This is a genomic window from Pseudoflavonifractor phocaeensis (assembly GCF_016901955.1).
GTDB lineage: Bacteria > Bacillota > Clostridia > Oscillospirales > Oscillospiraceae > Flavonifractor > Flavonifractor phocaeensis_A.
Map to the genome: position 1 here is coordinate 1 of NZ_JACJLC010000002.1, position 57,671 is coordinate 57,671.

A 57,671-nucleotide genomic window follows, 5' to 3' on the forward strand; every position below is an offset into this window, starting at 1 on the left:
CAGCAAAAGGAGACGGATTCCCACGAAAAACGACCGCCCACTGGGCGGTCGTTTTTCTCGGAATGACGGGGGTTGTGCACTTTGCGTATTTTGCAACAGGCCCTTTTTTCTTTATCCCTCCAGCAGCTCCAGGGTCCCCTGAGCGGCGATACTCTGGCGGATAGCTGCCCGGAGAGGCAGCACGGCGGTGGGAGAAACGCTGAGCTCGTCGATGCCCATGGCCAGGAACGTGGGCAGCAGTCTCAGGTCGGCTCCCAGCTCCCCACAGATGCCGATCCAGATGCCGGCGGCGTGGGCCGCGTCGGCGGCCAGCTTCAGGGCCCGCAGGACGGCTGGGTGGTGGGGATCGTAAAACTTGCCCAGGTCGTTGCACTGACGGTCGCAGGCCAGCACATACTGGGTCAGATCGTTGGTGCCCACCGAGAAAAAGTCCACCAGCTGAGCCAGCTCAGGGGCCATGAACACAGCGGCGGGAGTTTCGATCATGATGCCCAGCTCCGTATCCCGGTTGAAGGGGATCCCCTCGTCGGTCAGCTCCTCCATCACCTTCTGGCAGGCCCGGCGGCACTCCTTCACCTCCCACACGGAGGTGATCATGGGGAACATGATGGCCACCTTGCCATAGGCGGAGGCCCGGTAGAGGGCCCGCAGCTGGGTGCGGAATACCTCCGGCCGGTTCAGGCAGATGCGGATGGCCCGCAGACCCATGGCCGGATTTTCCTCCTTGCTCAGGTTGAAATAATCCACCTGCTTGTCGGCTCCGATATCCAGGGTACGGATGATGACCCGCTTGCCGTTCATGGCGGAGGCCGCCGCCTTATAGGCCTGGAACTGCGCCTCCTCGTCAGGATAGTCGCTGGCAGCCAAATAGAGGAACTCGGAACGGAACAGACCGATACCCTGGCCGTCGTTGGCCAGCACAGCGTCCACGTCCTCAGGAGAACCGATGTTGCAGTAAAGCTTGACGTGCTTGCCGTCCAGGGTAACGTCCTCCTGGCCCACCATGGCCCGCAGCAGTTCCTGCCGCTGGGCCTGCTGGGCCTGGCGGGTCTCCAGACTCTGAAGGGTCTCCGGATCGGGATCAAAGATCACCTGACCGGTCTCCCCCACGATAAAGGCCTCTTTCCCGTGACAGCTCTCGTCAAGGGCGGTCCCCAGACCACACACGGCGGGGATACCCATGGTACGGGCCAGGATGGCGGTGTGGCTGTTGCCCGAGCCCCGCTGGGTGGCGATGGCCAGGATCTTGCTCTTATCCAGCTGAATGGTCTCCGAGGGCGCCAGGTCATCAGCGGCCAGGATCACCGGCCCGGCCGAGTCGATGCCTCCCTCCGCCACACCCATGAGGATGTTCAGCAGCCGGCCGGTCACATCCTTCACATCGGCGGCCCGCTCCTGCATATAAGGGTCGTCCATCCCGGCCAGCATGGCGGAAAATTGCTCTCCCGCCTGCTGGACGGCGTACTCCGCGTTATAGCCCTGGTCCACCAGCTCGTCCATGGCACCGGTATAGTCCTCGTCCTCCAGGAACATGGCGTGGGTCTCAAACAGCAGGGCGGCGGACTCTCCCGCCTGGGCGCGGGCCAGCTCGGCCATCTCCTGGAGCTGGCTTCCAGCCCGCTCCCTGGCCTGGGCCAGCCTCTCCCGCTCTCCGGCCACGTCCTCGGTCTGCCGCGGCTCCACTACCGCCTGCCGGCGGCTGTAAAAGTAGATGGTCCCCCGCTGGATGCCCTTGGAAACTCCCTGTCCGTGTAAAATGTTCATGCTGCCACCCCTTCTCTGTCCGTGCCCACCGTCTTACAGGTTGTCCCGGAAGAACTGCTCCATGGCGGCGATGGCCTCCTCCTCGGCGGGGCCCTCGGCGGCCACCACCACCTGGTCGCCGCCCTTGACCCCCAGGCTCATCAGCTTCATCAGCTGGGTGCTCTTGGCGGTCTTGTCCCCCTTGGACACGGTGATCTCGGTACCGGCAAAGGCCTTGGCGGCCTTCACCAGCAGGCCGGCGGGACGGGCATGGATACCCACGGGATCGGTAATGGTATAGGTAAACGACTTCATAAGTAACACTCCTTCAAATATATAATGGTTATTTCAGCAGCAGGACAGATTCGTAGGGCCGCAGGGTCCAGCTCTGGGCCGGGGCGCTGTCGGGGTAGTTGGACAGCAGTACCCGGTAGCCCTCCAGGTTCACCGGGCTGTCCCACCGGGTCTCCTTGGGATAGAAATTGCTGACGCACACCAGGCTCTCCCCCTGGTAGGCCCGCCGGTAGGCCAGCACCGCCGGGTGCTCCGGGGTGAGGGGGGCGAACTCTCCCAGAGCGATGACGTCGTGCTCCTTCCGCAGCCGGATCAGGGCCTGGTAGTGAGCGAAAATGGAGTCGGGATCCCCCACCTGGGCGGCGGCGTTGATCTCCGCCGCGTTGGGATTCACCGAGATCCAGGGCTCCCCGGAGCTAAAGCCTCCCTTGGGGGTGCCGTCCCACTGCATAGGGGTGCGGCTGTTGTCCCGGGAGTGGACCTTCAGGATATTGTACACGCTCTCCTCGCTCATACCCTTGTCCCGGAGGATGCGGAAGTGGTTCAGGCTCTCCACGTCCCGGTACTGGTCCAGCCGGGTGAAGTTGGCGTTGGTCATGCCCAGCTCCTCCCCCTGGTAGATGTAGGGGGTGCCACGCATGGCGTGGACGATGTTGGCCAGCATTTTGGCCGACTGCTTCCAATACTTCCCCTCATCCCCAAACCGGGAGACCACCCGGGGCTGGTCATGGTTGCACCAGAACACCGCGTTCCAGGCCCCGTGGGCGGCCATGCCCTCCTGCCAGGAAAAGAGGATCTCCTTCAGCTTGCCGAAATCGGCGGGCACCAGCACCCACTTGTCGTTGCCCATGAAGTCTACCTTCAGGTGGTGGAAGGAGAACACCATGGACAGCTCCCTGCCATCCGCCCCGGCGTACCGGAAGCAGTTCTCCATGGAGGTGGAGGACATCTCCCCCACCGTCACGATCTCCGGATCCCGGCCAAAGCTCTGCAGGTTCAGTTCCCGGAGGAATTCGTGGATCCGGGGCCCATCGGTGTAGAACCGGCGGCCGTCCCCCTGGAAATCGTCGGCGTACTCCCCCTTGCTGATCAGGTTGACCACGTCGAACCGGAAGCCCTTCACCCCCTTGTTCATCCAGAAGCGGACGATATCCTGGACCTCCCGGCGGACAGCGGGATTCTCCCAGTTCAGGTCGGCCTGGGTCCTGTCAAACAGATGGAGATAGTATTGCCCCAGCTGGGGCACATATGCCCAGGCATTGCCCCCGAACTTGCTCTCCCAGTTGGTGGGGGGAGTACCGTCGGCCTTGCCGGGGCGGAAGATGTAGTAGTCCTGGTAGGTCTTGTCCCCCGCCAGGGCCTTCTGGAACCACTGGTGCTCGGTGGAGGTGTGGTTGAACACCATGTCCAGCATGACCCCGATGCCACGCTGGGCGGCCTGGTCCACCAGCGCCTCAAAATCGGCCATGGTGCCGTACCGGGGATCGATGGCCCGGTAGTCGGCCACGTCGTAGCCGTTGTCGTTCTGGGGAGAGACGAAGAAGGGGGTCAGCCAGATATAGTCCACCCCCAGCTCCCGGAGGTAATCCAGCTTTTGGATCACGCCGGGGAGATCCCCCAGGCCGTCCCCATTGGTGTCCAGAAAGGATTTGGGATAGATCTGATAGACAACGCTGTGTTTAAAATCCTTCATACGCGCACCTCACTGACAGGTGATGACGGTAGTCTGACCGGCCGCCGCCTCCAGACCGGACCGGAAGGAGAAGGTAAAGTCGCCGGGCTCGGTGACCACAAAGGCGGTGGTGGTGGGGTGGCCGGCCTGACGGATCTTCTCCGGATCAAAGGTGATGAGCCTGTCCCCCAGGCGCACCCGGTCCCCCTCATGGACGTGGAGCTGGAAGCCCTCCCCGTTCATGGACACGGTGTCCATGCCCACGTGGATGAGCAGCTCCACCCCATTGTCCAGCTGAATGCCGCAGGCGTGCTTGCTGTCCTCCATGACGGAGCAGACGGTGCCGTCGGCGGGGGCCAGCACTTCATTCCCGGTGGGCTGGATGCCTACACCCTCCCCCAGCACGCCCTGGGAGAATACCTGGTCGGGGATCTCCTCCAGGGGAATGATCTTCCCGGTGATGGGGGACTTGATCTCCCCGTCGGCGGCGGCGGAAATGGGCTGGGGCTCAGCCTCAGGCCGGGCCTCCACGGCCTCCCCCTGGAGGGCAGCGGTATCCAGCTTGCGCTTGCCCACCACAAAGGTCAGTACAAAGGGGATGACGATGGCGGCAGCCATGGCCAGCAGGAAGGTGACCCAGAACTGAGGCTTGATGGACAGGATACCGGGCAGGCCGCCCACGCCGATGGAATAGGCCTCCACGCCGGTACCAATGGAGATGACGGCGGCCACCGAGGAGCCGATCATGCCGCACACCAGGGGGAAGCCATACTTCATGTTCACGCCGAAGAGAGCGGGCTCGGTGACCCCCAGGTAGCAGGAGATGCAGGCGGGGATGTTCACCTGCTGGGCCCGCTGGTTCTTCTTCTGGAGCATCGACATGGCCAGCACGGCGGAGCCCTGGGCGATGTTGGACAGGGCGATCATGGGCCAGAGGATGGTGCCCTCATACAGGTTGACCAGCTGACTGTCGATGGCGTTGGTCATGTGATGCAGGCCGGTCATGACGATGGGGGCGTACAGCAGGCCGAACACGGCGGCGAACAGCCAGCGGACGTTGGAGGTCAGGCCCATGTACACCACGCTGGCGATGGCGTCGCCGATCTTCCAGCCGATGGGCCCCACCACGGTGTGGGCCACGATGACAGCGGGCACCAGGGACAGGAAGGGCACCACGATCATGCTCACCACTTCGGGGCAGATCTTCTTGAAAAACTTCTCCAGGTACACCAGCACGAAGCCCGCCAGCATGGCGGCAATGACCTGGCCCTGGTAGCCGATCATCTGGACCTGGGCAAAGCCGAAATCCCACACGGGGATCTGCTCGGCGGTAGCCACCGAGAAGCCGTTGAGCAGCTGGGGGGATACCAGGGTCAGGCCCAGAATGATGCCCAGGATCTGGGTGGTGCCCATCTTCTTGGTGATGGACCACACGATGCCCACCGGCAGCATATGGAACACCGCCTCACCGATGAGCCACAGGAAGTTGTACACCCCCGCCCAGAACTGGGACACATCGGACAGACTCATGGTGCCGTCGGCAAAGAAGTTGATCTCACCGATGATGTTGCGGAAGCCCAGGATCAGACCGCCGCAGATGAGGGCGGGGATGATGGGGGCGAAGATCTCCCCCAGGGTGCCCACGATCCGCTGGGCCAGGGACTGGTTGGTTTTGGCGGCGGCCTTCACCGCGTCCTTGCTCACCCCTTCGATGCCGGCATAGGCGGTGAACTCGTTGTAGAAGATGGCCACATCGTTTCCGATGATCACCTGGAACTGGCCGGCCTGGGTGAAGGTGCCCTTGACGGCGGGGATGGCCTCGATCCGGGCGGTGTCCGCCTTGGCGGGCTCCACCAGCACGAACCGCATCCGGGTCATACAGTGGGATACCGCCCGGATGTTCTCCTTGCCGCCGACGTACTGGAGCAGGGCCTGTACGTCCGCTTGATACTTGGACATGAACATTCTCCTTTATCGGTGTATTTTTCCTGTTTTCCGGAGGCTGGCCCCGGCTGCTTTGTGATGATTCAACAATACTATACTTGTTTAAACAAGTCAACTCTGGAAAATGGATAAAGATATCCTCCTGTTTTTAGGCACCTCTCCGATTCGACGATTCCGCTCTGAAATCCGTTGACATACCCCCTGGGGTGTGGTATAGTAAGTCAATTCCGAGTTGTTTAAACAAGGTGGGATGGCCATGCCCCGTCAGAAGTTTATGGAGATCTATGCCGTGCTGAAAACCCGGGTGGAGTCGGGGGCCTACCCGGTGGGCCAGATGCTGCCCTCGGAGAATACCCTGATCCAGGAGTTCGACTGCTCCCGCAACACGGTGCGCCGGGCCATCTCTGAGCTGGTGCGGGACGGCTACGTCCAGACCCACCAGGGCCTGGGGGTATGCAGCATCTTCCAGCCCATTGAGCAGTCCTCCTACACCATGGGCACCATCGAGTCCTTCCGGGAAACCGCCCTGCGCACCGGCCAGCACAGCGGTACCAAGGTGGTCTCCTTCTCCCGCTGTACGGCGGACCAGGCCATTTCCCGTCAGACCGGCTTCGCGGAGGGCACCCAGTTGTTCTCCCTGTGCCGGCTCCACGACCTGGACGGGGTCCCCATCATCCTGAACCTGAGCTACCTGCGGGTGGACTGTATGCCCGGTCTGACGGCGGAGATCGCCGGGGGCTCCCTTTACCGCTACCTGGAGGAGGAGCTTGGCATGACCATCGTCACCAGCAAACGCACTCTGACGGTGGAAATGGCCACCGAACAGGACAGCCGGTGGATCGACCTGGCCCCCTACAACTGTGTGGCGGTAGTGACCAACCAGGTGTACAACAGCCAGGGCGTCCTCTTTGAGTATACCCAATCCCGCCACCATCCCCGAATCTTCCGGTTCCAGGACAACGCCGTACGCCGTCCCTCCGCCAAAACTCCAGTGGGCGTATAGCGTATCCTCCGTAAAATAACATACAAAACAACAGGAGGGCCTGCCACGCTATGCGGCAGGCCCTCCATTTCATCCGCCTCACAAATCCGGCGGCGGGCTATTCGTACCAGATACTGAACTGCGCCTGTCCCAGCTGGGCCTGGACCAGGGGCTGGTGCTGCTGGCTCAGGCCCAGCTCGATCAGCCAGGGGCAATCCAACAGAGGGGTCAGATCCGTGATGCTGTTCCCCCGGAGATCCAGCCGCCGCAGGGCGGGCAGCGTGGGGAGAAAGGACAGCTCCCGCAGGCCGGTCTCTCCCAGATTGAGCACCTGCAGGGACTCCAGCTGGGCCAGGGTGTCCACCGCCCCGCCGGGCAGCTCCCCCACGATCAGGTGGGCCAGATTGGGGCAATCCTCCAGCGGGGTGAAGTCACTCACCCAGGTGGAGCGCACGTTCAGGGACTGGAAGGCGCACCCCCGAAAAACCTCCAGAGAGGTGATGCCGGCGGCCTCCAGCACCAGCCGCTGGAGCTGGGGCAGCTCAGCCAGCACCGAAGCGTCGCGGATGGGATTTTGCCCCAGGTCCACCACCCTCAGCCCCTGACAGCCGGCCAATGGGCTCAGATTGGAGATCTCGTTGCCCGTCAGGCTGAGATATTCCAGAGGAAGCCCCTCCAGAGGCGAAAGATCGGTTATTTCCTGATAGTCCAAAACCAGCACCCGCAGATTGGATCATTGCTGGAGCAGCGCCAGGTCCTCGTCCCCGATATCCCCGTGGGCGGTCTCCACCATGTAGCGGTCATGGGCGTCGTTGGCCAGTTCCTCATGCCGCTGGATGGTACCCGTCAGTACCTGGCCGCATACCAGCAGCTGCTCCACCTCTCCCAGCCGCGCCACGGGGATGGGCTCGTCCTCCGCCAGCTCCAGCTCCCCCCGCAGGATCTGATACCCGTAGGACTTGCTGATGCCCACCGCCGAGATCCAGTCCATGGCGGTTACACCCTTCCCGTCCATCAGGCTCCGCAGTTGATGGGACAAGGTAAGGTCCCCCTGAATCTGCTCCAGATAGGTTTTCCCGCTTTCCGGCTCCCGCAGCTTGCGCAGCAATGTGCTGGTGGTCTCCCGCATCTCTCTCCCCCCTTTCTGGTCTCATTATAACGGACTGTCAGAAAAAAGCAAAGCTATTTCGCCCCGCCTCCGCGGCTGTCTTGCCTCATAGTACGTAAAAACCGGGCCTGCCGTAAAATGCGGCAGGCCCGGTCGGGGTTTGTTCAAAGCGGTCATGCGCCGGTGGCCTTGGAGTTGATGGAGGCCCGCTCCTGGGCGATGTTCAGCGCGTGGTCACCGATCCGCTCAAAATCGGTAAGCAGCTCGGAGAAGATGATACAGGCCTCATCGGAACAGATGCCCTTCCGCATCCGCTTGAGCTGGTTACGGCGGTACTCTTCGGTCATATCGTCGATCCGCTGCTCCAGAGAGGACACCTTGGTAAGCCAGGCCATGGGATCCGTGACCTCCTGCTTGAGCACATCCAAAGCCTCCAGGCTGACCTGTTCCATGCGCTTGATCTCATTCTGCGCATCGCTGGAAAAGCGGATGTCCTTATCGTTCATCATCTGGGTGTACTCACAGATATTCATGGCGTGGTCGCCGATGCGCTCGATGTTGCCGGTGATCTTGAAATAGGCGCTGATGGCGGTGGAGTCCTGCTCGTTGGTCTCGTGGACGATGACCTGGGAGATGTACTGGGAGATCTCCTTGTTCAGGAAGTCCAGATAGTCCTCCCGCTCCTCGGCCTCCTCCATGCGCTTCACGTCCACGTCCAGCACCGCCTGGAAGCTGGCGGCGATGTTGTCCCGGGCCATGCCCAGCATCCGGTTGAGCTCCTGACGGAGCTGGGTGACGTACATGGCGGAGAAGCCGATGGGGTGCTCCTGCTTGGTGTGGGTGGGGTTGGGCACCAGGTAGGCCAGGTGCATCCCCTCCTCCCCGCTCTCCCGCTGGTCAGGCAGAATGCGCATGGCCAGCTGGACCAGGGCGCCGCCCAGAGGCAGCAGCAGCAGGGTGGTCACGATGTTGAACAGGGTGTGCATATTGGCGATCTGGGAGGCAGGGAGACCGGGGGTAAGAGACTGCATCAGCTCCACCAGGGGGGTGAAGATGCAGATGGGGGTAAACAGAATGGTGCCGAATACGTTGAACATCAGGTGGATCACCGTGGCCCGCTTGGCGTTGCGGCTGGTGCCGATGGAGGCCAGCACGGCAGTGATACAGGTACCGATGTTCTGGCCGAACAGAACAAATACGGCGCTGTCCAGACCGATCACACCGCTGACCGCCAGGGCCTGCAGAATGCCCACCGAGGCGGAGGAGGACTGGATCAGGGCGGTGAACAGAGCGCCCACCAGGATACCGATCAGGGGGTTGGAGAAGGTGCTGACCACCTCCACGAAGGCGGGCCATTCCCGCAGGGGCTCCATGGAGGAGCTCATCATCTCCATGCCGATGAAGAGCACACCCAGGCCGGCCAGAATGTTACCGTAGTGGTGGATCTGAGGCTTTTTCAGGAATACCACCATAGCCACGCCGGCAAAGGCGAACAGGGGTGCCAGCGCGCCCACGTCCAGGGCGATGAGCTGGCCGGTGATGGTGGTACCGATGTTGGCGCCCATGATGATCCACACGGCCTGCCGCAGGGTCATCATGCCGGAGTTGACAAAGCCCACCACCATGACCGTGGTGGCGGAGGAGGACTGGATCACCGCGGTGATCACCGCGCCCACCAGCACGCCCAGCAGGCGGTTGGCGGTGAGCCGTTCCAGAATGCGCTTCATGCGGTTGCCCGCCGCCGCCTCCAGACCGGAGCTCATCATCTGCATGCCGTAGAGGAAGAGAGCCAGGCCGCCTAACAGCCCCAGGAGGATCGATATATCCACGTTAATATCCCTCATTCATTCTTTTTATTTTATTGTTACGATTTTTTTACCATTCCATGATTTAGTATATCCAATGGAATGGTCACCGTCAATAGGCTTTTTCACGAAGTTTCGACTGGGTTCCGTCCCCTTTCCCACAGGATTTCCAGCGTGTGATTGGGAAAAATCACAGGACTTCAGTTGCCTTTTGTCCCGCTTTCGGCTATACTACCTTTGCAGGTCCCAACCAGTCTGAGAAAAAATGTTTAACTTGCCGAAAAGGAGAATCTATCTATGGAACAACAACCCGCCAAAAAAGCTGGGGGCCCCAAGGGCGGCGCCAGGCTGGCGCTCTGCCTGATCATCACCCTTGTAGTGGGCCTGGTCTATTTTTATGTGGTCCTGCCTCCCATCAACCTGCAGGCCGAGGAGTTTTACACCTTTCTGACCCTGCTGTGCGTGGTCTTTGTGGTGTGCTCCCTGCTCACCTCGGGTATGGATCTCATCAAGGGCAGCCGTTCCCCCAGGGACTACCTGAAGTTCATCAAGGCCCGCTGTCTGCCGGTGGGCGTCCTCTTCCTGATCATCGTGGCCGTCTCCATTGTGGGCGCGGTCATCTCCATGCCCATCTTCCGGGCGGGGGCCTACCGGGATCTGCTCACCGTGGAGACGGGCAATTTCACCCAGGACATCACCGAAATCTCCTTCAATGAGATCCCCACCCTGGACCGCTCCTCCGCCGAGTACCTCAGCGACCGGCAGATGGGCACCCTCAGCGACATGGTCAGCCAGTTCGAGTACTCCTTTGACTCCTCCCAGATCAACTACCAGGGCCGGCCCGTCCGGGTGGCCCCCATCGCCTACGCCGACCTGTTCAAGTGGTTCACCAACCGTGGGGAGGGCCTGCCCGCCTATGTGATGGTGGACATGGTCACCCAGGAGGCCACGGTGGTCCGGCTCGACGAAGGAATGAAGTACTCCTTCTCCGAGCCCCTCAACCGCAATATCGTCCGCCACCTGCGCTTCCATTATCCCACCTATATCTTCGGCACCCCCCAGTTCGAGATCAATGAGGATGGCCATCCCTACTGGATCGCCCCACGGGTGGTCAAGACCATCGGCCTGTTCGGCGGGGCGGACATTCAGGGGGCGGTGCTGGTGGACGCCATCACCGGCCAGTGCACCTACTATGAGCTGGACGATATCCCCAACTGGGTGGATAATGTGTTCACCCCCGAGCTCATCATGGAGCAGTACGACTACCACGGCACCCTGGTCAATGGCTTTATCAACTCCATCTTTGGTCAGCGGGACGTGACCATCACCACCGACGGCTCCAACTACATCGCCCTCAACGACGATGTATATATGTACACCGGCGTTACCTCCGCCAACGCCGATCAGTCCAATCTGGGCTTCCTGCTGTCCAACCAGCGTACCAAGGAGACCAAATTCTATTCCGCCCCCGGCGCCACTGAGGCGGCGGCTGAAAATTCCGCAGAGGGCGTGGTACAGGACCTGAAGTATACCGCCACCTTCCCCCTGCTGCTGAACATCGCCAATGAGCCCACCTACTTCATCCCTCTGAAGGACGCCACCAGCCTGGTAAAGAGCTACGCTATGGTAAACGTGGCCCAGTATCAGATCGTGGCCACCGGCTCCACCGTGTCCCAGTGCGAGCAGAACTATATCCAGATGCTTACCTCCAAGGGCATCGCCTCAGAGGACGAGGTGCCCCGCACAGAGATTTCCGGCACAGTATCCGACATCCGCTCGGCGGTGATGGAGGGCAATTCCTACTACTTCATCCAGCTGGAGGGCGATCCGGTATACTATGCCCTGTCTGCCGCCGAAAACCCCATTGCCGTCATCCTCAACGTGGGGGACAAGGTGACCATCCAGCACACCCCGGCGGTGGAGGGCCAGACCTCCTCCATCCTGGACGGCTCCACCATCACCCTGGACGGGGTGGCCTCCCCCGACCCCATCGTCACTCCCGCCCCCCAGCCGGAGGAGACTCAGGAGCCGGAACCCTCTCCGGCGGCATAATCTTGCAATCTGCGGAGCGCGCCTTCATGGTGCGCTCCCAGTCTGTCGAAAAACCTCCCTCAGAGGAAGCCTCGCAGAGTTCCGTCGCCCGCAGGCGACGGAATAAAATCAAAATCCGTCATTTCCGGGGACATGCGCCTCGGAAATGACACTTCTCATGACGGATAGGGTGACTATTTCGCAAGAAATCGAGCCCTATCCGTCATGCAGCCTCTTGTCGGAAAAGGCCCCTGGCCTTTTCCGACAGCCTCAGAGCGCGCCTTTACGGCGCGCTCCTTGACTTTTTCCGGCCCTGCTCCCACCGGCTCAGCAGCCCCAGAGCCTCCGGGGAGAGAAGGAGGATGGTGCACAGGTTGGGCAGCGCCATCAGGCCGTTGAAGATATCGGCCAGCTCCCATACCGCCCTGACGTCGGCCACGCTTCCCCACACCACTGCCAGCAAAAAGAGGACCCGGTACCCCCGGCGGCCCCGGGGGCTGCCGGTGAGATACTCCAGGCTCCGCTCCCCATAATACCCGCACCCCAGCAGAGAGGTAAAGGCGAACATCAGCAGGCACACCGCCACAAAGATCCCCCCGAAGGGACCCAGCACTGCGGAAAACCCGGCGGCGGACAGGGGGGCTCCCACCATCTGGGGGTCCACCCGGCCGCTGTGGATGGCGGCCAGGGCGGTCTGGGGATCGTATACCCCGGTGGTGAGGATCACCAGGGCGGTGACGGTGCACACCACTCCGGTGGCCAGAAACACCTCAAAGATCCCCCACATTCCCTGTTCCGCCGGTTCCCTGGTATCGGCGGCGGCGTGAGCGATGGCGGAGGTGCCGATGCCCGCCTCGTTGGTGAACACGCCCCGGGCCACCCCATACCGAAGGGCGGCGGCCATGCCATAGCCCGCCCCGCCTCCCAGGACGGCCTTGGGGGCGAAGGCTCCCTCCAGGATCTGGGCCAGGGCTGCGGGGAGGACCTGCCGCCGGCACACCAGCACCACCAGCCCGCCCCCCACGAAGAGCAGGGCCATACAGGGCACCAAGGTTTCACTGACCTTGCCGATCCGTCCCACGCCTCCCACGATCACCAGGCCGGTGAGGAGGGCGGCAATCCCCCCCACCGCCAGTCGATCCCAGCCGAAGGCGGCCCACAGGGCGGTGGAGATGGAGTTGGACTGCACCATGCTGCCGCCCCCCAGGGATGCCCCGATGCAGCACAGGGAAAACAGACTGGCCAGGGTGCGGTTGCCCAGGCCCTGCTCCATATACACCATGGGCCCGCCCCGATATCCCCCCTGTCGGTCCCGCTCCCGATAGCGCACCGCCAGGATCTTCTCCACGCACCCAGTCATCATCCCCAGGAAGGCGGAGATCCACATCCAGAACACCGCCCCCGGCCCGCCGTAAAAGATGGCGGTGGCCACCCCGGCGATGGAGCCGGTGCCGATGGTGGCGGCCAGAGCGGTGGACATGGCCTGGAGCCTGGTGAGCCCTTTGCCCTCCCCCCGCCCTTCCCGTTTTCCCAGGGACCCTATCGTAGCCCGCAGCCACACCGGCAAGCCAAAAAGCTGAAAAAAGCCCGACCGTACCGACAGGTACAGTCCAGTCAGCAAAAACAGTCCCAGTAGCCACGGGTTCCACAACAGATCCCCCAGTTTTTCCAGCGCCATAGCCGCCCACCTCCTTGTCCCACAGGTATGCGCCTGGGTGGACATCCATGCAAAAAAACAGCGCGCCGGCAGGAGAGGCTCTCCCGTCCGGCGCGCCGTCGGCTTACTGCTGTATCTGTCCCAGCTGGAGCTGATCGGCGATCATGGCGATAAACTCCGAGTTGGTGGGTTTTCCTTTGGTGTTGGACACGGTGTAGCCAAAGTATTTCTGCAGGGTTTCCAGGTCTCCCCGGTCCCAGGCCACCTCGATGGCGTGGCGGATGGCCCGCTCCACCCGGGAGGCGGTAGTGCCATACCGCTTGGCCACCTCCGGATAGAGCACCTTGGTCACTCCATTGATCACATCCATGTCCTTGGCGGCAATGATGATGGCCTCCCGCAGGTACTGATAGCCCTTGATGTGGGCGGGCACCCCGATCTCGTGAATGATACCCGTGACCACCGCCTCCAGCTTGGGGCGGCTGTCCAGGTCGGGCTCCTCCCCCGGGACAGCCTGGCTGAGTCCGGCCAGCTGCCGCACCCGCTGGGCCACCGCCGTCAACCGGCAGGGCTTGATCATGTAGTAGTCCGCCCCGGCGGACACCGCCAGCTGGGCCACGCTGCCCCGCATCAGACCAGACAGCACCAGTATCCTTGGCCGTTCCGGCAGCTGATTGACCGCCTCCAGCACCGTCAATCCGTCCGCCCGGTTGAGCACCAGATCCATGATCAACACGTCGGGTGCGGCGGACTCCAGCAGGTCCAGGGCCTCCAGACCGTCCCCGGTCTCTCCTGTTACCTCGATCCCGGCTTCTGTGGTAAGCTGCTCCACCAGGATACGGCGAAATTCCTCGCTGCCGTCCGCCACCAATACCTTAATGTTCTCTTCCACGCTTGACATCCTTTCCCGCGGGTCTCCCCGCGCTATGTTTCCTGCCTGGCCAAGGCTGTTTACCGGTTGGCTATAATTTACCATAATCAGACAGCAAGCGCAAGCGTTTATCTGGTAATTTCTGGCTATTTCTCTTCGACTTCGTTCGACTTTTGCCTGCGTTTTCCTGGACTTTCCCCGTCAGTTCCCCATTCTTCGCCCAGATCCTCCAAAAAGCGCGGAGCGCCAGGCCACGGCCTGACGCTCCAGATCCCTATGATTTTCCAGTGACGGGCACTGCCTTAAAGGCCTCCCCCAGCACCACCGGGGCAACTCCTCCGGCGGTGAGCTCGGTGATCCGGGCGGAATAGGCCTCCACCCGCTCCTCGGGCAACAGCATGGACACGGTCACATCGGCGGCATACTGAGTATTCCCCGGCACGCCCCCCAGGCTCTCCCCCTCCTGGCGCACCCGCTCGAACAGGGCGTAAGGACAGGTCACCGCCACCTCCACCCACCGGCGGACCACCGAGATCCCGGCGGCCGCCAGGGCGTCCTTGGCGCTCTGGGTATAGGCCCGCACCAGACCCCCCGCCCCAAGCAGCACTCCGCCGAAGTAGCGGGTCACCACACAGCACAGGTTGGTGACCTCCTCCTTCTGGAACACATTGAGCATGGGCTGTCCGGCGGTGCCCTGGGGCTCCCCGTCGTCGGAGTAGCGGTCCACGCCTCCCTCCCGGATACGGTAGCACCAGCAGTTGTGCCGGGCGTCGTAATACTTTTTCTTCATGGCCTCGATGCAGGAGCGGGCCTCCTCCTCGCTCTCCACCGGCCAGACATGGCCGATAAACCGGGAGCGTTTTTCCACCAGCTCGGTCTCCGAGGGGCCGGTGGGCACATAATATTCGGTCATCCCCTCTGCCACTCCTCTCTGGTGATGGCATAGTAATGGGCCAGCCGGGTCTCCCCCAGCTGGGCCACCTCCTCCACCCGGCTCAGCCGGTATGTCATGCCGCACCGGGCCATCACCCGCTTGGAACGCATATTGCCGTCGTAGTAGGCCGCCCAGATGGCCCGGTAATCCTGCCGGGTGAAGGCGTGGAGCAGGATGGCCTCCACCGCCTCGGTGATGTAGCCCTGGCCCCAGCAGTCCCGGGCCAGGGAGTAGCCCACCTCCTCGCTGGGGGTGCCCAGCTCGGCGCGGTGCTTGCCCACAAACCCCGCCGAGCCGATGAGCCGCCCGTCGGCCTTGCGCACCACCGCCAGGGTGTCGGAGGGCAGAAAGATCTCCCGGATCACCCACAGGCTCTCATCCTCGTCGTCGTGTGGTTTCCATCCCGCCGGGGGACCCACCTCCGGGTGGCAGGCATAGGCGTACAGCCCCGCCGCGTCCTCCTCCCGGAAGGGCCGCAGCAGCAGCCGGTCGGTCTCCAGTTGAACCATATGGCAGCCTCCTTTGTGTACGGGCCCATGAGACATCGGCCCCTACATTATTCTTCCCAAAACTCCTTGGGGGGCGTCCAGCCCGAGACGATATAGTCCTTCAGCCGGCCCAGCTGGATGGGGGTACAGACGGCCTCCACCTCGATGGCCTCGCCGTAGTCCACCCGGTCCACCTTGGCCTCACGGTGGAGCAGGTCCACCAGCCCCCCCTGGTCGTAGGGGATATGGAGCACCACCCGGCAGGCCCCGGTGTCCAGCCGGTCCCCGATCTTCTGGAGCAGCAGGTCCAGCCCCTGGCCGGTTTTGGCGGAGATGGACACGATATCCTCCCCATGGGGCAGGATCTCACTGGGGCAGCGGTCGATCTTGTTGAACACGTCGATGCGGGGGGTCTTCTCCGCCCCCAGCTCCCGGATGAGCTTCTCCACCACGTCAGCCTGCTCCCGCCACTCGGGGTTGGAGGTATCGATGACGTGGAGCAGCAGGTCGGCGTAGCTCAGCTCCTCCAGGGTGGCCTTGAAGGCCTCCACCAGATGGTGGGGCAGCTTGCGGATGAAGCCCACCGTGTCGCTGAGGAGCACCGTGCAGGTATCGGAAATCTCCAGGGTGCGGGTGGTGGTGTCCAGGGTATCAAAGAGCCGGTTGTTGGCAGGGATGGCCGCCCCGGTGAGCTTGTTGAGCAGGGTGGACTTGCCTGCATTGGTATAGCCCACGATGGCCACCACCGGCACCTCGTTCTTCTCCCGGCGGGAGCGCTGGGTGGCCCGCACCCGGCGCACCTGCTCCAGCTCCTCCCGCAGCTTCTGGATCTTTCGCCGGATGTGCCGCCGGTCGGTCTCCAGCTGGGTCTCGCCGGGGCCCCGGGTGCCGATGGCGCCCTCCTGCCGCTCCAGATGGGTCCACATACCCAGCAGCCGGGGCAGCAGGTACTGGTACTGGGCCAGCTCCACCTGGAGCCGGCCCTCCTTGGTGCGGGCCCGCTGGGCGAAGATGTCCAGGATCAGGGCCGCCCGGTCCAGCACCTGGACCTTCAGGTCCTCCGACAGGGCCCGCTGCTGGGAGGGAGACAGGGGGTTATCCACGATGACCATATCGGCCCCCATGGCGTCCACCAGCTCCTTCACCTCGGCCACCTTGCCCTCCCCGATGAACGTGCGGGGATCGGGGGCGTCCTTGTTCTGGAACACGGTGCCCACGCACACCCCTCCGGCGGTCTCCAGCAGATCGGCCAGCTCCTCCATGGAGGCCTCGTCGGCGTTCTCCTCCCGGGTCAGGCAGTGGGCGTTGAGGCCCACCAGCACTGCCCGGTTGATGGCTTTTTTCTCTTGGTTTTCTGTCATTTGTCCTCCGACGGGCGCACAGTGCGCGCCCCTACATTATACTTTCCGCAGGACCTCCAGGATCTCCCCGATGAAGATCCGGTGGTAGTCCTTCTGGGGATACCACTTGCCGTCGATCTCCTCATCCAGGAAATGGGTGGGGTCCATGTCCTGCCAGTAGGCCTTCCTGCACACCAGCACCAGGTCGGCCTCCTCAAAATAGGGGGCCCCCTCTGCCGTGGCCACGGTAAAGCCGCACTCCTTTACCTTGTCGATGTCCCGGCCGCTCTTGGAGCCGCACAGAGCCAGGGCCTTCCGGTATTCCTCCCCAAAGAAGCACAGGGTGAAGGTGTCCTCCCGCTCCACAAACTCCAGGGTGTACCGCTGAGGCCGGATGTATACGGTGGCCACCGGCTTGCCCCACAGCACCCCCAGGCCGCCCCAGCTGGCGGTCATGGTGTTGCACTCGTCCTCCGTTCCGGCGGTGATGAGCATCCACTGGTCCCCGATCAGGGAAAAGACGTTCTGGTCCAGGGCCTTGGGGTCGATCTTCTCAAACATGGCAATACCCTCCTTGACGCTATTGTATGCGGTTTGTATGAAAAAGGGCCCGTACCACTGGGGTACGGGCCCTGCATACGAACTTACTTCTTGTCCAGGCCGAACTTCTTGTTGAAGCGGCTGACACGTCCGCCAGTATCCACCATCTTCTGCTTACCAGTGAAGAAGGGGTGACACTTGGAGCAAACTTCCACGCGAATGTCCTTCTTGGTAGATCCGGTTTCGATCACATTACCACAAGCACATCTGATGGTGGTCTGTTCGTACTTGGGATGAATGCCTTCCTTCATGTTGTGTTCACCTCTTTCTCGTTCCGGTTGAGGCGGCGCAGCAAACCTCCACGCCTTATAAACGCTAGAATATGATAGCACAGCCCGGCCCGGATTGCAACAGTTTTTTCATAAATTTTTGCTTCACAGCTCCACCGCCCGGTCCAGGGCAAAAAACCACAGCACCTTATGGGCCACCCGTCTGCCGGTGATCTCCTCCAGAGCCTGGCTGTAGGCCTCCAGCTGGGGACGATAGTCCTCCGCCCGCTGTTCCACCGTCTTGCCGGTCACCCGGTCGGTCTTGAAGTCCACCACGGTGATCCCCTCCAGAGTCTCGTACCAGCAGTCGATGACCCCCTGGAAGAGCACCCTCTCCTCCTCACCGGCCTGGGGGTAGTACCGGGCGGCGGGGACCAGCAGGGAAAATTTGAACTCCCGCCGGAGGGACACCGAGGACAGCAGCTCCTGCCCCAGCCGGGAGCGGAACAGAGCAGCCACCGGGGCGGGGTCGGCGGCCTCCCCCTGCTGGGGGGTCAGATAGCCCTGGTCCACCAGCCGGGCGATCTCCCCGGCCACCCCCTGCTCCGATCCCGTCCGCTCAAAGTCGATGTACTGCATCACCAGATGGAGGGCGGTGCCCCGCTGGGCGGCGGTGAGGCCCAGCTCCTCGGCGGCAAACCGGGGCCGCTCAAAGGCCACTGGCCGGTGCGGGACCGCCGCCTGGGCCTGGACCTCCTGGTCCAGGAACCGGCCCTTCAGCTGGGTTGCGGTGAGCTTGGAGGGGATATCCACCTCCCGCCGGTGGGGATAGGTCCAGGCCAGCACCTGGGCCAGGGCCTCCCCCTCCCCCTGAGGCTTTTCCTCCGATATGGGGGCGGCGGCGTTCCGGACCGTGCGGGGGGGCTGGTCCAGAGGCCCCCCGTCCACAAAGCGGATATCCCAGGGGGAGCTCAGGGGGGCCTCCGTCACCTCCACCGGCTGGCCCGCCGCCCGGCGGAGGGCCTCCCCCTCGGGGCGGCACAGAGCGTGGAGCAGCACCCACTGGCCCACGCTCTGGCAGGCCAGCAGCACCTGTGGGTCTACCGGGTATCCGCTGTCTCCCGCCAGCTTCTCCAGGTCCTTCCCTCCGCCGGTGAGAGCCACTGACAGGATCAGCTTCTCCTTGGCCCGGGTCATAGCCACATACAGCAGCCGCAGCTCCTCGGCCATCATCTCCCGCTCCAGCTGCCGGGACACCGCCAGCCGGGCCAGGGTGGGATACTCGATGCCCCGCTCCAGGTCCAGCCCCTTGGGCCCCACCCCCAGCTGAGGGTGGAAGAGGATGGGCTGGCGCAGGTCCTCCCGGTTGAGCTGCCGGGCCAGGCCGCACAGCAGCACCACCGGGAACTCCAGTCCCTTGGACTTGTGGATGCTCATGAGGCGCACCCCGCCGCCGGACCGGCCCACCGTGGGGGGCGCCAGCTTGGCCCCGTTTTCCCGCAGCCGGGTCAGGTAGGTGAGGAACCGGAACAGGCCCTTGTGGCCCGCCCCCTCAAATTGCCGGGCCAGCTCCGCCAGCGCCAGCAGGTTGCCCTGGCGGGCCTCCCCCTCCCCCATGGCCCCAAAGATGCCCAACAGATTGGTGCGGTCGTAGATGTGCCACAGCAGCTCATAGCTGCTCTTGTCCCCCGCCCCAAAGCGCAGCTCGTCCAGCTCCACCAGAAAGGCGGCGCAGTCCTCCCCGCCGTCGGCGGCCAGGGCGTCATAGAAGTCGGTGTCCGGGCTGTTGGCCCGGAGCTGGGCCAGCCGGTCGGCGGAAAAGCCGTACACCGGGGAGCGGAGGGCGGAGATGAGAGCCACGTCCTGCCGGGGGTTGTCCACGATCTGGAGGAGGGACAGAGCCACCGAGATCTCGGTGGAATCGAAAAAATCGTCGCCCCCCTCGGCCTCCCACAGGATGTCCCGCTCCCCCAGGGCCCGGGCGTAGTGGCGGAGCACCGTGTTGGGGGAGCGGAGCAGGATGACGATGTCAGCGGGCCGCACCGGACGGGTCCCCCCCGCCCCGTCGGACACGGGGAATTTCCCGTCCAGCAGCGCCCGGATGCGCCGGGCGGCAAACCGGGCCTCCAGCAGATCCCGGCTCACCTTTTCCGCCCCCTCCTCCCCCTGTTCCGAGGCGTCCAGGGCGTCCAGCTCCACCTGATAGGTCTGATCTGGCTCATAGGGAGCCCCGGGGTAGAGGGCCTGGTCATCGGAATACTCCATCTCCCCGAAGGGCACCGACATGATGGCCCGAAACAGGTCGTTGCACCCCTCCAGCACCTCCGGCCGGGAGCGGAAGTTCCGGGACAGGATCACCCGCCGGTCCTCCCCGTCTTTGGCCTGGTCATAGGGGGTAAAGCGCTGATACTTGTCCAGGAAAATGGTGGGGTCGGCCAGCCGGAACCGGTAGATGGATTGCTTTACGTCCCCCACCAGGAACAGGTTGGTCCCCTCCTTGGAGATGGCGGAGAAAATGGCGTTCTGCACCTGGTTGGTGTCCTGATACTCGTCCACCATGATCTCGTCGTATCGCTGGCTCCACTGGCGGGCCAGCTCGGTGGGCGCGCCGTCCGGCCCCACCAGCAGTTTGACGGCCATGTGCTCCAGGTCGGCAAAGTCCAGCAGACCCCGCCGGGCCTTTTCGGCGGCATAGGCCCCCTCGAAGTCCTTCACCAGGGCGAACAGCCCCCGGACCGCCGGATACACCGAGGACTGGTCGGCCAGCACGGTGGCCCCGTCGTCGGCAAACCACTCGGCCAGCTTCTCCATCCGCTTCTTGCAGGCGGCCCGGATGGCCTTCACCCGCTCCGCCGCCTGGGGATCGTCCACCACCTTCTTCCGCCCCGCCGGGGGGAAGGGGATGGGCAGCAGGGCCCGGGCCTGGTCCCAGCCCGCCGATGCCGCCCGGCAGAACTCCCCCAGGGCGGCGGCGGTCTGGGCCACGCTGTCCCCATAATTGGCCAACAGGTTATCGTCCCGGTCGCACAGGTCCCGGGCCTCCTCCATCCGGCGCTTCCAGTAGGCCCCCTGCCCGGCGGCGTCGGCCAGCAGCAGGGCCCCCCAGGGGGTCTGGACCGGGTCGGTGATCCCCTCCAGGGCAAAGACCCGCTCCTGACTGTCCAGCCAGGCCGCCGGGTCGGGGTGGGACTGGACCCGGCCCCGGATATCCAGCACGATCTGCATCAGCCGGGCGTCGTCCCGCCCCGCCGACATGGTATCCACCAGTTGGGCAAAATCGCTGCCCGGCTGGATGTCCTCATACCGTTTGTCCAGCACGTCGTTGAGGGAGCGGAGCTTGAGGATACCCGCCTCCCCCTCGTCGCACAGCCGGAAATCCGGGTCCAGGTCCAGCAGGTGGCCGCACTCCCGCAGCAGCTGGCCGCAGAAGGAATGGACGGTGGAGATCCCCGCCTTGTACACCAGGGTGGCCTGGCGGCGGAGGTGGCTGTCGGTGGGCCGCTCCGCCAGGCGGGCGGACAGCTCCTCCACGATGCGCCCCCTCAGCTCGGCAGCAGCGGCTTTGGTGTAGGTGATGACCAGGAAGCGGTCGATATCCGCCCCCTCTTCCACCCGCTTGAGCAGCCGTTCCACCAGCACCCGGGTCTTGCCCGAGCCGGCGGCGGCGGACACCAGCAGGCCGCCCCCCCGGTTGTCCACGGCGGCCTGTTGTTCCGTTGTCAGGGAAAAGGCCATGGCGGGGCCTCCTTTCTATCAGACAGTTCCGGGGCGTCGAGGACGCCGCCCCCTACGGCTCAAAGCTCCTCCCACCTGCGGGCGTTGGCCTCGTCCCATACCGACGGGTCCCCCACGCCCACCTGGTCATATCGGTACACCGGGTTCTTCCCCGCCTTGCGCTGGGTCTGGTAGTCCTTCAGGACCTTGACGGCTCTGCCCCCCAGCAGCAGGATGGCCCCCAGGTTCACCAGGGCCATGAGGCCCATGAGCACGTCGGCCAGGTCCCACACGGTGGAAAAGCTCATCTGGGCCCCGATGAAAATGGCGGCCACGCAGCTCAGCCGGAAGGCCAGCAGCAGGGGCTTGGAGTCCCTGATGAACCGCAGGTTGGACTCGGTATAGTAGTAGTTGCCCACCAGGGAGCTGAAGGCGAAGAGGAAAATGGACACGGTGATGAACACCGGCCCCGCCGCCCCCACCTGGGCGTGGACCGCCGCCTGGACGAAGTTCATGCCCTCAGCGTAGGCGTCGATGGGCACCCCGGACAGCAGCAGCATGAAGGCGGTGGTGGAGCAGATCAAAATGGTGTCGATGAACACGGACAGCATCTGCACCAGCCCCTGCTTGGCGGGGTGGGACACCTGAGCGGCGGCGGCGGCGTTGGGGGCGGAGCCCATGCCCGCCTCGTTGGAGTAGAGCCCCCGCTTGATGCCCTGCATAACGCAGGAGGCCCCCACCCCGGCAAACATGGCCCGGGGGTCAAAGGCCTGGGTGAAGATGAGGGCGAGCATATGGGGCACCTGGCCGAGGTTTTTCACGGTGATGAACAGGCCCAGGGCGATATAGATCGCGGCCATCACCGGCACGATGCCGGAGGTGATGGCACTGATGCGGTGGACCCCGCCGAAGATGCACAGGCCGGTGAGCAGGGCCAGGACGGCCCCCACCACAGCGGGCCAGACGCTGTCAGCGTAGCCGGGCAGGTAGTATTGCAGGGCAGAGCCGGCGTTATAGGCCTGGAGGGCATTGAAGCCGTAGGCAAAGCAGGCGATGAGCAGCACAGCGAACACCACGCCGAACACCCGGCTGCCCAGGGCCTTTTGGATATAATAGGCCGGGCCTCCCACCCAGTTGTCGCCGTGCTTCTCCTTGTAGCACTGGGCCAGGGTGCTCTCGATGAAGGCGGAGGCCGCCCCGATGAGGGCCAGCAGCCACATCCAGAACACCGCCCCATAGCCGCCAATGACGGTAGCGGCGATGACGGCGTTGGCCACCCCGGCGATGTTGCCGGTGCCCACCCGGGAGGCGGTGGAGATCATCAGGGCCTGGAAGGCGGAGATGTCCTTGCCGTCCCGCTTTTTCTCCCCCAGAATGCGGATGGACTCCCTGAACAGGCGGAATTGCACCCCCCGGGTGCGGACGGTGAAATACACCCCGGCGAAGATGAGCAGGACGATCAGGATATAGGTGTAGAGGAAACCGCTGAATTGGCTCAAAATGGTTCCAATAGAGGGCATATGGTTGAGATTCCTTTCTTTTCTTTCGATCAGTCATACCGGTTCAAAGCCGCCCCCGGGCAGCCTGTAGGGGCGACCCTTGTGGTCGCCCGCCCTATCGGGCCACCGCCCGGTGGTCGGAGCGGCCCACCAGATAGTCCAGGGACACGTCAAAATAGTCCGCCAGAGCCAGCAGGCCATCGAAATCGGGGTGCCGGGTGCCGTTTTCATAGGCCCGGACACACCGCTCCGACACATTTAACTCCTGGGCAAAGACCTTCTGAGTAAACTTCTTTTCCCGCCGGAGCTCACTTAATCTCTGTCCAAAGGTCATAATCATTCTCCTGTCCGTTGACAGGAACATTTTGTTCCTGTATAATATAGGCACAATTCGTACCTATTGGAGGTGTCACTATGTTTGATCTGTTGAAGCTGCAGCAGCTGCTTCCCCGGGAAATGCCCCCGGAGTACCGCAGGCAGCAGGAGGTGGTGGAGTGCTATCTCCGCCGGATGGGTCGGGGGTTCTCCGCCGATTTCCTGGAGGATTTCTGGACGGAGGTGGGCCGGCTCATGGCGCTGGAGAGCGACCACGCCTTCCTTTCCGGCCTGCGGCTGGGAGTGGACCTCAGCCGGGCGCTCGATCCAGCGCCGCCCAAAAGTCCTCGCCCTTGACGGAAGGCAGCCAACGCCGCCGGTCGTTCCCCCGGCCCTCCTCAAAGTGGCAGGCGGCGGCATATTCACACCACTGGCAGGCGTTCTGCTCCGGGCCCCGCCAGAAGGGGTCGGCGTTGATGTTGCCGGCGGCCAGCTCCTTGCCGATCTCTTCCAGGATCCGGTTGGTGTGGCGGGACAGCTTGCCCAGCCGCTGGGCGGACACCAGGGCCTCCCCGGTGAACTGCCCCCCCTTGTTTACCCGGATGGGCAGGAACCGGATGGGCCCCGCCGCCGGGTCCTCCATGGCGGCCAGCACCTCCGGGTCGTCCAGCACCACGCCCTTCCGGCGGAGCTGGGCGTCCACCAGCTTCTGCCGCTGCTCCTCCGTCATGGCCCGGCTGCCCGCCGCCAGGGCGTCCCGGGCGGGGAGATAGAGGACGCCAGCCCCTGTCACGTCTTGCTTGTAAAGGCTTTTTCCCTCACGCTCCAGCGTAAACAAATAGAGCAGCATCTGCAAGCCCATACCATGCCATATATCTGTCAAGTCAAATGACTTGCGTCCCGTTTTGTAGTCTACCACCCGCAGGTACAGCCGCCCATCGTGGACCCAGCCGTCTACCCGGTCCACAAAGCCGGAGATGCTGACGGTGACCCCGTCCACGGTAAGCTCTACCGGGGGCAGGTCCTTGCCGCTGCCGAATCCCAGCTCAAAGGAGATGGGTTGGAATTGGGAGGCCCGCAGCTCCTCCGCCACGTTGCGCACCACGGCGTACACCGACTTGCGCAGCCGGCGGAAGAGGTATTGGAACCGGGGGCTCTCCCCCTCCAGGCCTCCCAGTTCCTCTGCCACATAGCCCTCCACCGCCTGATCGGTGAGCTCTTGCAGGCGATGGTCCTCCACCTGGGCCACACCCCCCAGGTCCCGGCAGGCCTTGAGCACGTGCTCCAACACGTAATGGATAAAGGTTCCATACTCCGGGGCCTGGAATCCAGCGGCCCGGCGGGGCTCCGCCTTCAGGCCGTACTGCATGAAGTAGGAGAAGTGGCAGGCCTTGTACTTGTCCATCCGGGAGGCCGACATGGGCACCCGCCGGCCATAGAGGGCGTCCACCGCCGCCCGGTGAAGCCGGCCTCGCTCCAGTCCGGCGGCCCGCTCCATCCGGGTCACCAGGGGAGCGTATTCCGGCAGAAACCCTAGGGCCACAGCGGCTTGGGGGAATCGCCCCGCCAGCTCCAGGGCGGGCCGGGGAGCGGCCAGGCGGAAGGTTCCGTCCAGCGCAGCCTCCTGAATCCTGGTCATGTGGGGGAACTGCCGCCTCAGCCGGGCGATCAGGAAGGAAGGCCGGTGCTCCTCCCCCTCCGCCCCGGCGGCAGCCCAGCTGACATACAGCCGTTCCCGGGGAATGGCGCAGGTCTCATAAACGATGGTCATCTCCCGGTACAGCCGATCCCCCATCCGGGGGGCGGGCTCCAGACCATAGGAGGCCAGCAGGCTCCTGTCGTCGTCGCTGAGCAGACCGGGAGAGAGGGAGACCGCCGGGATGGCTCCGTCGTCTGCCCCCAGGAGGAAGAGGGCCCGGCAGCTGCGGTGGGCCAGTCGGGGCATCTCCCCGGCGTTCACCTGGTCCAGGGATACGGGAATGGAGCCCACATCATACTGGGAAAGCACCAGGGAAAAGAGCCGGGCAAATTCCTCCAGCTCCATGGGGGTGTCCCCCAGGATCTGGACGCACTGCTCCAGACCGCCGCACAGAATGTCCCACAGCTGGCGGTATTCCTCCGCCAGGGCGGCCTGGCCGTGCTCTCTCAGGCCCTGGGCCCGGTCGGCCAGCCGCTGGGGCACACCCACTGTCTCCAGGAATCTGTAAAGGGCTATTGCCTGCCCCTTTCCCGTCTTGTCCGGCTGCTTCCGCAGGGCCTCCAGGGGAGCGGCCACCTGCCGCCGCAGGCCGTTGAGCTTGGCCAGCAGGGCGGTATCCTGCTGGGTAAACTTCCGGCCGTACCCCTTGGGGTGGTTGGTCCATGCCTTTTTTCCCGTCCAGGCGCTCCCCTCCAGGCTCCAGGTCAGGGCGTAGTTCTCCAGCAGGTCCACGTCCTCCCCGCTCAGGTCGGTGAGACCGGTTTTCAGATAGCGGAACAGATCATCGTACCGGTATCCCCCTGCTACCGTGTCCAGGGCGGCGGTGATGAGGGTGAGGATGGGCTTTTCCAGAATATCGCTCATTTTGCCCAGAAAGAGGGGGATTCCATACCGGGCAAAGACGGTCTCCAGGGTGGGTCCGTATCCCTCCAGGCTCCGGGCGCACAGGGCGATGTCCCGGAACCGGTAGTTCTCCTCCCGCACCAGCCGCAAAATTTCCGCCGCAACCCACTCCACCTCGGAGTACGGAGTATTGGCAGTAAAGAGCGCAATCTCCTCCGCAGGGCCCTCAAACACTTGCGGCCCTAGGGAAAACAGGTTTTTCTCCAGGTGGGCCAGGGGGACGGTCCGGCCCGCCCGGTCCCCCTCCAGTACCTGGACCTCCACCGGGCTCCGCTCCTCCCTGGCCAGGGCCAGCAGCTGCCGGGCGGTCCGCCGGGCGGGAGAAAAGATCCCGGTCCCCCCCTCGTCCTCCTCCAGCTTGTCGCAGGTAAGGGCTACCGTCAGAGACGCGCCCTGTTCCATCAGGGCGGACAGCACCCGCCGTTCCTGGGGGGTGAAGTCGGTAAAACCATCCACATAGAAGTCCTGACCAGCAGCCCAGTCCTCCTCTTTCAGCACCTCCGCCAGCCGGGTCAGCTTGTCCCGGGGATCGGCCCCCTGTCGGGCGGTCATGGCCTGGTAGGCCCCATAGATGAGAGACAAGTCGGACAGCTTTTCACCCTCCCCGCCGCCGGTCTCGCTGCCCACCGTCCACAGGTGCTCCGGGGTAATGCAGCAGCTTTTCAGCTCGTCGATGGTGGCCAGCAGGCTGGACAGGAAGGCGGGCTTCCGGGAGGGCCGCTGGTACACCTTCAGCTGGTCGGCCACCGACTTCAGGGCGGTGCACAGCAGCAGAAGCCGTCCCCCCTCGTCCAGGGCGGGAGCGGCCAGCCCCCCGTACATTGAAAAGACCCGGTTGGCCAGCCGGGTGAAGGAGAGCACCTCGGCGTGGAGGCACACCCCGCTCCCCCCCACGGCGCACAGCTGCCGCTCCATCTCGTGGGAGTGCTGCTCGGGCACGATGAGGATCTGGGGACGCCTGGCGGCGGCGATCTGTTCCAAAATGGCGTGGGTCTTGCCCGCGCCCGCCCGGCCCAGCAGCAGTCTCAGCATAGCGTTCCCTCCCTGTTCACGGATATCCCGTATATTTTATCACGTTCCCCGCCCCAAAAAAAGCCCCGGGACGGCATCTGTCGTTCCGGGGCTTATATATCTTGGTAAGCTTGTAAATTATTGCGGGTTTACCGTGTAGTTCGGAGCTTCCTTCGTGATATAAATGTCATGGGGGTGGGACTCCTTCAGGCCGGCGGCGGTGATCCGCATGAACTGGGCCTTGGTGTGCAGCTCCTGGATGTTATGGCAGCCGGTGTAGCCCATGCCGGCCCGCAGACCACCGGTGAGCTGATAGATGGTGTCGCCGGTCAGTCCCTTGTAGGGCACCCGGCCTTCCACGCCCTCGGGCACCAGCTTCTTGTTGTTCTGCTGGAAGTACCGGTCCTTGGAGCCGCAGGCCATGGCCCCCAGAGAGCCCATGCCCCGGTAGACCTTGAACTGGCGGCCCTGATAGACCTCGGTATCCCCGGGAGACTCCTCACACCCGGCCAGCAGGGAGCCCAGCATGACCACATTGGCGCCGGCGGCCAGAGCCTTGGCAATGTCGCCGGAGTACTTCACGCCGCCGTCGGCAATGATGGGGATATCGTACTCGGCGGCCACCCGGGCGGCGTCATAGACGGCGGTGATCTGGGGCACGCCGATGCCGGCCACCACACGGGTGGTACAGATGGAGCCGGGGCCGATACCGATCTTCACGCAGTCGGCCCCCGCCTCGATAAGGGCGCGGGTGCCCTCGGCGGTGGCCACGTTGCCGGCAATGAGCTGCACGTCAGGATAGACCGCCTTGATGCGGCGGACGCAGTCCAGGATGTTGTGGGAGTGGCCGTGGGCGGAGTCCAGACAGAGCACGTCGGCGCCGGCCTCCACCAGGGCCCGCACCCGGTCCAGCACGTCGGAGGTGACGCCGATGGCGGCGCCCACCAGCAAACGGCCCTTCTCGTCCCGGGCGGAATTGGGGTACACGGTGGCCTTCTCAATGTCCTTGATGGTGATCAGGCCCTTGAGGCGGTACTCGTCATCCACGATGGGCAGCTTCTCGATCTTGTGCTTGCGGAGGATCTCCTTGGCCTCGTCCAGGGTTACCCCCTCTTTGGCGGTGACCAGGTTTTCCTTGGTCATCACGTTATCCACCAGCTGGCTCATGTCAGTCTCAAACTTCATGTCCCGGTTGGTGATGATGCCGATGAGCTTACCGTCCTTGCAGATGGGCACGCCGGAGATGCGGTACTTGGCCATCAGAGCGTCAGCCTCCGCCAGGGTGTGGCCGGGGGCCAGCCAGAAGGGATTGGTGATCACGCCGTTCTCACTGCGCTTGACCATGTCCACCTGCTCGGCCTGGGCCCCGATGGACATATTCTTGTGGATGATGCCGATGCCGCCCTCACGGGCAATGGCGATGGCCATACGGTACTCGGTGACGGTATCCATGGCGGCGCTCATCAGAGGCACGTTCAGCTGGATCTTGCGGGTGAGCCTGGTGCGCAGGTCAATGTCTGCGGGCAGCACATCGCTCTCCGCAGGGATGAGCAGGACGTCGTCAAAGGTAAGGCCCTGCTTCACAAACTTCTGGCTTTCATCGGTGTTGACCATAGTGCATCTCCTTTTCTATTTATAAATTTTATCCATTCTACTTGATTGGAGCACCACTGTCAAGAGGGCTGAGGGTAACCGCCCCCTCAAAACGGCTCTTTCCTTCCGGGCCGGCTCCCCGCACGTACCACTGTCCCTCCGCCTCCCCGGCGGTGAGGGAGATGGTCTCCCCCGCCATGCACTCGGCCAGATAGTCTACCTGGAGCTGAGACACGAACTGGTCCTTCCCCAGCAGGTCCAGCCGGATGGCGTCGGAGATATAGTCGGCGTAGCGGATGTTGTTCACGTGGCCGTTCACGTCGGTGTCGCTGTAATGGAGCCGCCGCCGCTCCACCTCAGGCAGGCCCGGGGGCATCCGGAACCGGGAGATGGTCTTGCTCTTGCGCAGCTCCCCGCCGTCGGTGCCCCGGAACTCCTCCAGATCCCCCATCCGGGCCAGGCGGTGGGTCTGGGCGTGTGCCAGCACCCACACCGACACCGCCTCCCCCACCGGATTGCCGTCCACGAACAGGTCAAAGTCCCGGTAGCAGGACACCCCGCTGCTCCCCCGGTGCCAGGTGCGGATGGCGACCTGCTCCCCCCACCGCAGGGGGCGGTCCAGCCGGTACCACATCCGGGCCAGCATCCAGAACAGGCCGTATTTGTCCATGGTCTCCTTCCGGGAGAGGTGGAGCTGGCAGGCGGCGGCCACCGCCGCCTCCTGGAGCAGGCCCATGACCGCGGAGGGCCGGCAGGCCCCCCACAGGTCTATGTCCCGGGAATCCACAGTGTATCGGGTCTCGGAATACACCTTACTCCCCCCTTCCGCTCCGGATCACCAGCCGGGGTTTGCAGCAGATATCGTCGATGTCGCTGGAGGTGGCGGCGGGCAGCCGCATGGCAGCCCCGCAGTCGGCGCAGAACAGGTCGATGGAGCTGTAGTTCACCTGGAGCTTCCACCGGTGGGAACCGCAGGTACAGGAAATGCCGTCCCGCTGGGCGATCTCCTTCAGCTCGGAGAGCACCTCATGCATGACAAACTCATCCAGGAAGGCCCCCTTCTCCTCTCCCGCTGGGACCACCTTGTCGGCAGCGGCCTCCAGCCTCTTCAGGGCGGCGAACACCGCTCCCTCCTCCCCCACATAGCAGCAGTCCAGCCCAGACTGGGCGCAGGAAAAGGCCAGCACCTTCTGGTGGAGGAAGGCCTGGGTGGAGCAGGTAACGGTGTGGTCCCGGCCGCAGGACAGGCAGGGCACCGTCAGCCGCACCCGGTCCCCCATCATCTCCACCACCAGCTCCGACTTGCCGCAGGGGCAGGGCAGGTGGTTGGCCGAGGCGGCCAACTGAAACACGGTGCGCTCCACCACCACGCTCTGGCGGCAGGCCGGACACAGATAGGCCAGGGTGCGCTTGGCTTGTTCTTCCATAAGGCTCTCCCTTCCAGCCCCGGCCCATGGGCCGCCGGCTGTTGGCTTGATTTTTCTTATTATAATGCGTACTGAACAAAGTCACAAGCCTTGAAAGCCAGGGCTTTCAAGGCCAGATGGCTTTGTCCAGGTGCATTGTAACAATGGCTGAATTTCAGAAAAGCGGCTCCTTTGAGCCGTTTTTCTGGAATTGCGCGGCTGCCGCCGCGTGAATAAACCGATTTTCGGTTTATTCCGCAGACATTATTATAACGCAAACCCTCCCCCTTGACCAGTCGGACCGGATACAAAATCCCCTGTTATATTTCCGTCCCTTTTGGTCTAAACTACTGTTTGCCTAAGAATACAGGAAAGGGGTGATCCCATGGCAGGCAAAAAGCTGGGGCGTCAGACCGCCGCTCTGGCGTCGCCTCCTTCGGTGGTGGGCTACGCCAGCGTGGTGGGCCACAAGGAAGGAGAGGGGCCCCTGGCGGCCACCTTCGACCACATCAGCCAGGACGACACCTTCGGGGAAAAGAGCTGGGAGAAGGCGGAAAGCGCCATGCAGAAGCTGGCCCTGTCCATCGCCCTGAACAAAGCGGGGATCGCTCCCGCCGCTCTGGACTACCTTCTGGCGGGAGACCTGCTCAACCAGTGCATTGGCACCGGCTTCGCCGTCCGTGGCCAGGACGTGCCCTTCTTCGGGTTGTACGGAGCCTGCTCCACCATGGCCGAGAGCCTGTCCCTGGCCGCCCTGCTTTTGGACGGTGGCTTCGGCAGCAGGATCGCCGCCATGACCTCCTCCCACTTCTGCTCCGCCGAGCGGCAGTATCGGGCTCCTCTGGAGTACGGCGGCCAGCGGCCACCCACCGCCCAGTGGACGGTCACCGGCTCGGGGTGCGTCATTTTGTCGGAGGACGGCCCGGGGCCCTATGTCACCCACGTTACCACCGGTATGATCGTGGACAAGGGCATCAAGGACGCCTCCAACATGGGGGCCGCAATGGCCCCCGCCGCCTACTCCACAATCAAGGCCCACTTTGCCGACACCGGCCGGAAGCCCTCCGACTACGACCTGATCCTCACCGGGGATCTGGGCCAGCTGGGCCGGGATATTGTGGCCGACTGGTTCCGCCGGGACGGAACAGAGCTGAAAAACCTCTCCGACTGCGGCACCCTCATCTACCACCTGGAGGGCCAGGACGTCCACTGTGGCGGCTCGGGCTGCGGCTGCTCGGCGGTGGTGCTGGCCGGTCTTCTCCTCAATGGCATGGCCGAGGACCGGTGGAAACGGATCCTCTTCTGCGGCACCGGAGCTCTTCTCTCCCCCACCTCCACCCAGCAGGGAGAGAGCATTCCCTCCATTTGCCACGCGGTGGCGCTGGACAGGGGGAGGTGAGAAAATGGACATGATCTTTCCCTATCTCCGGGCCTTTCTCTGCGGCGGAGCTCTCTGCCTCATTGGTCAGGTGCTCATCGACAAGACCACCCTCACCCCCGCCCGTATCCTGGTATCCTACGTGGTGGCCGGGGTGGTGCTGGGGGGCCTGGGGATCTACCCCTGGCTGGTGGAGTTCGGCGGGGCGGGCGCCACCGTCCCCCTCACCGGCTTCGGCTACCTGCTGTCCAAGGGCGTGGCCAGGGCGGTGGAGGAGCAGGGGGCCCTGGGCATCCTCACCGGTGGGCTCACCGCCTCGGCGGCAGGCATCACCGCCGCCATGTTCTTCGGGTTGCTGGCCGGTCTGGTCTCCCACTCCAAGCCAAAATCCTGAAAAATCCGCCCCCTGCCATTGACAAAGCGGCCATCTGGTAGTAAAGTATCTGCCGTGAACGAGGGCGTTCCATGAAATGAGGCCGTATCGCCTCTTTTCCTGGACGCCCTCGATTTTTTATTTTCTGTTTTGGGAGGGGAAGGGATGAGCAAATATATCTTTGTGACCGGCGGCGTGGTCTCCGGTCTGGGCAAGGGCATCACTGCCGCCTCCCTGGGCCGTCTGCTGAAGGCCCGGGGGCTAAAGGTGGCCGCCCAGAAGCTGGACCCTTATATCAATGTGGACCCGGGCACCATGAGTCCCTATCAGCATGGGGAGGTCTTTGTCACTGAGGACGGGGCGGAGACCGACCTGGACTTGGGCCACTACGAGCGGTTCATTGACGAGGACCTGAACCGGTTCTCCAACCTGACCACCGGCCGGGTGTACTCCAACGTCATCGCCAAGGAGCGGCGGGGGGAATACCTTGGCAAGACAGTCCAGGTGATCCCCCACATCACCGATGAGATCAAGCGGTTCATCTACGCCGTGGGCCAGGAGACCGGGGCCGATGTGGTCATCACTGAGGTGGGAGGCACCACCGGCGATATCGAGAGCCAGCCCTTCCTGGAGGCTATCCGCCAGGTGGGCCGGGAAATGGGCCGGGGCAACGCCCTGTATCTCCACGTCACCCTGGTGCCCTACCTGAAGGCCTCCGGGGAGCACAAGTCCAAGCCCACCCAGCACTCGGTGAAGGAGCTCCAGGGCATGGGCATCTCCCCCGACCTGATCGTGCTCCGCTCCGACGAACCCATCACCGACCCTAACGTGTTCGAAAAGATCGCTGGGTTCTGTAACGTCAAGCCCGATTGCGTGATCGAAAACCTGACCCTGCCCACCTTGTACGAGGCCCCCCTCATGCTGGAGCGGCAGGGGCTGTCCCAGGTGGTGTGCCGGGAGCTGGGACTGGAAATGGCCGCCCCCGACCTGACGGAGTGGCAGGCACTGGTGGATCAGATCAAGGGTCTGCGCCGAACCGTCACCATTGGCCTGGTGGGCAAGTACACCCAGCTCCACGACGCCTATCTGTCGGTGGCCGAAGCCCTCCGCCACGCCGGCTACCCCCTGGGGGCCAAGGTGGATATCCGATGGATCGACTCGGAGGCCATTACCGCCGACAGTATGGATGAGACTTTGGCCGGACTGGACGGCATCCTGGTGCCCGGCGGCTTCGGGGCCCGAGGTATCGAGGGGATGATTCTGGCCGCCCGGTACGCCCGGGAGCACAGCGTGCCCTACCTGGGTATCTGCCTGGGCATGCAGGTGGCGGTCATCGAGTTTGCCCGCCACGTGGCCGGGCTGGACGGAGCCCACTCCGGGGAATTCGACCCGGACTGCCCCCACAAGGTCATCGACTTCATGCCTGGTCAGAGCGATGAGATCGACAAGGGGGGCACCCTCCGGCTGGGGGCCTATCCCTGCTCCGTGAGACCGGGCACCACCCTGGAGAAATGCTACGGGGTCCCCCTCATCCGGGAACGCCACCGACACCGCTACGAGTTCAACAATCAGTACCAGGACGCCCTTCAGCAGGCCGGGCTGACCCTCAGCGGAGTCTCCCCCGACGGGCGGCTGGTGGAGGCGGTGGAGCTGACCGGACTCCCCTTCTACGTAGGCGTCCAGTACCACCCCGAGTTCAAGAGCCGCCCCAACCGTCCCCACCCCCTCTTTTTCGGCTTTGTATCCGCCGCCCTGGGCGTCCAGTCACAGCCGTGACTGAAATTATGCAAGTCCCATTGTGTTGAATTGCATAAAAGGACATCACCCCTGTTTCTCTTCTCCCGCCAGCTTTAACAAAACAAAGCGTTTCATTAAAATCCACTTGACAAAAACACCTGTCCGCACTATACTTACACCATCAGTTGAGAACGAAGGCGTTCCAACCCGGCGGGGTGGAGCGCCTTTGTTTTTTATTTGAAATTTGAAGGACAGAAAGGGGACACCTGCAATGTCTTACACCAAGGAAGATATTATCCGCATGGTTCGCGAGGAGGACATCGAATTTATCCGCCTGCAGTTCACAGATATTTTCGGTCAGCTGAAAAACGTGGCCATCACCGCCTCCCAGATCGAGAAGGCGGTCAACAATCAGATCATGTTTGACGGCTCCTCCATCGAGGGCTTTGTCCGCATCGACGAGTCCGACCAGTACCTCTACCCCGACCTGGATTCCTTTACCATTTTCCCCTGGCGGCCCCAGCACGGCAAGGTGGCCCGGCTCATCTGCGACGTGTACAACCCCGACGGCACCCCCTTTGTGGGCGATCCCAGAGGTGTCCTGAAGCGGGTGCTCCAGAAGGCCAGGGATATGGGCTATGACGCCTTCAACGTGGGCCCCGAGGCCGAGTTCTTCCTGTTCCAGACCGACGACGAGGGCAAGCCCACCGTCAAGACCAACGATGAGGCGGGCTACTTCGACCTGGGCCCCCTGGACCACGGCGAGGGCACCCGGCGGGAGATCTGCATGGCCCTGGAGCAGATGGGCTTTGAGATCGAGGCCAGCCACCACGAGGTGGCCCAGGGCCAGCATGAGATCGACTTCAAGTATGCCGGCGCCCTCCACACCGCCGACAACATCATGACCTTCAAGCTGGCGGTCAAGACCCTGGCCCAGAAGAACGGCCTCCACGCCACCTTTATGCCCAAGCCCATCTTCGGCATCAACGGCTCCGGCATGCACACCAACATGTCCCTGTTTAAGGACGGCAAGAACGTGTTCTACGATCCCAACGGGGAGAAGGGCCTGTCCAAGGAGGCCTATTCCTTCATCGCCGGCCTGCTGGCCCACGTGAAGGGTATGGCCGCTGTGACCAACCCCCTGGTCAACTCCTACAAGCGGCTGGTGCCCGGCTATGAGGCTCCCTGTTACCTGGCCTGGTCCGCTTCCAACCGGTCCGCCCTCATCCGCATCCCCGCCGCCCGTGGTCAGTCCACCCGTGTGGAGCTCCGCTCCCCCGACCCCTCCTGCAACCCCTATCTGGAGCTGGCGGTCTGCCTGGCCGCCGGTCTGGACGGCATCGAAAAGGGCATGGTTCCCCCCGCCGAGGTCACCGAGAACATCTTCGTCATGGACGAGGCCACCCGGAAGGCCAACGGCATCGACTCCCTGCCCGGTTCCCTGGAGGAGGCCCTGGTCGCCCTGAAGGCCGACCAGCTCATCCTGGACACCCTGGGTGAACACATTGCCCAGAACTATATCGCCGGTAAGGAGAAGGAGTGGGACGAGTACCGCACCCGTGTCTCCTCTTGGGAGCGGGAGAAGTATATCATCAACTACTAAGCCCACAGCCCCGCTCAGTTGGGAGTGAATGGAAATGGAACAGGTGATCCTCGCCTTTGAAAACAGCAAAAGCTGTCTGCGGATCAAAGAGATCCTGGAGAACTCCGGCACCGCCGCCTGCGTGGTGTGCAAAAGCGCCGACCAGGTGCGGCGGACGGTCAACAAGCTCCATATCCCGGCTGTCATCTGCGGCTATAAGTTGGCCGACGAGACGGCGGAGACGCTGTTCAGTGACCTGCCTCTCTCCTGCGCCATGCTGGTTCTGGCCCCCCAAAATATGCTGGATCTCATTCAGGACGACGACATTTTCCGTCTGCCAGCCCCAGTGTCCAAGAGGGATCTGACAGCGTCGGTGCGGATGCTCCTCCAGATGGGGCACCGGCTGGAGCGTTTCGTGCGCCCCCGCCGGTCCCAGGAGGAGTTGGACCTGATTGCACAGGCCAAGGCCCTGTTGATGGACCGCAACAATATGACCGAGGAGCAGGCCCACCGTTTTTTGCAGAAAACCAGTATGGACAACGGCACCAAGCTGATCCAGACCGCCCAGATGGTGCTGGACAGCGCCGAATAACCCAAGACTCAGAGACGATGTTGTCTCACGGCGGCAGTCGGAGACGTACTGCCGCCTTTTTCTACCCATCCCCCGCCGGGGTATGGGCACACTCACCCGGAAAGGGGAAACTACCATGAAAACCGAAGGTTACCGCCCCCATGGGCTGTACCACCCCTCCTTTGAACATGACAGCTGCGGCATCGGCGCTGTGGTGGATATCCAGGGCCGGCAGACCCACCGGACGGTGGACGACGCCCTGAAGATCGTGGAAAAGCTGGAGCATCGGGCCGGCAAGGATGCCCTGGGGGAAACCGGCGACGGCGTGGGCATCCTGGTACAGATCTCCCACCGCTTCTTTGCCGGGGCTGCCCAGGAGGCGGGTATCCAGCTGCCCCCCGCCCGGGACTACGGCGTGGGCATGTTTTTCTTCCCCCAGGATACCCTGAAGCAGAACCAGGCCAGAAAGATGTTTGAGGTCATCGCGGCCAAGGAGGGTCTCACCTTCCTTGGCTGGCGGGAGGTGCCCGTCTGTCCGGAGGTGCTGGGCCAGCGGGCCCGGGACAAGATGCCCCGCATCCAGCAGGCCTTTGTGGCCCGTCCCGATGGCGTGGCCCCAGGCCTGGACTTTGACCGGAAGCTCTATATCGCCCGGCGGGTGTTTGAGCAGTCCAACGACAACACCTACGTCCCCTCCCTGTCCAGCCGCACCATCGTCTACAAGGGCATGTTCCTGGTGGACCAGTTGCGGAAGTTCTACCCCGACCTCCAGAGTCCCCTCTACGAGTCGGCCATTGCCCTGGTCCACTCCCGGTTCTCCACCAACACCAACCCCTCCTGGGAGCGGGCCCACCCCAACCGGCTCATGGCCCACAACGGCGAGATCAATACCATCCGGGGCAATGTGGACCGGATGCTCGCCCGGGAGGAGACCATGTCCTCTCCCCTGCTGGAGACCGATATGGACAAGGTGCTGCCGGTGGTTAACGTAGCCGGCTCCGACTCAGCCATGCTGGACAACACCCTGGAGTTCCTTATGATGGCCGGCATGGACCTGCCCCTGGCGGTGATGGCCTGCATTCCTGAGCCCTGGATGGAGGATAAAGCCATCTCCCGGTCCAAGCGGGATCTGTATCAGTACTACGCCACCCTGATGGAGCCCTGGGACGGCCCCGCCGCCATCCTCTTCTCCGACGGCGATATGGTAGGGGCAGTGCTGGACCGCAACGGCCTGCGTCCATCCCGGTATTATGTCACCGACGACGACCGGCTCATCCTCTCCTCCGAGGTGGGGGTGCTGGACCTGCCGGCGGAGCACATTGTGGAGAAATCGCGGCTCCAGCCCGGCCGGATGCTGCTGGTGGACACCGTGAAGGGAGCCATCATCGGGGATGACCAGCTGAAGGAGTCCTATGCTGCCCGTCAGCCCTATGGTGAGTGGCTGGACCGGAACCTGCTTCACCTGAAGGACCTGCCCATCCCCAACCACCGGGTGGAGCGCCACTCCACGGACCAGCTCCACCGGCTGCAGAAGGCCTTCGGCTACACCTATGAGGATGTGCGCAATACCATCCTGCCTATGGCCCGCACCGGGGCCGAGCCTACCGCCGCCATGGGCACCGATATTCCCCTGGCAGTGCTCGATCACCAGGATCAGCCCCTGTTCAGCTATTTCAAGCAGCTTTTCGCCCAGGTCACCAACCCCCCCATCGACGCCATCCGGGAGGAGATCGTCACCGACACCACCGTCTACGTGGGTGACGACGGCAACCTGCTGGCCGAGGAGCCGGAGAACTGCCGGGTACTCCAGATCCACAATCCAATCCTCACCTCCACCGACATGATGAAGATCAAGGCCATGCGCCAGCCCGGCTTCCAGGTGGATACCGTGTCTATCCTTTACTATAAAAACACCCCCCTGGACCGGGCGCTGGACCACCTGGCCCTGGCGGTGGACCGGGCCTGGCGGAACGGAGCCAACGTGATCGTTCTGTCCGACCGGGGGGTGGATGAGAACCACGTGGCCATCCCCTCCCTGCTGGCGGTGTCCTCCATCGAGCAGCATCTCATCCGCACCAAGAAGCGCACCGCCGTGTCCATCCTGCTGGAGTCCGCCGAGCCCCGGGAAGTCCACCACTTTGCCGCCCTGCTGGGCTACGGCGCCCGGGCCATCAACCCCTATCTGGCGGAAGAGACTATCGTGGAGCTCATTGAAGAGGGGCTGCTGGACAAGGACTACCACACCGCCGTGGACGACTACAACTCCGCCGTCCTCCACGGCATCGTAAAGATTGCCTCTAAAATGGGCATCTCCACCCTCCAGTCCTACCAGTCCGCCCAGATTTTTGAGGCCATCGGCATCCGCCGGGAGGTCATCGACAAGTACTTTACCAACACCGTCTCCCGGGTGGGCGGCATCGGCCTGGAGGAGATCGCCGGTATGGTGGACCGGAACCACTCCAAGGCGTACGACCCCCTGGGGCTTGGCACCGACCCCACTCTGGACAGCCTTGGGGCCCACAAGGCCCGCTCCGACGGAGAGGACCATATGTACAACCCCCGCACCATCCACCTGCTCCAGCAGGCCACCCGCCAGGGGAACTACGACCTGTTCAAGCAGTACACCGCCCTGGTGGACGACGAGACCCAGCCCCACACCCTCCGTGGGCTGCTGGACTTGAAGTACGCCGACACCCCACTCCCCCTGGAGGAGGTGGAGAGCGTGGACTCCATCGTCCACCGATTCAAGACCGGAGCCATGAGCTATGGCTCCATCTCCAGGGAGGCCCATGAGTGCCTGGCCCAGGCCATGAATCTGCTGGGGGGCAAGTCCAACTCCGGCGAGGGAGGCGAGGAGCCTGACCGGCTGACCGATCCCACCCGCAACTCTGCCATCAAGCAGGTGGCCTCCGGCCGGTTCGGCGTCACCAGCGAATACCTGGTCTCCGCCAAGGAGATCCAGATCAAAATGGCCCAGGGCGCCAAGCCCGGAGAGGGCGGACATCTGCCCGCCGGAAAGGTCTACCCCTGGATCGCCAAGTGCCGTCACTCCACCCCCGGCGTTACTCTCATCTCTCCCCCGCCCCACCACGATATCTACTCCATTGAGGATCTGGCCCAGCTCATCTACGACCTGAAATGCGCCAACCGTCAGGCCCGGATCTCGGTGAAGCTGGTCAGCGAGGCGGGTGTGGGTACCATCGCCGCCGGGGTGGCAAAGGCAGGCGCCCAGGTGGTCCTCATCTCCGGCTATGACGGAGGCACCGGAGCCGCTCCCCGCACCTCCATTCACAACGCCGGCCTGCCCTGGGAGCTGGGCCTGGCGGAAACCCACCAGACCCTCATCCAGAACGGTCTGCGCTCCCACGTGGTGGTGGAGACCGACGGCAAGCTGATGAGCGGCCGGGACGTGGCCATCGCCTGTATGCTGGGGGCTGAGGAGTTCGGCTTCGCCACCGCACCTCTGGTGACCATGGGCTGTGTCATGATGCGGGTGTGTAATCTGGACACCTGCCCTGTGGGAGTGGCCACCCAGAACCCGGAGCTGCGGAAACGCTTCGCCGGCAAGCCGGAGTATGTGGTCAACTTCATGCGCTTCATCGCCCAGGAGCTGCGGGAACACATGGCCAGGCTGGGGGTGCGCACCGTGGAGGAGCTGGTGGGCCGCACCGACCTGCTGGCCGTCCGCAGCCCCGCCGTCAACCACCGGGCCGCCACCGTGGACCTGTCCGCCCTGCTGGACAACCCCTGGGCTGGTCAGGAAAAGACCCACTTTGACCCCGCCGACGCCTACGACTTCCACCTGGAGGATACGGTGGACCTGAAGGTGCTGGAAAAGAAGCTGGGGACCGCTCTGACAAAGGGAACTCCCAAGCGGCTGGAGGTAGCGGTCTCCTCCACAGACCGGGCGGTAGGCACCATTCTTGGCTCCGATATCACCCGGCTCCACAGCGGTGCCCTGGCCGATGACACCTTTACCGTCAAGTGTACCGGCGGCGGCGGCCAGTCCTTCGGCGCTTTCCTGCCCCGTGGCCTCACCCTGGAGCTGGAAGGCGATGCCAACGACTACCTGGGCAAGGGCCTCTCTGGCGGCAAGCTGGTGGTCTATCCCCCCAAAAACAGCACCTTTGACCCGGCGGAAAACATTCTGGTAGGCAACGTTGCTCTGTACGGCGCCACCAGCGGCCAGGCCTTCCTGAACGGGGTGGCCGGGGAGCGGTTCTGTGTCCGCAACTCGGGGGCCACCGCCGTGGTGGAGGGCGTCGGCGACCACGGCTGCGAGTATATGACCGGCGGTCGGGTGGTGGTGCTGGGTCCCACCGGCAAGAACTTCGCCGCCGGCATGAGCGGGGGCGTGGCCTATGTGCTGGACGAGGACCGGGATCTGTACCTGCGGCTGAACAAGGCTCTGGTGTCCATGGACCCTGTGACCGAAAAGCACGACGCCGCTGAGTTGCGGGAACTGATCCAGGCCCACGCCGATGCTACCGGCTCGGCCAAGGCCAAGGCCATCCTGGCCGAGTTTGAGCGCTATCTGCCCCTCTTTAAGAAGATCCTGCCCCATGACTACGACCGGATGCTGCGTACCATCGCCCAGTACGAGGAGAAGGGCATGAGCCGGGAGGAGGCCCAGGTGGAGGCCTTTTACGTCAATACCCACCAGAAGGGGGAATAACCATGGGAAAGCCCACTGGATTTATGGAATATCAGCGTCAGGGGAACCCCTCCCAGTCCCCCCTGGAGCGAATCAAGCATTATAACGAGTTCCACCCCCGGCTCAGCCGGGAGGACCGCCGGCGGCAGGGAGCCCGGTGCATGGAGTGCGGGGTACCCTTCTGCCAGTCGGGGGCGGTGCTGAATGGCATGGTATCCGGCTGCCCCCTCCACAACCTGATTCCCGAGTGGAATGACCTGGTGTACACCGGCAACTTTTCCCACGCCCTGGAGCGGCTGCTGAAGACCAACAACTTCCCCGAGTTTACCGGTCGGGTGTGCCCCGCCCTGTGTGAGGCGGCCTGCACCTGCGGGCTCCACGGGGACCCGGTCACCGTAAAGGACAATGAGTTGGGTATCATTGAGGACGCCTGGACCAGAGGGCTGGTGAGCCCCCGTCCTCCCAGATCCCGCACCGGCAAGCGGGTGGCGGTGGTGGGCTCCGGCCCCGCCGGCCTGGCCTGCGCCGACCAGCTCAACCGCCGGGGGCACTCTGTCACCGTCTTTGAGCGTGAAGACCGGCCCGGCGGCCTGCTGATGTACGGAATCCCCAATATGAAGCTGGAAAAAAATATTGTCCAGCGCCGTCTGGACAAGATGACCGCTGAGGGCGTGGAATTCCGAACCGGGGTGGATGTGGGTAAAGGTATGTCCGCCCAGGAGCTGACCGCCCAGTTTGACGCCGTGGTGCTGTGCTGCGGCGCTACCCAGCCCCGGGATCTGTCTGTGCCCGGCCGGGATCTGGATGGGGTTTGGTTTGCGGTGGACTTTTTGAAGGAGACCACCCGCTCTCTGCTGTCCCACCAGCTGGCACCGGGCACCTACCCCTCCGCCCAGGACAAGCAGGTGGTCATCGTGGGCGGCGGCGACACCGGCAACGACTGCGTGGGCACCTGCATCCGCCACGGCTGTGCCAGCGTCACCCAGCTGGAGATGATGCCCAAGGCCCCTGACCGGCGGACTGAGCAAAACCCCTGGCCGGAGTGGCCCCGGGTGTGCAAAACCGACTATGGCCAGGAGGAGTCCATCGCCCTGTTTGGTCACGACCCCCGGGTGTACGAGACTACAGTGTCCCGGCTGCTGGGGGACCAGGAGGGCAAGCTGACGGCGGTGGAAACCGTCCGTCTGGGTCCTGACCACCAGCCCATCGCCGGCACCGAGGAGGTGCTGGAATGTCAGCTGCTGCTCATCGCCGCCGGATTCCTGGGCGCCCAGGCCTATGTGCCTCAGGCCTTCGGAGTGGAGCTCACCCCCCGCTCCACCATGGTCACCCAGGAGGGAAGCTACGCCACCGGCATCCCCGGCGTCTTCGCCGCTGGCGACGGACGGCGCGGCCAGTCCCTGGTTGTGTGGGCCATCCGGGAGGGCCGGGAAGCCGCCCGGGACGTGGACCAATATCTGATGGGATATACCAATTTATAAAGGCATACGCCCCGGACATCTGAACAGATGTCCGGGGCGTATTTATTACAGCAGCCGGTACTGTTCCGCCGCCCGCTTGACCTCGCCGCGGCGCTTCACTCCCAGCTTCTGCAAAATGTGACTCACATGGCTCTTTACCGTGGGCAAACGGATACCCAGGATCTCCCCAATTTCCCCGTTGCTTTTGTCGGCGCACAGCAACCGGAGCACCTGCTGCTCCGCCGCCGTCAACGGCTCCCGGAGGCTCCGGCCGGGCCGCATGAAATCGGGATAGTATACCGCCTGGGTGCGGGCCGCCCGGGTCACCTTTTGAAGAAATTCTCCGGATCCATCCCATCGGCACTGCTTCAATAACGGCAACACCGCCACTCCGTAATTGGCCACCGGCCGGATGAACCGGTACTCCCAGGCCTCGTCCAGCGCCAGATCCAGTTCCTCCCGCCACTGCTCCATGTCCAGCCGCTGGTAGGCAATGGCCGAGAGCATATGGATCTGAATGCTGTCCAGGTGCCGGCGGCAGTCCTGGCAATAGATGCGCAGAGGGGCCAGGGTAAGCAGCGCATCCCCCTCCCGCTCCAGGGCGATCTCCGCCATGGCCTGGGTCAGATACTGGTACCGCCACATCACCCGGACGCGCTGAGGGTTTCGTGGCGCCTTCTCCCGGTACCAGGCAGTCACCTGATCCATCCGTCCCAGGCGAAGGCTGATCCGGCAGAGCATGGCCTCTATATTGGGCAGAAACCGCTGATTCCCATCCTCCAGGAACCGGTCCCGCAGGGTCTCGATGGTGTTTTTGGCATCCTCCCCCCGGCCCGCGTCAGTCTGAGTCCTGGCCAGCAGGCCCACCACCGCGAACTCCATGTCCGGGGTGCCCCGCCGCTGGATGTCGTTGAGCCTTGACATAAGTGCCAACATCCACCCGGACACATCCTCTCCCTTTTCATACTTGCTCTCGGCAACGGCGCACTCCGCCAGGCCCACTCCATCCCGGCCCAGGACGGCCTCCACAGGCCGGCGCATGGTGGCATACAGCAGATCGTCCTTCTTGCTCCAGTCGGAAAAATCCTTCCCTCCGTTCATCACGCTGGGCATCATGCTGGTCACCGAGAAGGGCGGCATCTTCACCCCACGGGCGGTGATGAGCTGGAAGGCGTTTGTGATAAAATCCAGAGTACCCCGCACCTCCCGCTGGGGCAGAGCAATATCCAGCCAGGCCTGCCGGACCCGGGCCTCCCGGCAGGCCTGGTCAGAGCATTTTCCCCCGGCAGCATAATCCCCCAGGGCCTGATACCACCGCTCGGACTGCTCGAACTCCAAGTTCATAGAACACAGCATGCTCATACCTTGCATCAGGGCAGGAGACGCCAGGATCTCCTCATCCGGCAGGGCATAATAATACCGCTCCATCTCGTAATAGTGCCCCAGTCCCGGATGGAGCTGGGCGTTTTTCACCAGCAGCTCGGAGATTTTGCCGTGGTTCCCGCTCCGCTCGTAGCAATTCAGCGCCGATTCATAATCCTCCGCCAGCTCATAGTACAGCCCCCCTCTCTGGAGGATGCTCCGTCGTCCTTCCTCGGTATAGGCCTGCTCCAGCTCCCACAGCAGGAACTGTCGGTAGAGGGGCCAGAATCGGTAGACCCCTGGCTCCTCCTGGAGGAGCATGTTGCTGTCCCGCCGGATCCGCGCCAGCATCTCCCCCACCTGGCTGTCTCCGCTGACGATCCGCGCCAGCTCCAGGTCAAACCGCTCAAAGAGGGACAGCCCCATCATCAGCTGCCGGTACGGCTGTGCATACCGACGAAATACCGCCTCCTCCAGGTGGTAAAACAGCGCCTGGCGGGCTCGCTCCACCAGCATATCATCCAGGGGCTTTCCCTCCGCCAGCAGCCGGGCCAGAATGGCCGTCCCCAGCGGATAGCCCTGAGCCACCTCCTGGACGGCTTCCAGCTCAGTCCCAATGCGGGTCGTTCCCAGCCGTTCCAGCAGCTGGGCAGTATTCTCCCGGTCAAAAAACAGCGTTTTGGTCTGGATTTGGGTCATCAGCCCGGTAAACTGGAAAGGCATCAGCCAACCGGGCGTGGCTCCCCGGGTCAGGAGCACGAACCGCTTGTCCTGACTGGTCCGGATCAGTTCGCATACCGCCTGCTGCTCGCTGTCGTCCAGCTCCTGCAGGTCGTCCACCAGCAGCACATCCCACCCCTCGCCGTCCCGGGGCAGGTCGAACCGAGGCTCCAGCCCGGAGCAGGAGTACACCCGCCGGCCGGCCAGCAGACGGGTGGCCAGGGTAGTCTTGCCAAAGCCGCAGGGGGCGCTGAACAGCACCACCCGCCCCCGTTCCATGGCGGCCTGGAATCGCTCCGTCACCTGTGGTCTCAGCACAATGATTTCTTCTTCCACAGCATCTCTCTCCTGTTCCCACCGGGTTTGCTTATCTACAGTATAGCAAACTTTCCTACCGTTTGCACCAGCAAAAAAGAGGCTGTCGCGTCCGCAACAGCCTCTTTCGCGTCGTTATTCGGTCTCTCCGTTCTCTTCCCCCGCCCGCTGGGCGTCGATATAGGGCTTGAAGATCCTCTCCAGTATCAGAGAGTGGAGCCAGGCTACGATCACCGGCATCACAAAAATCAGGACGTAAAGCACAGAGCAGATCACCACGGCGGCATAAAAGATCAGTCCGATGAGCACCGTCCAGGGCAGATTGGCAATGGCCAGCTTGCAGCAGTTCACCAGCAGGCCGCTGACCTGGAAGGTAAACCGGGAAAGCACAGGAAAGAGATAGCACCCGATGCCGATGGGCAGCAGGGAAAACACCAGAAAGGCATAGTAGATCACGCCGCCCGCCTGACTCACCGCCGTTCCCTGATAGAGAACGCCCTGAATAAAGACCAGCGCCACCGCCACCGGGATCACCACCAGGGTGGTCAGCACCCCTACCTTCAGGTTTGCCCGGAAGGTCTGGAAAAACACTCCCCAGCTGTTGCGCTGGTTGCCCCGGAGGCAGCGCACCACCGTGTGATACAGGGCGGCGGTGGCGGGGCCCAGGGTCACCACCGGCAGCGAGCAGGCCAACCAGAATACGCTGAGCAGCAAAATGTCCACGATCTTTTCTGTGATCCGGTAAAACCACAGATCCGGATTGAAAATGCCCATGCCTTCATCCCCCTGTCGATTTCGCTGGAATGATTGTACCCCATTTCTCCCAAAGATGCAACGCTGCCCTTACCCTTCGATCCGGATAGGCACCCCATTGACCTCCACCTCTCCCTCGACGGGGATGAGAATGTACTTTTTGCCGTCGATGACCCGGGTCTCCACCAGGCCGCTGTACTCCGGGGATACCTTTACGGTCACGTCGGGCGTGGACAGCTCCACCTGCCTGGCATTTACCAGGTTCTTGGGGCTGAGCCGGGTGTCCTCTCCAAAGCTGTCGTCATACCGGCTGTCAAAGGAGGCAATGTGACTCTCGCTCACCCCGCAGGACTGGAGCACGCACTTCACCGCCCCCTTGGACACCAGCAGGGGTTCTTCCTCCTTGTTCTCCTTGTGCTCCTCCACCAGCTCCCGCAGCTGCTCGTGGACGGCCTGCACCACCTCGTAGCTGCATTCCTCTCCCAGGGAGTCCCCCAACAGGGCCTGGAAGGTCTCCTTCTGGGCCTGGGCGGGCATGGGAGGCTCAACGGCAAAGACCGCCTGGGCAAAATCCGGGTGGTTTTCTCCCACGTCCCGGTTATAATAAAGGGCGTTGTACAAATTGGTGGAGCGGTCGTCAAAGGCCGGGAACAGGAAGCCCAGCTCCGGAGACGCGACCAGCCAGTCAGCCTGCCGGTTGTAAAAGCGGTTCTCCCGTACGTAAAAGCTGAGGGCCGGTTTTGTCTGCTTCACCGGGCAGATGCTGCACAGGATATAGGAATACACCTCCTCCGAGGCATCCTTCTGCGCCTCCCCGTCCTTGGCCTTATAGGGCACATCGTAGCGGTCGTGGGCCAGGAGGATCAGGTAGTTTCCCTCCAGGTCCAGGCTGCCGATGGCCTTCTGGAAAAAGGCCTGCACCGCCTCCTCGTCCCGCAGGGCGCTGTCCCGCAGGGCCATGAGCAGCCTGTGCTCCTCTCCGCTGACCACCTGGCCGGTGGCAAACGTGATATCCAGCAGATTTCGGTCCATCCCACCGGACAGAGTGCGCCGCAGGAGGCTCAGCAGCTTTTCGCTCTCCTCCTGGCCCATCATGGCCAGGGACTGGTCAAACTGGGAGACGATCTCCCCCTTTTCATTCACGTAGCATCCCCGCACGTGGGTGATGGCGCTCTTGTCCGCCTTGAACCGGCGGCGCAGCTCTGCCGCTTCCTTTTCCTTCATGCTTCATTCCTCCATCCCGGGTCCGGGTTTTCCAGGATGCCGCCCGGGTCAGCGCCCCTCGATCTCCATGGTCTCCATCTGCGCTCTGGTGATACCGTTGCGCTTGCCGTAGTTCTCCCAATAGGTGGTGGACGCCCCCAGGTACATCTTCTTGGTGATGGGCATGGTCACCTTCAGCCGCCGGCTCCGGCCGGTCGCCATGGCGGCGGCCAGCTTCCCAATCTTCCGCCGCACCAGGAAGGCGAAGGGGGTGTTCAAAATGGCCTCGCCGCCCCCGATCTCCAGCACGGAGCCGAAGGGGTAGCCGTTGGCCTGACAAAAAGCCTGGATGATCTCCACCGCCACGTCGTTCTGCTCCGGCTCCAGAAAGCCGCAGTTGATGAGCACCGATACCCTGGGCTTCTCCGCCGGCGGATGCTCCGCCAGGGCGCGCAGGAAGTGCAGCAGGGTCACCGGCGGGCTGTCGGCGTACAGGGGGAACACCAGCAGCAGCTGGTCACAATCCGCCGCAGCCCGGCACAGCTCCAGGTGGTTGGTCTTGGTGATGGCCCGGTACTCGGTATCCATCCGGCTGGCCTTGGCGAACAGGGCTGCGTACTGCTTGGAATTGGACCGGGGCTCCCGGGGACTTCCGTTGAGGATCAATATCTTTCCCATGTCAGCACCTCATCCCGTACCGCCTGCTCCACGCCGTCCTCCGGCCCAAATTCCACCCGTACGTCCTGAAAATTCATATTGCTGGCATTGCGCTCCACCAGACGGCGAAAAATTTCCCGCTCCCGGCAGGAGACCTCCCCATAGCCCAGAACCACCGCCCGCTTGGGGACCACCCGCCGCTGGTAGTGGTGGCTCTCCCCGTGGAGCAGGCGGATAAAGGCCTTCTGGACGGGAATGGCCCGCTCCAGCATGGTTTTCATCACGGTGTCATAGCAGCCGTATACAACCCGGGTAACATACAGCACCCGGTCGCTGGCCGCCATCAGAGGGTATATCTTCACCGCGTCGTCCCGGATCACGCACTTGCCGGGAGTCTTGGTCCAGCAGCCGAAACACCCCACGCAGTTGGTGATCTTCATCTGGGAGAGATCCACCCACTTGGTCACATCCGGGTCTGCCGGAGGCAGTTCCAGATGCCGGTCGCTCATAATCAAATTCATACTGTACTCCTCTGCTTTCGGCGGTGGAATCCAGCTTTCTGTCCCGCTGTCAAAAAAATAATCCAAACCTATCTCCTGTCGGAAACAAGTTCGGATTATCTTAGTTTGGTGCGCGAGGCGGGACTTGAACCCGCACGTGCGTAATGCACACTAGAACCTGAATCTAGCGAGTCTGCCAATTCCACCACTCGCGCATTTGATTGTTGCGCTTTTGCTCAGCGCAGGATTTATATTACCACGTCCGTCCCCCATTGTCAACCACTTTTTTCTGTTTTTCGCATTTTCTTTTTCGCTGCCGACCTTGCCTCAGCTCCTCTCTTGTGATAGCATAAAGTCAAGCATTATACAAGCATTATAATCTTGAAAACCACGCGGGAGTGTTTGCTATGGATGAGCTTCTGTTTATCAACGCCTGTGTCCGGGGGGAGCGTTCCCGCTCCCTGAAACTGGCCCGGCATTTTCTGGCCAGGTGGCAGGCCCTCCACCCTCAGGCCACCGTGGTCCAGCGGGATCTGTGTACCGACCGTCTGCCTCCTCAATACCCGGAGGTGCTGGAGGAACGGGACGCCCTGTGGAACGCCGGTCAGCTGGATCATCCTATGTTCGATCCCGCCCATCAGTTTGCCAACGCCGGTAAGCTGGTCATCGCCGCTCCCTTCTGGGACCTGTCCTTCCCCGCCATTCTGAAAATCTACCTGGAGCGGATCTCCGTTACCGACATCACCTTTGGCTATGACGAGCAAGGCAACAACGTCGGGCTGTGCCGGGCGGACAAGCTGCTGCTCATCACCACCCGGGGCGGGGACTTCTCCAGGCCGGAGACCGCCTGGATGGAGATGGGGGCCCGGCAGCTGGAGGCTCTGTGCGCCATGTACGGTATTGATCAGTTCCACTGCCTGGCCGCCGAGGGACTGGACGACGTGCGCAACGATAAGGACGCCCTGATGGCCCAGGCTATGGTCCGGGCGGAGGCTTTGGCGGAGGTGTTTTAAGTGAGGCCCCGGATCCTGCTGCTCACCACCGGCGGCACCATCGCCTCCCTACCCACCGGGGCGGGGCTGGCTCCCGGCCTGGCCGGGGATGAGCTCACCCGGCTCCTTCCCCACGGGGTGACCGACTCCTATGAGATCACCATCCAGGATGTCCTCCATCTGGACTCCTCCAATATCCAGCCGGAGGAGTGGCAGACCATCGCCCGTCAGGTCTTCGCCAAACGGGAGGCCTACGACGGCATCGTCATCACCCACGGCACCGACACCATGGCCTACACCGCCTCGGTGCTCTCCTTCATGCTGCGGGGCATCCCCATCCCGGTGGTGCTCACCGGGGCCCAGCTGCCCATGACCCACCCCCTCAGCGACGGTATGGAAAACCTGCGCACTGCCCTGGCCATGGCGGCCTCTGGGGTGGCGGGCGTCTTTCTGGCCTTCGACCGGAAGGTCATCCTGGGTTGCCGGGCGGTCAAGACCCGTACCACCGATTTTGACGCCTTTGAAAGTGTCAACTGGCCTCTGGCCGCCAGCGTGGACGGCAAGGGGCTTCAGATCCACTCGGCCGCCATTCCCTCTGCCTCCGGGGCCTGCTCCCTTCGGGACAGGCTGTGCGACAAGGTGTTCCTCATCAAGCTCACCCCCGGCCTGGACCCGGAGATCTTCGATATGCTCCTTCAGATGCACTACCGGGGCATCGTCATCGAGGCCTTCGGAGCGGGAGGCCTCCACTTTGTCCGCCGGGACCTCATCGCCAAGCTTCAGGCCGCCGCCCAGGCGGGGATGACGGTGGTGGTATGCAGCCAGTGTCTGTATGAACCCAGCGACTTCTCCCTTTATGAGGTGGGCCAACGGGCCCTGGAGCAGGGGGTCATCCAGGGCCGGGACATGACCACTGAGGCGGCGGTGACCAAGCTGATGTGGGTGCTGGGCCAGACCGACGATCGGGAGATCATCCGGGACTACATGGAGCGATCCCTGGCGGGAGAGATGGCCTGAGCGGGCCTATGAAAATGCGGCCCCCTCATACGGCCTTTCAGGCCGCCTTCCCCACTGTGGGGGAAGATTGAGAGGCAATTTTATAGTAAAAACCGGGCCCGCGGGCCCGGTTTTATGTATTTCAGCACTGCTCCACCCGGAGGGCCCGCATGGCGTTAAGGATGGCGATCACCGCCACCCCCACGTCGGCGAACACCGCCGCCCACATGGAGGCTGCCCCAAAAGCGCCCAGTACCAGCACCACGCCCTTCACCCCCAGGGCAAAGACGATGTTCTGCCGGACAATACGGACAGTCTTGCGGGCGATCGCCACCGCCACCGCCAGCTTGGAGGGCTTGTCGTCCATGAGCACCACGTCGGCGGCCTCAATGGCCGCGTCGGAGCCCAGGGCACCCATGGCCACCCCCACGTCGGCCCTGGTAAGCACCGGGGCGTCGTTAATGCCGTCCCCCACAAAGACCAGCTTGCCCTTGGGGGAGGTCTGAGCCAGCAGCTTCTCTACCCGGTCCACCTTGTCCCCCGGCAGCAGCTGGGCGTGGTATTTGTCCACATCCAACTCTCCCGCCACTGCGGCGGCGGTCTCCCCGGTGTCTCCGGTAAGCATGACTACCTTCCTTACCCCCAGCGTCTTGAGCCGGGCAATGGCCCCCTTGGCATCGGGCTTGGGCCGGTCAGAAAGGACGATATGGCCGGCATAGCTCCCGTCCACCGACACGTGGACCAAGGTGCCGGGCAAATCGCAGGTGGGCACGGAGATGCCCCGCCCCTCCAGCAGCCGGCGGCTGCCCGCCAGCACCGGCTTGCCGTCCACCAGTGCCTCCACTCCGTAGCCCGCCTGCTCCCGGGCGTCGGTCACACGGCCGGCATCCGGCTCCTGTGGACAAGCCGCCCGGAGAGACTGGGAGATGGGATGGTCCGACCACCGCTCCGCCAGGGCGGCGTACTCCAGCAGATGGCCGGGTTCCATCCCCTCCGCCGGGTGGACAGCACTCACCCCAAAGGTCCCCTGGGTGAGGGTACCCGTCTTATCAAAGACCACCGTCTCGGCGGCAGCCAGGGCCTCCAGGTAATTGCTCCCCTTCACCAGGATACCGCACCTGCTGGCGCCCCCTACGCCCCCGAAAAAGCTGAGGGGCACCGAGATCACCAGGGCACAGGGACAGGAGATCACCAGAAACACCAGGGCCCGGTGGAGCCATTGGCTCCATACGGTGCCCGCCAGGAAGGAGGGCAGGGCGGTCTGGGGCAGAAGGGCCAGAGCCAGGGTGGGCAGCAGGAAGAGGGCCAGGGCGGCCAGTACCACGCAGGGGGTGTAGTACCGGGCGAACCGGGTGATGAACTGCTCGGAGCGGGACTTCTTCTCGCTGGCGTTTTCCACCAGCTCCAGGATGCGGGCCACAGTGGACTCCTCGTAAGGCTTGGTCACCCGCAGCCGCAGCAGGCCGGACTGGTTGACGCAGCCGCTGAGGACGCTGTCCCCTACCCCCACCGCCCGGGGCAGAGATTCCCCAGTGAGAGCGGCGGTGTCCAGGGTAGAGGTCCCCTCCTCCACCGTGCCGTCCAGGGGCACCCGCTCCCCCGGCTTGACCACGATACGGGCCCCCACCGGCACCTCCTCCGGGTCCGTCTGGGTCACCGTGCCGTCAGGCTCCTCCAGGTTGGCCCACTGGGGGCAGATATCCATCAGATCAGCGATAGACTGGCGGGAGCGGCCCACGGCGTAGCTCTGGAAGAGCTCCCCCACCTGATAAAACAGCATGACAAAGACGGCCTCGGCGTATTCCGTGGTGAAAAATGCCCCCACAGTGGCCAGAGCCATGAGGAAATTCTCGTCAAAGACCTGGCCCCGGATCAGGTTGCGGAGGGCACGCCACACCACATCCCAGCCCACCAGGGCATAGGGGACCAAATACAACAACACCTCCAGGAGACGGGACAGCGGGGGCAGCAGCTTGGCCAGCGCCAAAAGGGCTGCCGCTGCCAAAATCCGCGCCAGGTCCCGCCTCTGGGATCGGGTCAAAGCACCCACAGGACTCTCCTCCCCTATCGTTTGATAACACAATGGGGCTCCACCTTCCGGCAGATGGCCGCCGCTTGGTCCAGGATCTCCTCCAGCCGGCCCTCCTCGGCGTCGATGGTCAGCTTCTGGGTCATAAAGCTGACGGTGGCGCTGTTCACCCCCGGCAGCTTCTGAATGGCCGCCTCCATCTTGGCGGCACAGTTGGCACAATCCAGGTTTTCCATGGCAAAACGCTTTTTCATCGTTCGTTCCTCCCTTTCCGCTTACAGCTCGTGGACATGCTCCAGGCCCTGGTTGATGATGGTCTTGACATGATCGTCCGCCAGAGCGTAAAACACCGTTTTACCCTCCCGACGGGCCCGCACCAGCTTCATGTTTTTCAGCAGCCGCAGCTGGTGAGAGATGGCCGACTGGGTCATGCCCAGTAGGGTAGCAATGTCGCACACACACATCTCCGAGGTGAAGAGCACATACAGGATCCGCATCCGGGTGGAGTCCCCAAAGACATGGAAGAGCTCCGCCAGATTGTACAGTGTGTCCTCGTCGGGCATCTCCCGCCGTACCTGATCCACAATATCCGGATGGGCTGCCATCAGGTCACAGCATTCTACGGGTGTGTTGTCAATCATGTTATCACCTGCTCATATGATTATTTGTTCATGTATTTATAGTAGCATTGCCCTCGCTCTTTGTCAAGTACCAAAGCAAAAAAAAAGAGCTGCCGCACTGAGGCGGCAGCCCCCTTGGTTGCTCCGGGCACCTCCGTGCCCGCTCAGCCCTCCACTCTGATTTGAAGCTCGGTGACATACTCCTCCACCCGATTGGTGTCGTGAGCATCAATACGATAGAGCTCCAGGGGCGGCCCGGCGGGCCGCCGCCCCTCCGCCGTCACAAAGCCGGTGAGCAGGGTCAGATGGTCCTCCAGGGCCTCGTAGGGCCCCCGGTAGTACAGCCGGGCATATTCCCCCGCAGGCAATCTGTCATCGCAAGGCAAGCCTGGCCTGGTGAGGAAAAACACCCGTGAGAAATGGTTGTATACGCCCCGCTCCAGGCTATCCTGGTCCAACGCCGCCCCCATGCACTGGCTGCCGATGATCTGGATGTAGTCCTGGTGCCGCTGAGCCAGCCGCTTGAGCTGGAAGTCGATCTCCTTCTCCAGAATGAAATCCTCCTCCAGGAACACATAGGGCCGCGCCTCTTCCACCACCCATTCCGGCCGCAGGGCCTCCACCGCCCGGTACCGCTCCAGCCGCTGCCGCCGCTCCGCCGCCTCCCGCTTGGCCTCCTCCAGCTCGGCCATCCGGCGGTCCAGCAGCTCCTCCTCCCGGTCCAGCAGGGCCATGGTCTCCCCCACGCTCCGCCGCTCCAGATAGTCCCGGATGGTCCGGGTGGGCAGATCCAGCTCCCGCAGGGCCCGGATGATGTTCAGGGTACACACGTCCTGGATGCCGTACCGCCGGTATCGGTTCTCTCCCCGGGCCGGGTGGAGCAGTCCCTTTTCCTCATAGTACCGCAGGGTGTCCGGACACAGGTCGAAGAGCTTTGCCAGCTCATGGATCTGATAGTATTCTTTCACTTTTTTCGTCCCCCCTCTTGACTCTCGTATGATACGAGGGTTTATCATGGTACCAGCGAGGAGGTTTTATCCGTGAAGCTGGTATCCAAGTTTCTGAAATTCACCATCCCGTCCATCGTGTCCATGTGGATCTTCTCTTTGTACACCATTGTGGACGGCATCTTTGTGGCCCACGGGGTGGGCAGCCACGCCCTGGGGGCGGTGAACCTGTCCATGCCCTTTGTGTCCCTCATCTTCACCATGGGCATCCTGCTGGCCACCGGCACCTCCACCGTCCTCTCCCTGGCCCTGGGCCGGGGAGACGAGGAGGAGGCCCGCAACTACTTCAATCAAAACCTGGCGGTGGTCATTATCCTCTCCCTGGCCCTCACCGCCGGGGTACTCCTCAACCTGGATGGGGTGGCCCGATTCCTGGGAGCCGAAGGCGATCTGCTTCCCCTGGTGAAGGAGTATGTGGGCACCATTTCCTGCTTCGCCGTCTTTTTCACCGTGTCCTACAACCTGGAGGTCCAGGTGAAGGCGGACGGCGCCCCCCACGTCAGTACCATCGGGGTGCTGTCCTGCGCCATTATGAATGTCCTGCTGGACTATGTGTTTGTCATGCACTTTCACTGGGGGGTGTGGGGGGCCGCCCTGGCCACCGGACTGTCTCAGGTCACCTCCACGGCGGTGTTTGTCTTTTACTTTATCCGCCACCCCGCCCCCCTGCGGTTTGGCAAATTCCGGCCCAACCTGGGGGCTTACCGCAGGATCATCCCCCTGGGCACCGCCGACGGGCTCAGCGAGCTCTCCAACGGCATCGTCATTTTCCTGTTCAACCAGACCATCCTGCGGGTGTCCGGAGAAGCTGCCCTCACCTCCTACACCATCGTCAGCTACGTGAACACCCTGGTGCTCATGACCATGATCGGCACCGCCCACGGGGTGCAGCCTCTGTCCAGCTTCCACCTGGGGGCGGGTGAGCGGCCGGTGTGCCACAGGTTCCTGACCTACGGCCTGCGGCTGGCGGTGGGGGCGGGGGTACTGTTCTGGGGGCTGTGCCAGCTGCTGGCCGGGCCCATCGTCGGGCTGTTCCTGGAGCCCGGCGATCCCCTGCTGGACTATACCATGACCGCCCTGCGGATGTACGCCTGGTCCTTCCTCCCCCTGGGGTTCAACGTGGTGGTCTCCGGCTTCTTCACTGCCATGGAGCATCCCTTTCCCGCCCTCACCATCTCCTTCGGGCGGGGGCTGGTGCTCATCTCCGGCTGCCTGATGGCCCTGTCCGCCTGGCTTGGGGACAGCGGGGTGTGGCTGGCCCCTCTGGCCTCCGAGGGTCTGTGCCTGCTGTTCACCCTGGGCTTTCTGGGGGCCTATTTCCACCGGTTACAGAAAAACGGCCCGTGATCCGGGCCGTTTTTTCATGGTTTGAGCAGATATCGCTCCACCGCCATACCTACCCCGCCCTCCCGGTTGGAGCCGGTGGTGTAGCGGGCGGCCGCCCTGGCCTCCGGGGAGGCGTTGGCCATGGCGAAGGACCAGCGGGCCCAGCGCAGCATCTCCAGATCGTTGCCCGCGTCCCCGAAGGCCATGACCTGCTCCGGGCCGATGCCCAGCCGGGCGCACAGGGCCTGGATGGCGGACCCCTTGTTCACCCCCAGGGCGGTGAGCTCCAGATTGCCCGGATAGGAGCTGGCCGCCGCCAGAGGACCCAGTTCATCGGTCAGGGCCAGCAGCTCCCGCTTTTGCGCCTCCGGGATGTGGAAAATATGGATCTTCTCCACCGCCTTGCCGTCCAGGGCGGTGTTGATATCCTCGGGAAATTGAGAACAGGTTCTCAGTACCTGGGCAAACTCGGGAGAGAGGGCGCTGCCCACCACCAGCTCCATCCGGTCCCGCTGGATGTAGTTCTGTCCCTCACAGTACACCTCAAAGGGCAGCCCCCAGTCCAGCAGCTTCCGGATGGCCTCCCGGCGGGCGGTCTCCGGCAGAGGCCGGCGGTAGAGCCACTGGTGTTCCGCCACGTCCAGCACGGCGGCGCCGTTGGACAGCACCGCGTACCGGGTCACCCCCAGCTGGGCGTCCACACCCCGCAGCAGGGCCCAGGCCCGGCCGCTGGCAATGGCCACCGCCACCCCCCGCTCCGAAGCCGCCCGGAGGGCGGTGATGTTCCGGGGCGGCACGGTGGCGTGGTCGTCATCCAGCAGGGTGCCGTCCATATCCAGGCAGATCAATCGAATGTCATTCATAGCATACTCCATCTGTGTTCAAATTACCCCTCCAGTATACAGGACGGCGGGCCCTCTTGCAACCCACAGAAAAAACGCAGGCCGAACCGGCCTGCGTTTTGTGACTTATCTGATATTTTTCATGGTCTTCCAGCGGTTGGAGCGGTAGAACCAGTAGCCCACCGGCACCGAGCTGGACACAGCGATGCCGCAGGCCAGATAGACGCCGTAGATGCCCATAAAGTGCTCCAGCACCACCGCCAGCACCAGCCGCACCACGATGCAGTTGAGGAAGGAGTTCCACATGATGAACACGGTGTGACCCGAGCCGGTGGCCAGGGTGTTGTAGGTAAACATACCGGCGTAGAAGATCTGGCAGACGATCTCGATGCGCAGGTTGACCACCGCCCAGGCCTGCACGTCGGGGTCGGGGGTGAAGATCATCACCAGCCAGGGGGCCAGCACCTCGGCCAGCACCACGATGAGGGCAGCCATGCCCAGGGACAGCTTCATGCAGGTTTTCATGACCTGTTCCGCCCGGTCATACAGCCCGGCCCCCAGGCACTGGGCGCACATGGTACCGGCGCCGGTGGTGAGGGCGGAGACAAAGAGCTGGCAGAAGTCCCGGATCTTGTTGGACACCCCGTTGGCCGCTGACACGTCCACGTCGTACTTGTTGATGAGGGTGAGCACCACCAGCCAGGACACGCTGGCGATGGTCCACTGGAGGGCCACCGGCAGGCCCAGCTTCAGGGTGCGGCTCACCACCTGCCGGTCAGGGGCCAGATAGCGGGGCAGCAGACCCAGGTCGGCCCGGTGGGCCAGACAGAAGAGCAGAGCGGCCACAAAGGACACCGCCTGGCCGGTAATGGTAGCCAGGGCAGCCCCCGCCACCCCCATATGCCACACCGCCACAAAGAGAATGTCCAGCACCACGTTGAGAGAGACCGACGCGATGATGCAGTAGAGGGGGATCCGGGAGTTTCCCACCCCCCGCAGGATGGCCGACAGGGCATTGTAGCCGAAGATAAAGAACAGGCCCACTCCGCAGATACCCAGATAGGCCACCGAGTCGGCCATGGCGGGGGCCTTCAGCAGCACCAGGATGGGGCGGCAGAGCAGGACCACCAGGGCGGTGAACAGCACACCGGCAATGACGCCGATGAACACGGTGTTGCCCGCCGCCTTCCGGCGGTCCTCATGGGCGCCGCTGCCGAAATACTGGCTCACCAGAATATTGCCGCCCACCGTGACGCCGATGGCCAGCTGGGTGAGCATGTTCATGATGACGCTGGAGGTGTTGATGGCGGAAATGCCGTTTTCCCCGATATAGTGTCCGGCAATGATGATGTCCGTGATGGAATAGATGGCCTGCAGCAGGCTGGAGGCCACCAGGGGCATGGCGTACCGAATCAGCTTCCGGCTGACCGATCCCTGGGTCAGGTCGTTTTGCAGGGCTGGCATACCCAGATCCTCTCCTTTTCTCTCATTCAGGTGTAGTGTACCCCTCCCGTTCCATTCCCGCAATCCCCACCTTTTGCTCAGTTACTTTCTGCCCAGTAAGTTTTTGACCCAAGAAAAGCGGGGCGCGCCGTCTGGCGCGCCCCGCTTGGGGTTTGGCTTACTTGCTGTGCTTCTTCACCAGGTAGTCGTGCATGGCGGCGGCGGCCTTCTTGCCGGCGCCCATGGCCAGGATGACGGTGGCGGCGCCGGTGACGGCGTCACCGCCGGCGTACACGCCCTCCCGGGTGGTGGCCATGGTCTCCTCGTCGGCCACCAGGCAGCCCTTCTTGTTGGCGTCCAGGCCGGGGGTGGTGGAGCGGATCAGGGGGTTGGGGCTGGTGCCCAGGCTCATGATGACGGCGTCCACCTCCAGCTCGAACTCGCTGCCGGGGACCTCCACAGGGCGGCGGCGGCCGCTGGCGTCAGGCTCGCCCAGCTCCATCTTGATGCACTCCATGCCCCGGACGCGGCCCTTGTCATCGCCCAGGATCTTCACCGGGTTGTTCAGGAGCAGGAACTCGATGCCCTCCTCCTTGGCGTGGTGGACCTCTTCCTTACGGGCGGGCATCTCAGCCTCGCTGCGGCGATACACCACATACACATGCTCGGCGCCCATGCGCATGGCGCAGCGGGCGGCGTCCATGGCCACGTTGCCGCCACCCACGATGGCGGCCTTCTTGATCTTCTTGATGGGGGTGTCGTAGGTATTCAGATAGGCCTTCATCAGGTTGATACGGGTGAGGTACTCGTTGGCGGAGTACACGCCGGCCAGAGTCTCGCCGGGGATGCCCATGAACATGGGCAGACCAGCGCCGGAGCCCACGAAGACGGCCTCATAGCCGGCCTCGAACATCTCGTCGATGGTGTAGGTCTTGCCCACCACCATGTCGGTCTCCAGATCCACACCCATGGCGGTGAGCTTCTCCACCTCGTTGGCCACGATGGCCTTGGGCAGACGGAACTCAGGAATACCGTATACCAGCACGCCGCCGGCGGTGTGGAAGGCCTCGAACATGGTAACCTGGTAGCCCAGCTTGGCCAGGTCGCTGGCACAGGTCAGGCTGGCGGGGCCGGAGCCCACCACCGCCACCTTGATGCCGTTGCTCTCGGGCTTGGCGGGCATCTCGTTGATGTTCTGACGGTACCAGTCGGCCACGAACCGCTCCAGGCGGCCGATGGCCACAGGCTCGCCCTTCACGCCCCGGACACAGTACTTCTCGCACTGGCTCTCCTGGGGGCACACACGGCCGCTGACGCCGGGCAGAGCATTGGT

At 63.4% G+C, this 57,671-nt stretch carries 47 protein-coding genes and 1 tRNA gene (1 of these 48 running past the window's edge); 13 read left to right on the forward strand and 35 right to left on the reverse strand.

The features are described from left to right. Nucleotides 1–111: 111 nt before the first annotated feature. Genes ptsP through treP form a run of 4 tightly spaced genes read right to left on the reverse strand, consistent with a single transcriptional unit; the run spans nt 112 to nt 5,668 of the window. Complete coding sequence (ptsP, locus tag H6B51_RS00690; protein WP_204881844.1) at nt 112–1,764, reverse strand: phosphoenolpyruvate--protein phosphotransferase; 1,653 nt, start codon at nt 1,762–1,764, stop codon at nt 112–114. Nucleotides 1,765–1,797: 33 nt separating this feature from the next. Further along, nucleotides 1,798–2,058 (reverse strand): HPr family phosphocarrier protein, encoded by a 261-nt coding sequence (locus H6B51_RS00695; protein WP_204881845.1) that lies wholly within the window; start codon nt 2,056–2,058, stop codon nt 1,798–1,800. 28 nt (nt 2,059–2,086) lie between these two features. Beyond that, nucleotides 2,087–3,730 (reverse strand): alpha,alpha-phosphotrehalase, encoded by a 1,644-nt coding sequence (treC, locus tag H6B51_RS00700; protein ID WP_204881846.1) that lies wholly within the window; start codon nt 3,728–3,730, stop codon nt 2,087–2,089. A gap of 9 nt (nt 3,731–3,739) precedes the next feature. Then, nucleotides 3,740–5,668 carry a PTS system trehalose-specific EIIBC component gene (gene treP, locus H6B51_RS00705; RefSeq protein ID WP_204881847.1) on the reverse strand — a complete coding sequence of 643 codons (1,929 nt, stop codon included), beginning with the start codon at nt 5,666–5,668 and terminating at the stop codon, nt 3,740–3,742. Nucleotides 5,669–5,909: 241 nt separating this feature from the next. Here treP and H6B51_RS00710 point away from each other — a divergent pair, with 241 nt between their 5' ends. Continuing rightward, a complete protein-coding gene (locus tag H6B51_RS00710) occupies nt 5,910–6,656 on the forward strand; it encodes a GntR family transcriptional regulator (RefSeq protein ID WP_204881848.1) in 747 nt (248 codons plus the stop codon). 97 nt (nt 6,657–6,753) lie between these two features. Here the strand turns inward: H6B51_RS00710 and H6B51_RS00715 are convergent, their stop codons facing one another. The 3 genes from H6B51_RS00715 to H6B51_RS00725 form a co-directional block, all read right to left on the reverse strand. Next, nucleotides 6,754–7,347, reverse strand: a complete 594-nt coding sequence (locus H6B51_RS00715; protein WP_204881849.1) for a leucine-rich repeat domain-containing protein — start codon at nt 7,345–7,347, stop codon at nt 6,754–6,756. Nucleotides 7,348–7,368: 21 nt separating this feature from the next. Further along, nucleotides 7,369–7,764 carry a hypothetical protein gene (locus H6B51_RS00720; RefSeq protein WP_204881850.1) on the reverse strand — a complete coding sequence of 132 codons (396 nt, stop codon included), beginning with the start codon at nt 7,762–7,764 and terminating at the stop codon, nt 7,369–7,371. A gap of 152 nt (nt 7,765–7,916) precedes the next feature. Further along, nucleotides 7,917–9,587, reverse strand: coding sequence for a Na/Pi cotransporter family protein (locus tag H6B51_RS00725; RefSeq protein ID WP_204881851.1), 1,671 nt, complete (start codon nt 9,585–9,587; stop codon nt 7,917–7,919). A gap of 258 nt (nt 9,588–9,845) precedes the next feature. Between H6B51_RS00725 and H6B51_RS00730 the strand changes: the two genes are divergently transcribed. Further along, a complete protein-coding gene (locus tag H6B51_RS00730; RefSeq protein WP_243421078.1) occupies nt 9,846–11,600 on the forward strand; it encodes a CvpA family protein in 1,755 nt (584 codons plus the stop codon). A 262-nt stretch (nt 11,601–11,862) separates the two neighbouring features. Here the strand turns inward: H6B51_RS00730 and H6B51_RS00735 are convergent, their stop codons facing one another. The 10 genes from H6B51_RS00735 to H6B51_RS00780 form a co-directional block, all read right to left on the reverse strand. Then, entirely contained in the window at nt 11,863–13,257 is a 1,395-nt protein-coding gene (locus H6B51_RS00735) for an alanine/glycine:cation symporter family protein (RefSeq protein WP_204881852.1), read from the reverse strand. A gap of 103 nt (nt 13,258–13,360) precedes the next feature. Further along, a complete protein-coding gene (spo0A, locus tag H6B51_RS00740; RefSeq protein ID WP_243421079.1) occupies nt 13,361–14,137 on the reverse strand; it encodes a sporulation transcription factor Spo0A in 777 nt (258 codons plus the stop codon). 244 nt (nt 14,138–14,381) lie between these two features. Continuing rightward, complete coding sequence (locus tag H6B51_RS00745) at nt 14,382–15,020, reverse strand: YigZ family protein (RefSeq protein WP_204881854.1); 639 nt, start codon at nt 15,018–15,020, stop codon at nt 14,382–14,384. After that, a complete protein-coding gene (locus H6B51_RS00750; RefSeq protein ID WP_204881855.1) occupies nt 15,017–15,550 on the reverse strand; it encodes a GNAT family N-acetyltransferase in 534 nt (177 codons plus the stop codon). The genes H6B51_RS00745 and H6B51_RS00750 overlap by 4 nt, the downstream gene beginning before the upstream one ends. 47 nt (nt 15,551–15,597) lie before the next feature. Continuing rightward, on the reverse strand, nt 15,598–16,890 hold the full coding sequence (gene hflX / locus H6B51_RS00755; protein ID WP_204881856.1) for a GTPase HflX: 1,293 nt from the start codon (nt 16,888–16,890) through the stop codon (nt 15,598–15,600). 36 nt (nt 16,891–16,926) lie between these two features. Further along, nucleotides 16,927–17,430: a flavin reductase family protein gene (locus tag H6B51_RS00760; RefSeq protein WP_204881857.1), complete on the reverse strand. Its 504-nt coding sequence runs from the start codon at nt 17,428–17,430 to the stop codon at nt 16,927–16,929. 83 nt (nt 17,431–17,513) lie between these two features. Next, nucleotides 17,514–17,720: a 50S ribosomal protein L31 gene (rpmE, locus tag H6B51_RS00765; protein WP_204881858.1), complete on the reverse strand. Its 207-nt coding sequence runs from the start codon at nt 17,718–17,720 to the stop codon at nt 17,514–17,516. Nucleotides 17,721–17,843: 123 nt separating this feature from the next. Then, complete coding sequence (addA, locus tag H6B51_RS00770; RefSeq protein WP_204881859.1) at nt 17,844–21,413, reverse strand: helicase-exonuclease AddAB subunit AddA; 3,570 nt, start codon at nt 21,411–21,413, stop codon at nt 17,844–17,846. Between the two features lie 59 nt (nt 21,414–21,472). Further along, nucleotides 21,473–22,912, reverse strand: coding sequence for an alanine/glycine:cation symporter family protein (locus H6B51_RS00775; RefSeq protein ID WP_204881860.1), 1,440 nt, complete (start codon nt 22,910–22,912; stop codon nt 21,473–21,475). Between the two features lie 94 nt (nt 22,913–23,006). Further along, nucleotides 23,007–23,225, reverse strand: a complete 219-nt coding sequence (locus H6B51_RS00780) for a helix-turn-helix domain-containing protein (RefSeq protein ID WP_204881861.1) — start codon at nt 23,223–23,225, stop codon at nt 23,007–23,009. Nucleotides 23,226–23,305: 80 nt separating this feature from the next. On the opposite strand from H6B51_RS00780, the gene H6B51_RS00785 reads away from it, so the two are divergent. After that, nucleotides 23,306–23,563: a hypothetical protein gene (locus H6B51_RS00785; protein ID WP_204881862.1), complete on the forward strand. Its 258-nt coding sequence runs from the start codon at nt 23,306–23,308 to the stop codon at nt 23,561–23,563. Here H6B51_RS00785 and H6B51_RS00790 read toward each other — a convergent pair. The 5 genes from H6B51_RS00790 to H6B51_RS00810 all read right to left on the reverse strand — a co-directional run bounded on the left by H6B51_RS00790 (nt 23,517) and on the right by H6B51_RS00810 (nt 30,096). Next, nucleotides 23,517–26,840 (reverse strand): PD-(D/E)XK nuclease family protein, encoded by a 3,324-nt coding sequence (locus H6B51_RS00790; protein WP_204881863.1) that lies wholly within the window; start codon nt 26,838–26,840, stop codon nt 23,517–23,519. The two genes, H6B51_RS00785 and H6B51_RS00790, sit on opposite strands and share 47 nt — an antisense overlap. 117 nt (nt 26,841–26,957) lie before the next feature. After that, nucleotides 26,958–28,433 (reverse strand): IMP dehydrogenase, encoded by a 1,476-nt coding sequence (guaB, locus tag H6B51_RS00795; RefSeq protein WP_204881864.1) that lies wholly within the window; start codon nt 28,431–28,433, stop codon nt 26,958–26,960. Nucleotides 28,434–28,470: 37 nt separating this feature from the next. Next, complete coding sequence (locus H6B51_RS00800; protein WP_204881865.1) at nt 28,471–29,223, reverse strand: acyl-[acyl-carrier-protein] thioesterase; 753 nt, start codon at nt 29,221–29,223, stop codon at nt 28,471–28,473. Nucleotide 29,224: 1 nt separating this feature from the next. Further along, entirely contained in the window at nt 29,225–29,839 is a 615-nt protein-coding gene (locus tag H6B51_RS00805) for a hypothetical protein (protein ID WP_204881866.1), read from the reverse strand. 59 nt (nt 29,840–29,898) lie between these two features. After that, entirely contained in the window at nt 29,899–30,096 is a 198-nt protein-coding gene (locus H6B51_RS00810) for a hypothetical protein (RefSeq protein WP_204881867.1), read from the reverse strand. A 107-nt stretch (nt 30,097–30,203) separates the two neighbouring features. Between H6B51_RS00810 and spoVAD the strand changes: the two genes are divergently transcribed. From spoVAD to H6B51_RS00845, 7 genes are all read left to right on the forward strand, one after another. Further along, complete coding sequence (gene spoVAD, locus H6B51_RS00815) at nt 30,204–31,217, forward strand: stage V sporulation protein AD (protein ID WP_204881868.1); 1,014 nt, start codon at nt 30,204–30,206, stop codon at nt 31,215–31,217. Between the two features lie 4 nt (nt 31,218–31,221). After that, on the forward strand, nt 31,222–31,590 hold the full coding sequence (spoVAE, locus tag H6B51_RS00820; RefSeq protein ID WP_204881869.1) for a stage V sporulation protein AE: 369 nt from the start codon (nt 31,222–31,224) through the stop codon (nt 31,588–31,590). 144 nt (nt 31,591–31,734) lie between these two features. Continuing rightward, nucleotides 31,735–33,345, forward strand: a complete 1,611-nt coding sequence (locus tag H6B51_RS00825; RefSeq protein ID WP_204881870.1) for a CTP synthase — start codon at nt 31,735–31,737, stop codon at nt 33,343–33,345. A gap of 232 nt (nt 33,346–33,577) precedes the next feature. After that, nucleotides 33,578–34,909, forward strand: coding sequence for a type I glutamate--ammonia ligase (glnA, locus tag H6B51_RS00830; RefSeq protein ID WP_204881871.1), 1,332 nt, complete (start codon nt 33,578–33,580; stop codon nt 34,907–34,909). Nucleotides 34,910–34,943: 34 nt separating this feature from the next. After that, nucleotides 34,944–35,480, forward strand: coding sequence for an ANTAR domain-containing response regulator (locus H6B51_RS00835; RefSeq protein ID WP_204881872.1), 537 nt, complete (start codon nt 34,944–34,946; stop codon nt 35,478–35,480). 115 nt (nt 35,481–35,595) lie between these two features. Next, entirely contained in the window at nt 35,596–40,134 is a 4,539-nt protein-coding gene (gene gltB, locus H6B51_RS00840) for a glutamate synthase large subunit (RefSeq protein ID WP_204881873.1), read from the forward strand. A 2-nt stretch (nt 40,135–40,136) separates the two neighbouring features. Next, the gene (locus tag H6B51_RS00845; protein ID WP_204881874.1) at nt 40,137–41,594 is read left to right on the forward strand and encodes a glutamate synthase subunit beta; all 1,458 of its coding nucleotides are present in this window, start codon (nt 40,137–40,139) and stop codon (nt 41,592–41,594) included. Nucleotides 41,595–41,639: 45 nt separating this feature from the next. Here H6B51_RS00845 and H6B51_RS00850 read toward each other — a convergent pair whose 3' ends face one another. From H6B51_RS00850 to H6B51_RS00875, 6 genes are all read right to left on the reverse strand, one after another. Next, nucleotides 41,640–43,991 (reverse strand): helix-turn-helix transcriptional regulator, encoded by a 2,352-nt coding sequence (locus H6B51_RS00850; RefSeq protein WP_335342079.1) that lies wholly within the window; start codon nt 43,989–43,991, stop codon nt 41,640–41,642. A 114-nt stretch (nt 43,992–44,105) separates the two neighbouring features. After that, nucleotides 44,106–44,744, reverse strand: a complete 639-nt coding sequence (locus H6B51_RS00855; RefSeq protein ID WP_204881875.1) for a YesL family protein — start codon at nt 44,742–44,744, stop codon at nt 44,106–44,108. A 69-nt stretch (nt 44,745–44,813) separates the two neighbouring features. After that, nucleotides 44,814–45,947 carry a DUF4317 domain-containing protein gene (locus tag H6B51_RS00860; RefSeq protein WP_204881876.1) on the reverse strand — a complete coding sequence of 378 codons (1,134 nt, stop codon included), beginning with the start codon at nt 45,945–45,947 and terminating at the stop codon, nt 44,814–44,816. A 48-nt stretch (nt 45,948–45,995) separates the two neighbouring features. Next, complete coding sequence (locus H6B51_RS00865) at nt 45,996–46,604, reverse strand: hypothetical protein (RefSeq protein ID WP_204881877.1); 609 nt, start codon at nt 46,602–46,604, stop codon at nt 45,996–45,998. After that, nucleotides 46,589–47,104, reverse strand: a complete 516-nt coding sequence (locus tag H6B51_RS00870; protein ID WP_204881878.1) for a flavodoxin family protein — start codon at nt 47,102–47,104, stop codon at nt 46,589–46,591. The genes H6B51_RS00865 and H6B51_RS00870 overlap by 16 nt, the downstream gene beginning before the upstream one ends. A 106-nt stretch (nt 47,105–47,210) precedes the next feature. Continuing rightward, nucleotides 47,211–47,298 (reverse strand) — tRNA-Leu (locus H6B51_RS00875). 192 nt (nt 47,299–47,490) lie between these two features. On the opposite strand from H6B51_RS00875, the gene H6B51_RS00880 reads away from it, so the two are divergent. After that, on the forward strand, nt 47,491–48,096 hold the full coding sequence (locus H6B51_RS00880) for an FMN-dependent NADH-azoreductase (RefSeq protein WP_204881879.1): 606 nt from the start codon (nt 47,491–47,493) through the stop codon (nt 48,094–48,096). Then, nucleotides 48,097–49,092, forward strand: a complete 996-nt coding sequence (locus H6B51_RS00885; protein ID WP_204881880.1) for an asparaginase — start codon at nt 48,097–48,099, stop codon at nt 49,090–49,092. A gap of 121 nt (nt 49,093–49,213) precedes the next feature. Here the strand turns inward: H6B51_RS00885 and H6B51_RS00890 are convergent, their stop codons facing one another. The 4 genes from H6B51_RS00890 to H6B51_RS00905 all read right to left on the reverse strand — a co-directional run bounded on the left by H6B51_RS00890 (nt 49,214) and on the right by H6B51_RS00905 (nt 52,688). After that, nucleotides 49,214–51,112, reverse strand: coding sequence for a heavy metal translocating P-type ATPase (locus tag H6B51_RS00890; RefSeq protein WP_204881930.1), 1,899 nt, complete (start codon nt 51,110–51,112; stop codon nt 49,214–49,216). Nucleotides 51,113–51,135: 23 nt separating this feature from the next. Further along, nucleotides 51,136–51,354, reverse strand: a complete 219-nt coding sequence (locus H6B51_RS00895) for a cation transporter (protein ID WP_204881881.1) — start codon at nt 51,352–51,354, stop codon at nt 51,136–51,138. 21 nt (nt 51,355–51,375) lie between these two features. Then, nucleotides 51,376–51,741 carry an ArsR/SmtB family transcription factor gene (locus H6B51_RS00900; protein WP_204881882.1) on the reverse strand — a complete coding sequence of 122 codons (366 nt, stop codon included), beginning with the start codon at nt 51,739–51,741 and terminating at the stop codon, nt 51,376–51,378. 143 nt (nt 51,742–51,884) lie between these two features. Beyond that, the gene (locus tag H6B51_RS00905; RefSeq protein WP_204881883.1) at nt 51,885–52,688 is read right to left on the reverse strand and encodes a MerR family transcriptional regulator; all 804 of its coding nucleotides are present in this window, start codon (nt 52,686–52,688) and stop codon (nt 51,885–51,887) included. 72 nt (nt 52,689–52,760) lie between these two features. Here H6B51_RS00905 and H6B51_RS00910 point away from each other — a divergent pair, with 72 nt between their 5' ends. Then, a complete protein-coding gene (locus H6B51_RS00910; protein WP_335342080.1) occupies nt 52,761–54,074 on the forward strand; it encodes an MATE family efflux transporter in 1,314 nt (437 codons plus the stop codon). A gap of 14 nt (nt 54,075–54,088) precedes the next feature. Here the strand turns inward: H6B51_RS00910 and H6B51_RS00915 are convergent, their stop codons facing one another. The 3 genes from H6B51_RS00915 to gltA all read right to left on the reverse strand — a co-directional run. Beyond that, nucleotides 54,089–54,916, reverse strand: coding sequence for a Cof-type HAD-IIB family hydrolase (locus H6B51_RS00915; RefSeq protein WP_204881884.1), 828 nt, complete (start codon nt 54,914–54,916; stop codon nt 54,089–54,091). A gap of 105 nt (nt 54,917–55,021) precedes the next feature. Beyond that, complete coding sequence (locus H6B51_RS00920) at nt 55,022–56,359, reverse strand: MATE family efflux transporter (RefSeq protein WP_204881885.1); 1,338 nt, start codon at nt 56,357–56,359, stop codon at nt 55,022–55,024. Nucleotides 56,360–56,516: 157 nt separating this feature from the next. Next, nucleotides 56,517–57,671 carry the 3' portion of an NADPH-dependent glutamate synthase gene (gene gltA, locus H6B51_RS00925; protein ID WP_204881886.1) on the reverse strand. Its footprint extends 243 nt past the window's final position, so 1,155 of the gene's 1,398 nt are visible here — the last part of the coding sequence; the start codon falls outside the window, past its right edge; the stop codon is at nt 56,517–56,519.

What these genes read in the sequence shown, in the direction of transcription:
- H6B51_RS00750 (WP_204881855.1), bottom strand. Translation starts at nt 15,550, where the DNA reads ATGGTTCAACTGGAGACCGACCGGCTGCTGCTGCGGCCCTTCCGGGAG.
- H6B51_RS00900 (WP_204881882.1), bottom strand. Translation starts at nt 51,741, where the DNA reads ATGATTGACAACACACCCGTAGAATGCTGTGACCTGATGGCAGCCCAT.
- H6B51_RS00805 (WP_204881866.1), bottom strand. Translation starts at nt 29,839, where the DNA reads ATGGAAGAACAAGCCAAGCGCACCCTGGCCTATCTGTGTCCGGCCTGC.
- H6B51_RS00860 (WP_204881876.1), bottom strand. Translation starts at nt 45,947, where the DNA reads ATGAAGGAAAAGGAAGCGGCAGAGCTGCGCCGCCGGTTCAAGGCGGAC.
- H6B51_RS00725 (WP_204881851.1), bottom strand. Translation starts at nt 9,587, where the DNA reads ATGAGGGATATTAACGTGGATATATCGATCCTCCTGGGGCTGTTAGGC.
- H6B51_RS00735 (WP_204881852.1), bottom strand. Translation starts at nt 13,257, where the DNA reads ATGGCGCTGGAAAAACTGGGGGATCTGTTGTGGAACCCGTGGCTACTG.
- H6B51_RS00720 (WP_204881850.1), bottom strand. Translation starts at nt 7,764, where the DNA reads ATGCGGGAGACCACCAGCACATTGCTGCGCAAGCTGCGGGAGCCGGAA.
- H6B51_RS00845 (WP_204881874.1), top strand. Translation starts at nt 40,137, where the DNA reads ATGGGAAAGCCCACTGGATTTATGGAATATCAGCGTCAGGGGAACCCC.
- H6B51_RS00870 (WP_204881878.1), bottom strand. Translation starts at nt 47,104, where the DNA reads ATGAATTTGATTATGAGCGACCGGCATCTGGAACTGCCTCCGGCAGAC.
- H6B51_RS00775 (WP_204881860.1), bottom strand. Translation starts at nt 22,912, where the DNA reads ATGCCCTCTATTGGAACCATTTTGAGCCAATTCAGCGGTTTCCTCTAC.
- H6B51_RS00880 (WP_204881879.1), top strand. Translation starts at nt 47,491, where the DNA reads ATGGATGAGCTTCTGTTTATCAACGCCTGTGTCCGGGGGGAGCGTTCC.
- H6B51_RS00760 (WP_204881857.1), bottom strand. Translation starts at nt 17,430, where the DNA reads ATGTTTGAGAAGATCGACCCCAAGGCCCTGGACCAGAACGTCTTTTCC.
- gltB (WP_204881873.1), top strand. Translation starts at nt 35,596, where the DNA reads ATGAAAACCGAAGGTTACCGCCCCCATGGGCTGTACCACCCCTCCTTT.
- H6B51_RS00915 (WP_204881884.1), bottom strand. Translation starts at nt 54,916, where the DNA reads ATGAATGACATTCGATTGATCTGCCTGGATATGGACGGCACCCTGCTG.
- H6B51_RS00785 (WP_204881862.1), top strand. Translation starts at nt 23,306, where the DNA reads ATGTTTGATCTGTTGAAGCTGCAGCAGCTGCTTCCCCGGGAAATGCCC.
- H6B51_RS00920 (WP_204881885.1), bottom strand. Translation starts at nt 56,359, where the DNA reads ATGCCAGCCCTGCAAAACGACCTGACCCAGGGATCGGTCAGCCGGAAG.
- H6B51_RS00780 (WP_204881861.1), bottom strand. Translation starts at nt 23,225, where the DNA reads ATGACCTTTGGACAGAGATTAAGTGAGCTCCGGCGGGAAAAGAAGTTT.
- addA (WP_204881859.1), bottom strand. Translation starts at nt 21,413, where the DNA reads ATGGCCTTTTCCCTGACAACGGAACAACAGGCCGCCGTGGACAACCGG.
- H6B51_RS00745 (WP_204881854.1), bottom strand. Translation starts at nt 15,020, where the DNA reads ATGACCGAATATTATGTGCCCACCGGCCCCTCGGAGACCGAGCTGGTG.
- H6B51_RS00730 (WP_243421078.1), top strand. Translation starts at nt 9,846, where the DNA reads ATGGAACAACAACCCGCCAAAAAAGCTGGGGGCCCCAAGGGCGGCGCC.
- H6B51_RS00855 (WP_204881875.1), bottom strand. Translation starts at nt 44,744, where the DNA reads ATGGGCATTTTCAATCCGGATCTGTGGTTTTACCGGATCACAGAAAAG.
- treP (WP_204881847.1), bottom strand. Translation starts at nt 5,668, where the DNA reads ATGTCCAAGTATCAAGCGGACGTACAGGCCCTGCTCCAGTACGTCGGC.
- H6B51_RS00710 (WP_204881848.1), top strand. Translation starts at nt 5,910, where the DNA reads ATGCCCCGTCAGAAGTTTATGGAGATCTATGCCGTGCTGAAAACCCGG.
- H6B51_RS00895 (WP_204881881.1), bottom strand. Translation starts at nt 51,354, where the DNA reads ATGAAAAAGCGTTTTGCCATGGAAAACCTGGATTGTGCCAACTGTGCC.
- spo0A (WP_243421079.1), bottom strand. Translation starts at nt 14,137, where the DNA reads ATGTCAAGCGTGGAAGAGAACATTAAGGTATTGGTGGCGGACGGCAGC.
- H6B51_RS00865 (WP_204881877.1), bottom strand. Translation starts at nt 46,604, where the DNA reads ATGGGAAAGATATTGATCCTCAACGGAAGTCCCCGGGAGCCCCGGTCC.
- rpmE (WP_204881858.1), bottom strand. Translation starts at nt 17,720, where the DNA reads ATGAAGGAAGGCATTCATCCCAAGTACGAACAGACCACCATCAGATGT.
- spoVAD (WP_204881868.1), top strand. Translation starts at nt 30,204, where the DNA reads ATGGCAGGCAAAAAGCTGGGGCGTCAGACCGCCGCTCTGGCGTCGCCT.
- spoVAE (WP_204881869.1), top strand. Translation starts at nt 31,222, where the DNA reads ATGGACATGATCTTTCCCTATCTCCGGGCCTTTCTCTGCGGCGGAGCT.
- hflX (WP_204881856.1), bottom strand. Translation starts at nt 16,890, where the DNA reads ATGACAGAAAACCAAGAGAAAAAAGCCATCAACCGGGCAGTGCTGGTG.
- H6B51_RS00790 (WP_204881863.1), bottom strand. Translation starts at nt 26,840, where the DNA reads ATGCTGAGACTGCTGCTGGGCCGGGCGGGCGCGGGCAAGACCCACGCC.
- guaB (WP_204881864.1), bottom strand. Translation starts at nt 28,433, where the DNA reads ATGGTCAACACCGATGAAAGCCAGAAGTTTGTGAAGCAGGGCCTTACC.
- treC (WP_204881846.1), bottom strand. Translation starts at nt 3,730, where the DNA reads ATGAAGGATTTTAAACACAGCGTTGTCTATCAGATCTATCCCAAATCC.
- ptsP (WP_204881844.1), bottom strand. Translation starts at nt 1,764, where the DNA reads ATGAACATTTTACACGGACAGGGAGTTTCCAAGGGCATCCAGCGGGGG.
- H6B51_RS00695 (WP_204881845.1), bottom strand. Translation starts at nt 2,058, where the DNA reads ATGAAGTCGTTTACCTATACCATTACCGATCCCGTGGGTATCCATGCC.
- H6B51_RS00835 (WP_204881872.1), top strand. Translation starts at nt 34,944, where the DNA reads ATGGAACAGGTGATCCTCGCCTTTGAAAACAGCAAAAGCTGTCTGCGG.
- H6B51_RS00825 (WP_204881870.1), top strand. Translation starts at nt 31,735, where the DNA reads ATGAGCAAATATATCTTTGTGACCGGCGGCGTGGTCTCCGGTCTGGGC.
- glnA (WP_204881871.1), top strand. Translation starts at nt 33,578, where the DNA reads ATGTCTTACACCAAGGAAGATATTATCCGCATGGTTCGCGAGGAGGAC.